This window comes from Aliamphritea hakodatensis, from assembly GCF_024347195.1.
Lineage (GTDB): Bacteria > Pseudomonadota > Gammaproteobacteria > Pseudomonadales > Balneatricaceae > Amphritea > Amphritea hakodatensis.
In genome coordinates this window covers 4035462-4093132 of record NZ_AP025281.1, presented here as the reverse complement: position 1 = coordinate 4093132, position 57671 = coordinate 4035462, and the positions used below count along the sequence as shown (strand labels likewise).

Annotated in this window: 53 protein-coding genes and 5 tRNA genes (1 of these 58 only partly in view); 30 read left to right on the top strand and 28 right to left on the bottom strand. The window is 52.6% G+C overall.

Annotated features, from left to right (window positions below; all coding sequences use genetic code 11):
- Nucleotides 1-476, bottom strand: the 5' portion of a protein-coding gene (locus tag PCI15_RS18765; protein ID WP_271271441.1) for an ankyrin repeat domain-containing protein. It extends 157 nt beyond the left edge of the window; 476 of the gene's 633 nt are visible here — the first part of the coding sequence; its start codon is at nt 474-476; its stop codon lies off the left edge, out of view.
- Nucleotides 477-595: 119 nt separating this feature from the next.
- Here PCI15_RS18765 and PCI15_RS18760 point away from each other — a divergent pair, with 119 nt between their 5' ends.
- Nucleotides 596-2191 (top strand): BCCT family transporter, encoded by a 1596-nt coding sequence (locus PCI15_RS18760; RefSeq protein WP_271271440.1) that lies wholly within the window; start codon nt 596-598, stop codon nt 2189-2191.
- A 111-nt stretch (nt 2192-2302) separates the two neighbouring features.
- Here the strand turns inward: PCI15_RS18760 and PCI15_RS18755 are convergent, their stop codons facing one another.
- The 8 genes from PCI15_RS18755 to typA all read right to left on the bottom strand — a co-directional run bounded on the left by PCI15_RS18755 (nt 2303) and on the right by typA (nt 12912).
- Complete coding sequence (locus PCI15_RS18755; RefSeq protein ID WP_271271439.1) at nt 2303-4627, bottom strand: FdhF/YdeP family oxidoreductase; 2325 nt, start codon at nt 4625-4627, stop codon at nt 2303-2305.
- A gap of 240 nt (nt 4628-4867) precedes the next feature.
- Nucleotides 4868-5299: an acyl-CoA thioesterase gene (locus tag PCI15_RS18750; protein WP_271271438.1), complete on the bottom strand. Its 432-nt coding sequence runs from the start codon at nt 5297-5299 to the stop codon at nt 4868-4870.
- A gap of 35 nt (nt 5300-5334) precedes the next feature.
- Nucleotides 5335-6645 carry an adenosylmethionine--8-amino-7-oxononanoate transaminase gene (gene bioA / locus PCI15_RS18745; protein WP_271271437.1) on the bottom strand — a complete coding sequence of 437 codons (1311 nt, stop codon included), beginning with the start codon at nt 6643-6645 and terminating at the stop codon, nt 5335-5337.
- A gap of 111 nt (nt 6646-6756) precedes the next feature.
- The gene (locus tag PCI15_RS18740; protein ID WP_271271436.1) at nt 6757-7650 is read right to left on the bottom strand and encodes an AEC family transporter; all 894 of its coding nucleotides are present in this window, start codon (nt 7648-7650) and stop codon (nt 6757-6759) included.
- Between the two features lie 3 nt (nt 7651-7653).
- Nucleotides 7654-8091, bottom strand: a complete 438-nt coding sequence (gene dtd, locus PCI15_RS18735) for a D-aminoacyl-tRNA deacylase (RefSeq protein ID WP_271271435.1) — start codon at nt 8089-8091, stop codon at nt 7654-7656.
- A 185-nt stretch (nt 8092-8276) separates the two neighbouring features.
- Nucleotides 8277-9755 (bottom strand): Na+/H+ antiporter NhaC, encoded by a 1479-nt coding sequence (gene nhaC, locus PCI15_RS18730; protein WP_271271434.1) that lies wholly within the window; start codon nt 9753-9755, stop codon nt 8277-8279.
- 240 nt (nt 9756-9995) lie between these two features.
- Nucleotides 9996-10946 (bottom strand): prolyl aminopeptidase, encoded by a 951-nt coding sequence (gene pip, locus PCI15_RS18725; RefSeq protein WP_271271433.1) that lies wholly within the window; start codon nt 10944-10946, stop codon nt 9996-9998.
- 148 nt (nt 10947-11094) lie between these two features.
- A complete protein-coding gene (gene typA / locus PCI15_RS18720; RefSeq protein ID WP_271271432.1) occupies nt 11095-12912 on the bottom strand; it encodes a translational GTPase TypA in 1818 nt (605 codons plus the stop codon).
- A gap of 639 nt (nt 12913-13551) precedes the next feature.
- On the opposite strand from typA, the gene glnA reads away from it, so the two are divergent.
- Nucleotides 13552-14955, top strand: coding sequence for a glutamate--ammonia ligase (glnA, locus tag PCI15_RS18715; RefSeq protein ID WP_271271431.1), 1404 nt, complete (start codon nt 13552-13554; stop codon nt 14953-14955).
- A gap of 70 nt (nt 14956-15025) precedes the next feature.
- Here the strand turns inward: glnA and PCI15_RS18710 are convergent, their stop codons facing one another.
- A complete protein-coding gene (locus tag PCI15_RS18710) occupies nt 15026-15595 on the bottom strand; it encodes a porin family protein (RefSeq protein ID WP_271271430.1) in 570 nt (189 codons plus the stop codon).
- 659 nt (nt 15596-16254) lie between these two features.
- On the opposite strand from PCI15_RS18710, the gene glnL reads away from it, so the two are divergent.
- The 5 genes from glnL (at nt 16255) to PCI15_RS18685 (ending at nt 20180) form a co-directional block, all read left to right on the top strand.
- Nucleotides 16255-17370 carry a nitrogen regulation protein NR(II) gene (gene glnL / locus PCI15_RS18705; protein WP_271271429.1) on the top strand — a complete coding sequence of 372 codons (1116 nt, stop codon included), beginning with the start codon at nt 16255-16257 and terminating at the stop codon, nt 17368-17370.
- Nucleotides 17363-18778, top strand: coding sequence for a nitrogen regulation protein NR(I) (gene ntrC, locus PCI15_RS18700; RefSeq protein ID WP_271271428.1), 1416 nt, complete (start codon nt 17363-17365; stop codon nt 18776-18778). The genes glnL and ntrC overlap by 8 nt, the downstream gene beginning before the upstream one ends.
- Nucleotides 18779-18842: 64 nt before the next feature.
- Nucleotides 18843-19307 carry a tRNA (uridine(34)/cytosine(34)/5-carboxymethylaminomethyluridine(34)-2'-O)-methyltransferase TrmL gene (gene trmL / locus PCI15_RS18695; protein WP_271271427.1) on the top strand — a complete coding sequence of 155 codons (465 nt, stop codon included), beginning with the start codon at nt 18843-18845 and terminating at the stop codon, nt 19305-19307.
- 27 nt (nt 19308-19334) lie between these two features.
- Complete coding sequence (locus PCI15_RS18690; protein WP_271271426.1) at nt 19335-19661, top strand: hypothetical protein; 327 nt, start codon at nt 19335-19337, stop codon at nt 19659-19661.
- Between the two features lie 54 nt (nt 19662-19715).
- Complete coding sequence (locus PCI15_RS18685; protein WP_271271425.1) at nt 19716-20180, top strand: YehS family protein; 465 nt, start codon at nt 19716-19718, stop codon at nt 20178-20180.
- Between the two features lie 79 nt (nt 20181-20259).
- Here the strand turns inward: PCI15_RS18685 and secB are convergent, their stop codons facing one another.
- From secB to PCI15_RS18670, 3 genes are read right to left on the bottom strand one after another with little or no spacing between them, the layout of a single operon-like run.
- A complete protein-coding gene (gene secB, locus PCI15_RS18680; RefSeq protein WP_271271424.1) occupies nt 20260-20745 on the bottom strand; it encodes a protein-export chaperone SecB in 486 nt (161 codons plus the stop codon).
- 26 nt (nt 20746-20771) lie between these two features.
- The gene (gene grxC / locus PCI15_RS18675; RefSeq protein ID WP_271271423.1) at nt 20772-21026 is read right to left on the bottom strand and encodes a glutaredoxin 3; all 255 of its coding nucleotides are present in this window, start codon (nt 21024-21026) and stop codon (nt 20772-20774) included.
- Nucleotides 21027-21030: 4 nt separating this feature from the next.
- Nucleotides 21031-21444 carry a rhodanese-like domain-containing protein gene (locus PCI15_RS18670; protein ID WP_271271422.1) on the bottom strand — a complete coding sequence of 138 codons (414 nt, stop codon included), beginning with the start codon at nt 21442-21444 and terminating at the stop codon, nt 21031-21033.
- 367 nt (nt 21445-21811) lie between these two features.
- Here PCI15_RS18670 and gpmI point away from each other — a divergent pair, with 367 nt between their 5' ends.
- The 4 genes from gpmI to PCI15_RS18650 all read left to right on the top strand — a co-directional run bounded on the left by gpmI (nt 21812) and on the right by PCI15_RS18650 (nt 26793).
- On the top strand, nt 21812-23362 hold the full coding sequence (gene gpmI / locus PCI15_RS18665; protein ID WP_271271421.1) for a 2,3-bisphosphoglycerate-independent phosphoglycerate mutase: 1551 nt from the start codon (nt 21812-21814) through the stop codon (nt 23360-23362).
- 37 nt (nt 23363-23399) lie between these two features.
- On the top strand, nt 23400-24551 hold the full coding sequence (locus PCI15_RS18660) for a murein hydrolase activator EnvC family protein (RefSeq protein WP_271271420.1): 1152 nt from the start codon (nt 23400-23402) through the stop codon (nt 24549-24551).
- Nucleotides 24552-24613: 62 nt separating this feature from the next.
- Nucleotides 24614-25933: a S41 family peptidase gene (locus PCI15_RS18655; RefSeq protein WP_271271419.1), complete on the top strand. Its 1320-nt coding sequence runs from the start codon at nt 24614-24616 to the stop codon at nt 25931-25933.
- Nucleotides 25934-25941: 8 nt separating this feature from the next.
- Nucleotides 25942-26793 carry a divergent polysaccharide deacetylase family protein gene (locus PCI15_RS18650; protein ID WP_271271418.1) on the top strand — a complete coding sequence of 284 codons (852 nt, stop codon included), beginning with the start codon at nt 25942-25944 and terminating at the stop codon, nt 26791-26793.
- Between the two features lie 35 nt (nt 26794-26828).
- Here the strand turns inward: PCI15_RS18650 and PCI15_RS18645 are convergent, their stop codons facing one another.
- The 6 genes from PCI15_RS18645 to coaBC are packed head-to-tail and all read right to left on the bottom strand — an operon-like array spanning nt 26829 to nt 32279.
- Nucleotides 26829-27593: a sulfite exporter TauE/SafE family protein gene (locus PCI15_RS18645; protein ID WP_271271417.1), complete on the bottom strand. Its 765-nt coding sequence runs from the start codon at nt 27591-27593 to the stop codon at nt 26829-26831.
- A gap of 8 nt (nt 27594-27601) precedes the next feature.
- Complete coding sequence (gene slmA, locus PCI15_RS18640) at nt 27602-28195, bottom strand: nucleoid occlusion factor SlmA (protein ID WP_271271416.1); 594 nt, start codon at nt 28193-28195, stop codon at nt 27602-27604.
- Nucleotides 28192-29103, bottom strand: coding sequence for an acetylglutamate kinase (gene argB / locus PCI15_RS18635; protein WP_271271415.1), 912 nt, complete (start codon nt 29101-29103; stop codon nt 28192-28194). The genes slmA and argB overlap by 4 nt, the downstream gene beginning before the upstream one ends.
- Nucleotides 29090-30565, bottom strand: a complete 1476-nt coding sequence (locus tag PCI15_RS18630; RefSeq protein ID WP_271271414.1) for a phosphomannomutase/phosphoglucomutase — start codon at nt 30563-30565, stop codon at nt 29090-29092. The genes argB and PCI15_RS18630 overlap by 14 nt, the downstream gene beginning before the upstream one ends.
- Before the next feature lie 38 nt (nt 30566-30603).
- Nucleotides 30604-31071 (bottom strand): dUTP diphosphatase, encoded by a 468-nt coding sequence (gene dut / locus PCI15_RS18625; protein ID WP_271271413.1) that lies wholly within the window; start codon nt 31069-31071, stop codon nt 30604-30606.
- Nucleotides 31072-31076: 5 nt separating this feature from the next.
- On the bottom strand, nt 31077-32279 hold the full coding sequence (coaBC, locus tag PCI15_RS18620; RefSeq protein WP_271271412.1) for a bifunctional phosphopantothenoylcysteine decarboxylase/phosphopantothenate--cysteine ligase CoaBC: 1203 nt from the start codon (nt 32277-32279) through the stop codon (nt 31077-31079).
- Nucleotides 32280-32497: 218 nt separating this feature from the next.
- Here coaBC and radC point away from each other — a divergent pair, with 218 nt between their 5' ends.
- The 6 genes from radC (at nt 32498) to PCI15_RS18590 (ending at nt 37945) form a co-directional block, all read left to right on the top strand.
- Nucleotides 32498-33196 (top strand): RadC family protein, encoded by a 699-nt coding sequence (gene radC / locus PCI15_RS18615; protein ID WP_271271411.1) that lies wholly within the window; start codon nt 32498-32500, stop codon nt 33194-33196.
- Nucleotides 33197-33378: 182 nt separating this feature from the next.
- Complete coding sequence (gene rpmB / locus PCI15_RS18610; RefSeq protein ID WP_205657860.1) at nt 33379-33615, top strand: 50S ribosomal protein L28; 237 nt, start codon at nt 33379-33381, stop codon at nt 33613-33615.
- A gap of 11 nt (nt 33616-33626) precedes the next feature.
- Nucleotides 33627-33782, top strand: a complete 156-nt coding sequence (gene rpmG, locus PCI15_RS18605; protein ID WP_205657861.1) for a 50S ribosomal protein L33 — start codon at nt 33627-33629, stop codon at nt 33780-33782.
- 117 nt (nt 33783-33899) lie between these two features.
- Nucleotides 33900-34712, top strand: a complete 813-nt coding sequence (gene mutM, locus PCI15_RS18600; RefSeq protein WP_271271410.1) for a bifunctional DNA-formamidopyrimidine glycosylase/DNA-(apurinic or apyrimidinic site) lyase — start codon at nt 33900-33902, stop codon at nt 34710-34712.
- A gap of 12 nt (nt 34713-34724) precedes the next feature.
- Nucleotides 34725-35618 carry an alpha/beta hydrolase gene (locus tag PCI15_RS18595; protein WP_271271409.1) on the top strand — a complete coding sequence of 298 codons (894 nt, stop codon included), beginning with the start codon at nt 34725-34727 and terminating at the stop codon, nt 35616-35618.
- 101 nt (nt 35619-35719) lie between these two features.
- Nucleotides 35720-37945 carry an EAL domain-containing protein gene (locus PCI15_RS18590; RefSeq protein WP_271271408.1) on the top strand — a complete coding sequence of 742 codons (2226 nt, stop codon included), beginning with the start codon at nt 35720-35722 and terminating at the stop codon, nt 37943-37945.
- Nucleotides 37946-38847: 902 nt separating this feature from the next.
- Here the strand turns inward: PCI15_RS18590 and PCI15_RS18585 are convergent.
- Nucleotides 38848-42336 carry a bifunctional diguanylate cyclase/phosphodiesterase gene (locus tag PCI15_RS18585; protein ID WP_271271407.1) on the bottom strand — a complete coding sequence of 1163 codons (3489 nt, stop codon included), beginning with the start codon at nt 42334-42336 and terminating at the stop codon, nt 38848-38850.
- A gap of 19 nt (nt 42337-42355) precedes the next feature.
- Nucleotides 42356-43441, bottom strand: a complete 1086-nt coding sequence (locus PCI15_RS18580) for an ABC transporter substrate-binding protein (protein ID WP_271271406.1) — start codon at nt 43439-43441, stop codon at nt 42356-42358.
- A gap of 362 nt (nt 43442-43803) precedes the next feature.
- Here PCI15_RS18580 and PCI15_RS18575 point away from each other — a divergent pair.
- The 8 genes from PCI15_RS18575 (at nt 43804) to PCI15_RS18540 (ending at nt 49161) form a co-directional block, all read left to right on the top strand.
- Nucleotides 43804-43879, top strand: a tRNA-Glu gene (locus PCI15_RS18575).
- A gap of 41 nt (nt 43880-43920) precedes the next feature.
- Nucleotides 43921-43996 (top strand) — tRNA-Gly (locus PCI15_RS18570).
- 254 nt (nt 43997-44250) lie between these two features.
- Nucleotides 44251-44326: transfer RNA gene (locus PCI15_RS18565), tRNA-Glu, on the top strand.
- Between the two features lie 14 nt (nt 44327-44340).
- Nucleotides 44341-44416, top strand: a tRNA-Gly gene (locus tag PCI15_RS18560).
- A gap of 24 nt (nt 44417-44440) precedes the next feature.
- Nucleotides 44441-44516 (top strand) — tRNA-Glu (locus PCI15_RS18555).
- A 162-nt stretch (nt 44517-44678) separates the two neighbouring features.
- Nucleotides 44679-45104, top strand: a complete 426-nt coding sequence (locus PCI15_RS18550) for a hypothetical protein (RefSeq protein WP_271271405.1) — start codon at nt 44679-44681, stop codon at nt 45102-45104.
- Complete coding sequence (locus PCI15_RS18545; protein WP_271271404.1) at nt 45094-46287, top strand: porin family protein; 1194 nt, start codon at nt 45094-45096, stop codon at nt 46285-46287. The genes PCI15_RS18550 and PCI15_RS18545 overlap by 11 nt, the downstream gene beginning before the upstream one ends.
- A gap of 15 nt (nt 46288-46302) precedes the next feature.
- Complete coding sequence (locus tag PCI15_RS18540) at nt 46303-49161, top strand: bifunctional diguanylate cyclase/phosphodiesterase (protein ID WP_271271403.1); 2859 nt, start codon at nt 46303-46305, stop codon at nt 49159-49161.
- A 17-nt stretch (nt 49162-49178) separates the two neighbouring features.
- On the opposite strand, the gene PCI15_RS18535 is transcribed toward PCI15_RS18540, so the two are convergent.
- The gene (locus PCI15_RS18535; RefSeq protein ID WP_271271402.1) at nt 49179-49496 is read right to left on the bottom strand and encodes a PA2817 family protein; all 318 of its coding nucleotides are present in this window, start codon (nt 49494-49496) and stop codon (nt 49179-49181) included.
- Nucleotides 49497-49696: 200 nt separating this feature from the next.
- Between PCI15_RS18535 and PCI15_RS18530 the strand changes: the two genes are divergently transcribed.
- From PCI15_RS18530 to PCI15_RS18510, 5 genes are read left to right on the top strand one after another with little or no spacing between them, the layout of a single operon-like run.
- On the top strand, nt 49697-50617 hold the full coding sequence (locus tag PCI15_RS18530; protein WP_271271401.1) for an ABC transporter ATP-binding protein: 921 nt from the start codon (nt 49697-49699) through the stop codon (nt 50615-50617).
- 40 nt (nt 50618-50657) lie between these two features.
- The gene (locus PCI15_RS18525; protein ID WP_271271400.1) at nt 50658-51431 is read left to right on the top strand and encodes an ABC transporter permease; all 774 of its coding nucleotides are present in this window, start codon (nt 50658-50660) and stop codon (nt 51429-51431) included.
- A gap of 19 nt (nt 51432-51450) precedes the next feature.
- Nucleotides 51451-52287, top strand: coding sequence for an NADPH-dependent 7-cyano-7-deazaguanine reductase QueF (gene queF, locus PCI15_RS18520; RefSeq protein WP_271271399.1), 837 nt, complete (start codon nt 51451-51453; stop codon nt 52285-52287).
- 54 nt (nt 52288-52341) lie between these two features.
- Nucleotides 52342-52899 carry a nitroreductase family protein gene (locus PCI15_RS18515; RefSeq protein WP_271271398.1) on the top strand — a complete coding sequence of 186 codons (558 nt, stop codon included), beginning with the start codon at nt 52342-52344 and terminating at the stop codon, nt 52897-52899.
- 10 nt (nt 52900-52909) lie between these two features.
- A complete protein-coding gene (locus PCI15_RS18510; protein WP_271271397.1) occupies nt 52910-53386 on the top strand; it encodes a YiiD C-terminal domain-containing protein in 477 nt (158 codons plus the stop codon).
- An 86-nt stretch (nt 53387-53472) separates the two neighbouring features.
- Here PCI15_RS18510 and PCI15_RS18505 read toward each other — a convergent pair whose 3' ends face one another.
- From PCI15_RS18505 to PCI15_RS18480, 6 genes are all read right to left on the bottom strand, one after another.
- Nucleotides 53473-54039, bottom strand: coding sequence for a peptidylprolyl isomerase (locus PCI15_RS18505; RefSeq protein WP_271271396.1), 567 nt, complete (start codon nt 54037-54039; stop codon nt 53473-53475).
- 9 nt (nt 54040-54048) lie between these two features.
- A complete protein-coding gene (locus PCI15_RS18500) occupies nt 54049-54816 on the bottom strand; it encodes a DUF4197 domain-containing protein (RefSeq protein WP_271271395.1) in 768 nt (255 codons plus the stop codon).
- Between the two features lie 12 nt (nt 54817-54828).
- Nucleotides 54829-55092 carry a hypothetical protein gene (locus PCI15_RS18495; protein ID WP_205657877.1) on the bottom strand — a complete coding sequence of 88 codons (264 nt, stop codon included), beginning with the start codon at nt 55090-55092 and terminating at the stop codon, nt 54829-54831.
- Between the two features lie 84 nt (nt 55093-55176).
- Nucleotides 55177-55935 (bottom strand): phosphoribosylformimino-5-aminoimidazole carboxamide ribotide isomerase, encoded by a 759-nt coding sequence (gene hisA / locus PCI15_RS18490; RefSeq protein WP_271271394.1) that lies wholly within the window; start codon nt 55933-55935, stop codon nt 55177-55179.
- 82 nt (nt 55936-56017) lie between these two features.
- A complete protein-coding gene (locus PCI15_RS18485) occupies nt 56018-57082 on the bottom strand; it encodes a lipid A deacylase LpxR family protein (RefSeq protein ID WP_271271393.1) in 1065 nt (354 codons plus the stop codon).
- An 8-nt stretch (nt 57083-57090) separates the two neighbouring features.
- Nucleotides 57091-57615, bottom strand: coding sequence for a disulfide bond formation protein B (locus PCI15_RS18480; RefSeq protein WP_271271392.1), 525 nt, complete (start codon nt 57613-57615; stop codon nt 57091-57093).
- Between the last annotated feature and the right edge of the window lie 56 nt (nt 57616-57671).

The following is a 57671-nucleotide window of genomic DNA, read 5'->3' as shown; positions in this document are numbered from 1 at the left end:
TAATGCAGCAGATTGTATCCCTGCTGGTCAGTGCAGTGCAGATCAGCGCCCTGTTCCGCCAGACGGCTGATATGTAGCGTCAGTGGGCTGACCTTATACACCAGACATGCCAGCAGGGCGGTTTCCGGAAGCTGGTCATTCAGATTATCCGGTTCAGGACAGGCGCCGTTTTGCAACAGTGCACTGATCAGCGCCAGGCTCTGTTCCTGTTGCAGGGCCAGATACAGCAGTGGCTGCTGTTGGCTGTCAGTAATATTGGCGGACATGCCTGTCTGAAGAAGCTGTTCCAGCACTTTTGGCTGGTTGCTGAGAATGGCCAGTTCCTGCGGGGATACACAACCAGCGTCAGGGTCATCCAGCAGCACTGTCTGCGCATCGCTCCCCAGTTTTTCCAGTTGTTTTTTCACCGCCATGATATCGCCGTCAACAATACTCTGGCGTAATTTGTGCTGCCGGCGCTGTTTGAAATATTGCATATCAATTTCGCTGCATTCGGGTGGGCCTGTTGCCGCTAAGCCATGATTTCAGGCTTAAAAACATGGTACATGGGCGCATCTTTGCTATTACTACAATAACAATAGATTGGAGTAGTACTATGAGTGATGACATAAAGACCAGTTATAAGATTGGTCAGGATAATATCACGCCCTTCGGACTGGATATCCATAATCCGGTGTTTTTAATCTCAGGACTGAGCATTGTTGCCTTTGTTTTAATTACCCTGATGTTTCAGGAAGGGGCGGCGGCATTCTTCGGCTGGTTGCGTCCGGCAATTACCAGTACCTTCGACTGGTTCTTCCTTTCAGCGGCCAATATTTTTGTCTTATTCGGTTTTTTGCTGGTGGTAACGCCGCTGGGTAAAGTGCGGCTGGGCGGTCAGGATGCCACTCCGGATTTCAGCTATATCGGCTGGTTTGCCATGCTGTTTGCCGCCGGTATGGGGATTGGTCTGATGTTCTTCGGTGTATCTGAACCGATTTCCCATTTTGGCTCTTCCATGGGCGGCGTGGCCGTGGGGGAAAACGGTGTACGGACAGACTGGGCACCGCTGGGTGCGGCTGCCGGAGACGTCGCTGCCGCCCGGGATCTGGCTATGGCAGCAACCATCTTTCACTGGGGGCTGCACCCCTGGGCGATTTACGCGGTGGTGGCACTGGCGCTGGCATTCTTCGCCTATAACCATAACTTACCCCTGACACTCAGGTCGGCGTTTTATCCCTTATTAGGCGAACGGGTCTGGGGCTTCTGGGGGCATCTGATTGATACGCTGGCGGTATTCGCCACCCTGTTCGGGCTGACAACGTCGCTGGGCTTCGGGACGAAGCAGGCGTTGTCCGGCTTTAATTATCTGTTTGGCTGGGGCACAGGTTCAGTGGCAATTGTGGTGCTGGTAACTGTGATTACGGCCATCGCGATCGTATCAGTGATACGGGGTCTGGACGGCGGTGTGAAGGTGCTGTCTGAGCTGAATATGGGGCTGGCGCTGTTACTGCTGCTGGTGATCATGCTTGTGGGCCCGACCGGTGACATTATGACGGCGATTTTTTCCGGCGGTGCTGCCTACGTGAAAGAGGTCGTCTGGCTGTCGATGCCATTTGGCCGTGAGGATACCAACTTCGCGCAGGGCTGGACCTCGTTTTACTGGGCCTGGTGGATTTCCTGGTCGCCATTTGTCGGTATGTTCATTGCCCGGGTATCCCGGGGGCGGACCGTGCGGGAGTTTGTTCTGTGCGTGATCTTTATTCCGACTTTGCTGTGTATCGCCTGGATGGGCGCCTTTGGCGGGACTGCGATCAGCCAGGTGGTGGCTGATGCCAGTGCACCTGTTGCGGCGGTTGCGCAGGAGCTGAAGCTGTTTGAAATGGTGCAGGGCTTCCCGTTCAGCGCGTTACTCTCGATGGTGGGCATCGTACTTGTGCTGGTGTTCTTTATTACTTCATCGGATTCCGGTTCGCTGGTCATCGACTCAATTACCGCCGGTGGTAAGAATGATGCACCGGTCTCCCAGCGGGTATTCTGGTGCTCGTTTGAGGGTATCGTGGCGATTGTACTCTTGCTGGTCGGTGGTTCAGAGGCGCTGGGTGCTTTACAGGCAATGGCCGTCTCCACCGGTTTGCCATTCACTGTAGTGTTGCTGGCAATGTGCATCAGCCTGTATATGGGGCTGAGGAAAGCCAGTAAGGAGTTATAAACTGTGACAGAAAAAAACAGGCCCGGTGAATACCGGGCCTGTGTGTTTCAGGTGTGTTTTTAACCTGACCTTTTGGTCGAGCTCTTTAACCGAGCCCTTTAACCGAGCCCTTTAACCGAGCTTTATCGCGTTGCTGTTGCTGTCAGTTTTGATGCTGATGGCAATGGCTTTCGAGGTGGGTGTAAAGCTGCGGTCGCCGTAGCTGTCCAGCGGTACCAGTGGGTTGGTTTCCGGATAGTAGGCTGCCATGTTGCCTTTCGGAATGTCGTAGGCAACGGCTTTAAAGCCGTTCACAGAACGCTCACTGCCATCATGCCAGTGGGATGTCAGGGTGATTTCCTGTTCCGGGTTCAGGCCCAGTTTGTCCATGTCTTCCTGATGCATGAAGACCACTTTACGGATGCCTTTCACACCCCGGTAGCGGTCGTTATAGCCGTATACGGTGGTGTTGTACTGGTCGTGGGAACGTAAGGTCTGCAGCGTGAAAATATCAGTGCCTTCGGGAGCCGTTTGCTGCTGGATCTGATCAGCGATCAGCTGTTCCGGCAGCGGGTTGCTCATGACGTTGGCGCGGCGGTTTTCGGTCATCCAGATCCGCTGTGCCGCAGTGTTGCCCAGATAGAAACCGCCCGGCTGTTCCAGACGTTCATTGAAGTCGTGGAATCCGGGAACGCAGGCTTCAATCAGCTTACGGATACGGTCGTTGTCTTCCGCCAGGTGCAGCCAGTCAACCGGGTGATTGCCCAGGGTTTTCTGTGCGATATTCGCGATGATGTTTACTTCAGACTTCAGTTGGTCGCTGGCCGGTGGCAGTACGCCGCCGGAGCTGTGCACCATACACATGGAGTCTTCAACGGTGATGCGTTGCTCGCCGGCCACCGTCTGGTCTACCTCGGTGCGGCCCAGACATGGCAGGATCAGGGAATCTTCACCGGGTGTCAGGTGGCAGCGGTTCAGCTTGGTGCTGATATTCACTGTCAGATTACAGTTACGCAGTGCCTGACGGGTAGCGTCGGTGTCGGACATCGCTGCCGCAAAGTTGCCACCCATGCCGATGAAGACTTTACTCTCACCGTTCAGCATGGCCTGGACCGCCTGAATGGCATTGTGGCCGCGCTCCCGTGGCATCGGTGTTTTGAAGACAGCTTCCATTTTGTCGATCAGTGGCTTAGGGGCTTTCTCGTCGATACCGACGGTACGGTCGCCCTGTACGTTACTGTGACCCCGTACCGGGCAGGCACCGGCGCCGGGCTTACCGATGTTACCGCGTAACAGCAACAGGTTAACAATTTCCTGCAGGATCATGACGGAATGTTTGTGCTGGGTCAGGCCCATGGCCCAGCTGCAGATGACCCGTTCAGCGCGGGCGTAGATGCCGGCAACTTTGAACATGTCTTCGCGGCTGATGCCGGACTGTTCTTCCAGAACCGTCCAGTCAGACTCTTTTACCAGTGCCAGATAAGCATCAACACCTTCGGCGTGCTGAGTCAGGAAGTGGTGGTCCAGCAGGCTGTTTTTGCCCATGGACTGACGTTCTGCATCCAGTTCCAGCAGGGCTTTGACTATGCCCCGTACCAAGGCCATGTCGCCGCCCAGTTTAGGCGTGTAGTAGTGCTTGCTGATTTCGGTATAGCCGTTGGTCAGCATTTCCATCGGTTTTTGTGGGTTGGTAAAACGCTCCAGACCCCGTTCCCGCAGGTTGTTGAAGCTGACAATCGTCGCACCACGCTTGGAGGCCTGACGCAGGGTGTCGAGCATCCGCGGATGGTTGGTTCCCGGATTCTGACCGAATACGAAGATGGCATCTGCCTGGGCAAAGTCATCCATGGTAACGGTGCCTTTACCGACGCCAATGGTTTCCTTCAGGGCAACACCGCTGGCTTCGTGGCACATATTGGAGCAATCCGGGAAGTTGTTGGTGCCGTAGCTGCGCACAAACAACTGATACAGGAAGGCTGCTTCGTTGCTGGCCCGGCCTGAAGTATAAAATTCTGCCTGATCCGGGTTGTCCAGCGCATTCAGGTGACGGGCAATCAGCTGGAAAGCTGCATCCCAACTGACCGGCTCATAGCGGTCGGTGTCGCGGTTGTAACGCATTGGTTCCGTCAGACGGCCCTGGTATTCCAGGAAATAATCACTCTGGGTATCCAGATAGCTGACGGTATTTTTGGCAAAAAAGTCCGCGCCGACTTTTTTCGCAGTGGCTTCCCAGTTAACCGCTTTGGCGCCGTTTTCGCAGAAGCTGACTTTATGGCCGGATTTCTGATCACCCCAGGCACAGCCCGGGCAGTCAAAGCCTTTATGCTGGTTGGTGCGCATCAGACTGCGAATGTTTTTTACCGGGTTCTCGCTTTTCAGCAAGTGCCTGGATGTACTGGCGAGCGCCCCCCAGCCACCGGCTGAGCCTTTATAGGTGGCGATCTTCTTTTTGGCCATTTTTGTTCCTTTAGGAATTATTATTGCCGTGTAAAACGGCTAAGCATAGAAATGGCGCTACTTGTACAGAAACTTGAAGAGTTTTGCAAATGATAATTATTATTAATAAAGCTTATGTCGTGACAAAAAAAGTTTTTGTCGGTAAGAAAACGCTTTATAAACCATCTGCGACCTAAGTGTGACAGGAGCGTCAGAGGAAAGGATGTGACCGGCGGTGATAACGCCGGTCAGGAAGACGGATCAGGTATCTTTACGGATGTTATCCTGGAACGCCTGGGGAATGCCGGTGACTTTCCGGGCTTCGTAATCAAAAAACACAATGCCGGTTTTGGCGTGGGCGATTTCGACGGCGGTTTGCTTGTTGGTTAACAGATAATAGATGTCGCAGCCGTATTTGTTAAAGTCCTCCACGGCGATATCTATCTGAATCTGTTCGCCGTGAAAGCCTTCTGCTTTATATACAATGGCTGAATCGGTCATGATGATGCCTAAGCCTTCAACATCCATCTCGGTGTAATTAAAGCCGGCCAGATAACGGACTCTGGCTTCGTGAATCATAGCGAGAACGGCGTCATTGCCTAAATGTCCGCCGTAGTTAATGTCACTGATCCGCACCGGCATATCGGTGCTGAAGCTGTAGTTGTCGGGCATGTCTATTTTTATACGGGCCATAAGTAAACTCCGTGCAGAATAGTGTTCCCCTGACGTTATGTGTTTTCCATCTGCACCAGTACCTGATGCATAGCACCGGTGAGAATCGCCAGGTCCTCATTACTCATAATATAGGGTGGCATCACATATACCAGCTTACCAAATGGTCTGACCCACACGCCAGCGTCAACAAATGCCTGTTGAATGCGGCGGGCATCTACCGGCTGTTTCATCTCGACGACACCGATCGCCCCCAGACAGCGGACTTCCGCAACTGAGTGCAGCTCCCTGCAGGGGGCAAGTCCCTGTTCGAGCTGTTGCTGAATGCGTTGAGTGTTGGTTTTCCAGTCGGATTCACGTAACAGCTTCAGGCTGGTGTTTGCAACCGCACAGGCCAGCGGGTTACCCATGAACGTCGGGCCGTGCATGAAACAGCCGGCACCGCCGGATGAGATGGTTTCGCCGATGTGGCTGGTGGTCAGGGTGGCGGCCAGGGTCATATATCCCCCGGTAATCGCTTTGCCCAGACACATGATGTCCGGGGCAATGCCCGCATGATCACAGGCAAACAGGGCACCGCTGCGGGCAAAGCCGGTGGCAATTTCATCGGCGATCAGCAGCACATCATACTCATCACATAGATGACGGGCGGTTTTCAGATATTCAGGTGAATAGAAGCGCATACCGCCGGCCCCCTGAACGATGGGTTCCAGTATCAGGGCAGCGATGTCTTCATGGTGTGCTTCGAACAGACGCTTCAGTTCTGCGCAGTCGTTTTCATCCCATTCTTCGTCAAAGCCGGTTTGTGGCGGGGGGGCAAAGAAGTGCTGAGGCAGGACTTCGGTGAAGATTTCGTGCATGCCGTTGACCGGATCACACACGGACATCGCACCGAAAGTGTCGCCGTGATAGCCGTTACGGATGGTCAGTAATCGGTGTTTGGTATTGGTTTTGCCTTCGTGGGCCCGGCGGGCATGCCAGTATTGAATGGCCATTTTAATGGCCACTTCAACGGCCACTGAGCCTGAATCTGCCAGAAATACCTTATCCAGATTAGCCGGTGTCATTTCCACCAGTTGTCTGGCCAGCTCGATGGCCGGCTGGTGGGTAATGCCGCCGAACATCACATGGGACATTTTATCAATTTGCTGATGAGCCGCCTGGTTCAGTTCAGGATGGTTATAACCGTGAATTACAGACCACCAGGAGGCCATGCCGTCGATCAGTTCGCGGCCGTCTTCCAGTGTGATGCGTACGCCTTCAGCGGATACCACCGGGTACATTGATGGCGGGCTGATCATAGAGGAATACGGGTGCCAGATATGCTGCTGGTCGAAACTGAGGTCTGCTGCGGTGATAGATGTCATGACGGTAATCCGGTTATTCAGGCGGGCAGGGGTAATGCGCCAAAAAAGAAACTGGCGCTATTACAGCGGGCTTTCACAGAGAAAGCAAACCGCAACCTTTCCGATCAGGGCTTAGCGTAAAACGAAATACAGGGTGGCGGGAATAAACAGCAGTGCACCAATATTGCCAATCAGTACGATGGAAGCAACCTGCCGGGGTTCCTGATTAAACTGCTCCGCCACAATGTAATTCAGGACCGCCGGGGGCAGTGCGCCGAAAAGCAGCAGATAGGCGTACTGTTCACCTTCCAGTTGTAACAGTGGCTGAAGCAGTAACGCAATCAGAATGCCTGCCGCCGGGCAGAGAACGGCGCCGAGCACACCGATTCGCCAGGCGCTGAAGTCCACGTCAATCAGACGCACGCCGAGAGTAAACAGCAGCAGGGGAATGGAGATCTGTCCGAGCATGTCCAGCGCGGTCGCTATGCCGGCGGGCATGGTCAGTTCCAGACTGCTCCAGCTCAGGCCGGCTATCGTCGCAATAATGATGGGCATCCGCAGCAACTTCAGCGGGTTGGTCCGCGGGTCCATCATGTAAATGCCGACAGTGAAGTGCAGGGTCATTTCCACAATGAATAACACCACGGCTGCGGGCAGGGCATATTCGCCGAAGGCCAGCAGGATCAGCGGCAGGCCGAGATTGCCGCTATTACTGAACATCATCGGTGGCAGAAAGGTTTTTGGTGCAATCTTAAGCAGTTTACACAGGGGCCAGAGAATCAGTCCGGAACCAAGAATAACCAGCGCAGCGCCCAGTGCCAGGGTTTTAAATGCGGGTAAATCGAATGACTTGGCCGACAGTACAAAGAACAGCAGCGCCGGCACGAAAATATCCATGTTGAGCTGGTTGGCCAGCCGCATATCCGGATTTTTCAGCCGGCCATAAAGGTAGCCGGAAAGCACGATGGTAAACAGCGGGAAAACCGTCAGAAAGATCCGTTCTGCCAGTGCGTAGGAGTCGGTCATTGATCAGCTTTCCAGCATGAAGGTGACCGGGCCGTCATTGGTCAGGCTGACCTGCATGTCCGCGCCGAACTGGCCGGTACCTACTTCATGATGCAGTTCACGGGCCTGCTTGACGAAGTAGTCATACAGTTCTTCACCTAATTGCGGAGAGGCACCGGATGAAAAGCCCGGGCGCATGCCTTTACGGGTGTCTGCGACCAGCGTGAACTGAGAAACCACCAGTAAACCACCTTCGGCCTGTTGCAGGTTGAGGTTCATCTTGCCATCGGCATCGGAAAAGATCCGGTAACCGAGCACTTTCTTCAGGAGTTTATCGGCATCGGCGGTGGTGTCGGTCCGTTCAACGCCGAGCAGTACCAGCATACCGGGGCCGATTTCACCGTGGCGCTCACCGTGAATGTCTACCGCTGCTGATGTAACCCGCTGGATAAGTGCTTTCATAGCCGTGCCTTGTATTTGTTATCAGAAAGTCAGGGAAGGCATGGTAGTGGTTTCAGTCGGGCCTGGCCAGTGAGTGGTCAGGCCAGTGAGAAAATAGTCAGAAAAATCAGAAGGCTTATGCTGAGGCAGGGCATAAAAAAAACGCCGTCTTAGGACGGCGTTGGCGGAGTTTGTATCTTAATTTTTCAGGATGCTGATTTGGCGTCCTGCAGGCTCAGCGCGTCATGCTCTTCTGCTTCAGCCTGTGCCAGCTCCTGTTGAGAGGCTTTCGGTGAGAAGCGTCCGGTTGCGGCGTAGAACAGGCCGATAATTGGCGACAGCCAGCAGGCAAAAGCCAGCGGAATGTAGAGCAGGTTTTCAAAGTTACCGTCACCGATACCCAGCCCCAGCGCGGTAATCACAAATGCGCCTCCGGCATTCCAGGGTACCAGTGGGGAAATCAGGGTGCCGCCTTCTTCGACCGCCCGGGACAGGTTCAGTTTTGAATAGCCTGCTTTAGTGTAGGCCGGTGCAAACATCCGTCCGGGTAATGCGATGGACAGGTACGGGTCGCCGGCCACCAGATTGGTTGCCACTGCGGAGCCGGTTGCCGATGCCTGCAAGCCAAAGAAGCTGTGGGTGCGACGCACCACGGCATCGATCAGGGTTTCCAGGCAGCGTGTCCGTTCCAGTGCACCACCGAAGCTCAGTGCGATCAGCACCAGTGTAATCACCCATGTCATGGAGGTAATGCCGCCCCGGTTGAGCAGGCCGTCGATTTCTGCAACGCCGGTGTCGATCTTATAGCCGGAATGCATGAAGTTGAAGATGTCATGCAGGGATATACCCTGCACGGTGACCGCCAGTACGGCACCCAGCAGCACACCGGCAAACAGCGATGGCAGCGCCGGCATTTTTTTCAGCGCCAGTACGATGACGACGACGGGTGGCAGCAGCAACAGCAGTGACAGGTTGAAATTGGCTGCAATGCCGCCGGTGATGCTTTCAATTTTAGAGAAATCTACCTGCTGGGAACCGATCAGGGTATAGCCAACGGTGGCATAGATCGCGAAGGCAATCAGCATGGCCGGCACGGTGGTAGGCATCATGTTGCGGATATGATCAAACAGGTTTACACCGGTTACGGCCGGAGCCAGGTTAGTGGTATCCGACAGCGGGGAAATCTTGTCACCGAAAAATGCCCCGGAAACAACCGCGCCGGCGGTCCAGTACATGGGAATATCAAAACCCGCACCGATGCCCATCAGGGCCAGACCGACAGTACCGGTGGTTCCCCAGGATGTTCCCAGAGATACCGAAACCACCGCGCAAAGCAGCATGCTGGCGGCAAGGAATATTTCCGGGCTGAGGATTTTCAGACCGTAGTAAATCAGCAGGGGAACGGTACCACTGGCGATCCAGATGCCGACAATCATGCCAACGGTCATCAGAATGGCGATGGAAGGTAAACCTACCCGAACGACGTGCAGGGCGCCGTCTTCGATGTCATCCCAGCGATAGCCGCGGCACCAGCCAATCAGGGCGGTAATTGCCAGACCGATCGCCAGAGGAATGTGCGGGGTGAAGTCACCGAAATAGAAAAGTTGAATGCCGAGAATGGCCAGCGTCAGCACAATTGGCAGCATTGCCATCATGAGGCCCGGCTTAGCAATTTTATTATTCATATGTTGCTCCAGGGGTTGTTACAGACTGTGGCAGGGCGATAAAGAGTATCCGAATGGCCAGCCACGGATTAATACTAAAGTCTTTGCCGGGAGCGGTGGTGAATGCCCTGTAAAACCTTGTAAACCGAATGTGAACCGTTGTTTACAGGGTGAGTTTTTAACGTGGTTTGATGGGTGTTACGGTGGGAAATACATGGGGACATTGCCGGGCTGAGGGGACTTTCAGCCCGACGAACTTATTCAGGCCAGTGAGAGGGAAAAGGTTTTGGTGGCCTTGATCAGATTATCAATATTGCCCGGCTCCATCAGGCTGTGGCCGGCGTCCCGGACAATGTGCAGCTCGGCCTGCGGGAGGGCCTGATACAGCGCATAGGCCTGTTGCAGCGGACACACCATGTCGTAACGGCCATGCACAATGACAGTGGGTATTTCGCTGATACGGTAGGCCTGTTCAAGAATCTGGTTGCCGGTGATGAAGCCTTCATTCACGAAATAGTGCGCTTCAAGGCGGGCCATGGCCAGGGCGATGTGCGGATCGGAATAGTGATCAACCACGTTAGGTTTAGGGTCGAGGGTTGAACAGCGGCCTTCCCAGACGGACAGCGCCTTGGCTGCAGACATCCGGGCGATCTCGTTATCTGATGTCAGGCGGCGATAGTAGGCGGTAAGGAGGTCGCCATGTTCCGCTGGCGGAATTTCGCCAATGTAATCCTGCCAGTAATCCGGAAAGACAGCGCTTGCTCCCTGCTGATACAGCCACTGGATGTCTTCCCGGCGGCACAGGAATACACCGCGCAGAATCAACCCGCAGACCCGTTCCGGATGGCGCTGTGCGTACAGCAGGCTGAGGGTTGCACCCCACGAGCCGCCGAACAGCAAAAACTGATCAATATTGAGGTGTTGGCGGATTTTCTCGATGTCTTCGATGAGATGATCGGTGGTGTTGTTATTCAGTTCTGCATGCGGGGTTGAGCGCCCGCAACCGCGCTGATCGAACAGGACAATGCGGTAGCGTTCCGGGTCAAAAAAACAGCGGTGCTGGGGGCTGGTGCCGCCGCCGGGGCCGCCATGAACAAAGAGTACCGGAATTCCCCGGGGGTTGCCGCTTTCTTCCACATACAGGCGGTGTTGGGAATCAACATCCAGTGAATGCAGTTTATAAGGGCTTATATCCGGATAGAGTGTATGCATTGGGCAACCTTGCTGTGCAGTTTAAGTACTGATGCTACTTAAAGAAATGAACTGAGTGCAAGGGGGAGTATAGCCCGGACAGTGAGTACTGTCCGGGCGGGAAGCGGTTTTTAAAGGTTAAAAACCGGCTTATCAGGCAGGTGCTGAATTACTTGGCAGCGCGGGCAGCACGCTTACGTTCGTTTTCAGTCAGCATCTTCTTACGCAGACGGATGAAGTTTGGTGTTACTTCAACCAGTTCGTCGTCTTCGATGAAGTCCAGTGCCTGTTCCAGTGTGAAGTGGATTGGCGGCGTCAGCTGGATGTTTTCATCTGTACCGGAGGCACGTACGTTGGTCAGCTGCTTACCTTTAATCGGGTTAACGGCCAGGTCGTTGTTACGGCTGTGAATACCCAGCAGCATGCCTTCGTAAACGTCGATGTTAGGTACAACACACAGACGGCCACGGCTTTGCAGGTTCCACAGAGAGTAAGCCAGTACTTTACCGGATACCATGGAAACCAGTACACCGTTGTTACGGCTGACCACTTCACCGTCTTTTACCGGACCGTAATGGTCGAAGACAGAGGTCATGATGCCGCTGCCGGATGTCATGGTCATGAACAGTGAACGGAAACCGATCAGGCCACGGGAAGGCATCATGAAGGTCAGGCGTACACGGCCTTTACCGTCAACTTCCATGTTGGTCATGTCTGCTTTACGTTTGCCCAGCTCTTCGATGATGCTGCCCTGATGCTGATCTTCAACATCAATCATGACAACTTCGAAAGGCTCCTGAATCTCACCGTCGATTTCCTTCTGGATTACTTCCGGACGGGAAACACCCAGCTCAAAACCTTCACGGCGCATAGATTCGATCAGTACTGACAGGTGTAATTCACCACGGCCGGATACTTTGAATTTCTCAGGGGAGTCACCCGGTTCAACGCGCAGTGCTACGTTGTGGATAAGTTCACGGTCCAGACGATCCTTGATGTTACGGCTGGTCACGTACTTACCGTCCTGACCGGCGAAAGGTGAATCGTTCACCTGGAAGGTCATGGATACCGTCGGTTCATCAACAGACAGTGCTGGCAGCGCTTCAACCTGAGCAGGATCACACAGGGTGTCGGAAATGTTCAGCACTTCGATACCGGTTACGCAGATGATGTCGCCGGCACGGGCAGTGTCAACGTCAACACGCTCAAGACCCAGGTAACCCATGATCTTCTGAACTTTACCGTTGCGGACAGCACCTTCTGAATCGATAACCTTAACTGGCTGGTTCACCTTAACTGTTCCGCGGGTAACACGGCCAACACCGATAACGCCCACGTAGCTGTTGTAGTCCAGGGCGGAAATCTGCATCTGGAACGGACCTTCAGTATCAACTTTAGGCGGCTCAACATGTTCAACGATGGCTTCGAACAGCGGTGTCATGTCTTCAGACAGGTCGTCAGCTTCCAGACCCGCGATGCCGTTCAGGGCAGACGCGTAGATGATCGGGAAGTCCAGTTGCTCATCGGTGGCGCCCAGGCTGTCGAACAGGTCAAATACCTGATCAATAACCCAGTCAGGGCGTGAACCCGGACGGTCAACCTTGTTAACAACAACGATAGGGCGCAGGCCCTGATCGAATGCCTTCTGGGTAACAAAGCGGGTTTGTGGCATCGGGCCATCAACCGCATCAACCAGCAGACATACGCAATCAACCATCGACAGAACACGTTCTACTTCACCACCAAAGTCGGCGTGGCCCGGGGTATCTACGATGTTGATGTGGTAGTCATTCCATTCAATGGCGGTGTTTTTCGCCAGAATGGTAATACCACGCTCTTTCTCCTGGTCATTGGAGTCCATGATACGCTCAGTGCCTTCATCACGGCGACCCAGGGTGCCGGACTGGGAGAGCATTTTGTCGACCAGGGTGGTTTTACCATGGTCAACGTGCGCAATGATTGCGATGTTTCTTAGTTTTTCGATCACGTCTGAGAACCTGTGCAGACAAAATAAATAAGGCGCGCATTATACATGAATGCGGGCAAAGCTGTGTGTTTCTTATTCATGTTTTGAAAAAATCACCAAAATGTCACATTAAATGACTGATTTAACGGGCTGACACAGGGCACAGCGGTAAAACTGCAGTAATATTGTGCGGCGAAAATAATGACGACCGGCGCTGGTTACCTGTATGCCCTGTTATGGGGCGCGTGCTTTTTGTTTGCACTATATTGGTGCGGTGTGGTTGGCTGATCCGAGGCGTCGTTATAAAGAGCACTTATTGAATGTCTGTAGTACGGTGTTTTGTACCGCAAAAGCAGATAAACAGGTAACGGGTAGGAAAGTCTCTGAAAGTCAGGCAGTTATTGGCACCAGTGGGGTTTTTCAGGCGGTTTTATGCTGGGAATACTGTTTAAGTGACGGTTTTTTTATCCGTTTTCAGTATCTGTTTTTGAATGTTGGCACGTGCTTTGCTTTTAGACTTGCCCATAACGGTAGTCGCGGCGAAGGTGCCGGTAAGCCTTATACGTTTGACCAGTGCCCTAGCAAACATATTTTTCTGTACGGTTGCTGTGACAGTAACGGTACGGAACAGACAAATTTAAACCTGTGGAGATGACGATAATGTCAGAGACTATTAAGCTGATTAAAGATAACAGCGTACGCTGGGTAGACCTGCGTTTTACTGATACTCACGGTAAAGAGCAGCACGTTACTATTCCTGCCAGCGAAGCAGATGAAGATTTCTTTGAAGAAGGTCAGATGTTTGACGGTTCTTCTATCGGCGGTTGGAAAGGTATTAATGAATCTGACATGATTCTGATGCCGGATGACAGCGCGTCTGTAATGGATCCGTTTGCTGAAGACTCTACTATTATTGTTCGCTGTAACATCGTTGAGCCTTCTACGGGCCAGGGTTACGACCGTGATCCGCGTTCTGTTGCCAAGCGTGCAGAAGCATATCTGATCTCTACCGGTGTAGCTGATACTGCACTGTTTGGTCCTGAGCCGGAATTCTTCGTATTTGACGAAGTTAAGTGGCATGCAAACATCAGTGGTTGCGGTTACACCATCAACTCTCAGGAAGCTGAATGGTCTTCCAGCCACAACATTGAAGGCGGTAATACTGGTCACCGTCCACGTGTTAAAGGCGGTTACTTCCCGGTACCACCGGTTGATTCCCTGCACGACCTGCGTGGCGCTATGTGTGACGCAATGGAAGCAATGGGTCTGACCATTGAAGTACACCACCACGAAGTAGCAACTGCCGGTCAGTGCGAGATCGGTGTTGGTCCGAACACTCTGACTGCCAAGGCTGACGAAGTACAGATCCTGAAGTACTGTGTACACAACGTTGCTCACGCATACGGTAAGACAGCGACCTTCATGCCTAAGCCACTGGTTGGCGATAACGGTTCAGGTATGCACGTTCACATGTCTCTGAGCAAAGATGGCGTTAACCTGTTCCACGGTGATGCTTATGCCGGCCTGAGCGAAATGGCGCTGTACTACATTGGCGGTATCATCAAGCACGCTAAAGCACTGAACGCGCTGACTAACTCTTCTACTAACGCTTACAAGCGTCTGGTACCGGGTTTCGAAGCGCCGGTAATGCTGGCTTACTCTGCCCGTAACCGTTCAGCGTCTATCCGTATCCCTTACGTGACTAATCCTAAGGCATACCGTGTTGAGACCCGTTTCCCTGATCCGTCTGCTAACCCGTACCTGTGCTTCGCGGCACTGATGATGGCTGGTCTGGACGGTATCCAGAACAAGATCCACCCTGGCGATGCAGCTGATAAAGATCTGTACGATCTGCCAGCTGAAGAAGCGAAGGAAATCCCAACTGTTGCTGCTTCTTTCGAAGAAGCACTGAGTGCTCTGGATAACGACCGTGAATTCCTGACAGCCGGTGGCGTATTCACTGATGACATGATCGATGCTTTCATCGCGCTGAAGCGTGAAGAGTGCGAGAAAGTCAGCATGACTACTCACCCGGTAGAATTCGATCTGTACTACTCTGTTTAATCACAGATAGCAGATGAAAAAAAAACCTCCTTCGGGAGGTTTTTTTGTGGGCATGGAACCGTGGGCTGAATCAGAAGTTGTAGGTCAGGCCGAGGCTGACGGTATCGATATCCAGATTGTCGCCTGCATCGTCTTCCATGTAATAGCGGGATATCTGCCAGTCAACGGCCAGTTGTTTATTGAAATGGTAGGCGGCTCCGAGGGCAATATAAGGATCGGTGCCATCTTCATCGGTGTTTCTGAGAGAGTTTTTCCCTTTAGCATCCCAGAAAAAGGCACCGCCGCGGGCCAGAAGACTGATGCTGTCGGTGACCATCATTTCACCTTTCAGGCCGAGAAAATAACCGGTTGCTTCAATCGAGCCTTTGTTATTGAAACGGTCTTTAACAGAAAGCTTGCCCTGATCGGTATAGCCCACTTCTGCGGAAAAGTTTTCGCTAATCCGGTAGCCGGCTCCCAGCGCGAAGGCGTTGTCTGTGGTATCTAAAGTAAAGCCGCTGGTATTGACTGACGGATCAAAGTCGGACCGGCCGATATTGCCGAACAGGTATACATCGCCTGCCTGATAGGGGGCTGCCAGAGCGGATACCGACAGTACAGAAATGGCCAGAGCGGCCATTATCGGGTGGTGCTTTTTCATCGTTTAATTCCTTTTAATAATTGCCTTTGGCTCCATGCCGACAATGATTTACAGCCCGTAAGCTGTATAACCGCGCCAAGTATATAGGCGTTGGCTGAGAAGGGTGAAGCGATTTCTTTCTTATTGATTATCCGGCAGGTGTGATTAACGGCAGCTGAGGTAAATTCAGTGCACTTTTTTGGTGCGACAGGTTCCGGGTGTGTATCGCCGGACGGATGGGGCAGACTGAAACCGGGCAGCGGTAAAGGCTACTGTTAGCAAGGCAGCCTGAAGCTGAAGCCTGATTGGCATTTGCAGCTCAGGCCTTTGGGTCAATGTTCTCAGAGTGTTGCCCCGTAGCGGGGTACTCATTCTGTCATGGATTGCATTGAGCACGTCGTTATTAAACACGTTGTTATTTATGCATTCTTGCAGGCGGGTAAGTTTTTCCGGGGTGCTGTGGCGGCTAGGAGCGAATACCTTGGCTGATATCTTTGCACTATTTTGGTGCGTTGTTAGAATGAAAGTGTGTGCCAGAGCACTGTAAACCCCTTTGTATGGGGCGGGCGGTTGTCTGGTTCGGTTCTTGCAGTACTAAATATCAGATCAGTTCAGAGAAGCTGGCGTTATGTCTTCATCATGTAAGAGCAAACTTCGGAAAGGTATTGGCAGGCATATTTATGGCCATAAAACTATATAAGCAGTTACTGGATAACCTGACCACGGCGGTCATGCTTATCGATGACCGTTTTTCGCTGGTGTATATGAACCCGGCGGCGGAAATGTTACTGGAAGCCAGCGAGCGCCGTTTGTTTCATGTGCCGGTACGGCAGTGGCTGACACTGGGGGATGAAGACTGGCAGTTGCTGAAAGAAGCGCTGGAGCACCAGCGGCCTTTTACTAAGCGGGAAGCAAAGGTTAACAGCCTGTCCGGGCATCAGTTTACAGTGGATTACAGTGTTAACCCGATGTTGCAGCAGTCTGAAAAACTGCTGTTGCTGGAGCTGCATCCCCGGGACAGATGGTTACGTATTTCCCGGGAAGAAGAGCTGCTCAGCCAGCATGAGACCTCTATTAATCTGGTGCGGGGGCTGGCCCACGAAATTAAAAATCCTTTGGGTGGCCTGCGCGGTGCAGCGCAGTTACTGCAACGGGAACTGGCTGACCCGGGGTTACATGATTATACCCAGGTGATCATCAGTGAAGCCGACCGGTTACGGGATCTGGTGGACCGGTTGCTGGGGCCATACCGCCGGCCGCAGCTGACATCGGTGAACATCCATGCGGTGCTGGAACACGTGGCCAGTCTGCTGGAAGCAGAGACCGCCGGGTCAATAAAGCTGATCCGTGATTATGATCCGAGTTTGCCGGAGTTCGCCGGCGACCAGACCCAGCTGATACAGGCGGTGCTGAATATCGTCCGTAACAGTATGCAGGCTTTACAGGAAGCAAACACTGCAGACCCCTGCATTACATTATGCACAAGAGTGGTGCGTAACATTACGCTGGGCAGTGAAACCCACCGGCTGTTATGCAGTGTTGAGGTGATCGATAACGGCCCCGGTGTCCCTGAAGAGTTACTCAGTAAGATTTTTTATCCGATGGTCAGCGGCAGGGCGTCCGGTACCGGTCTGGGGCTGGCGATTGCGCAGACAATCCTTTCACAGCATGGCGGTCTGATTGAATGTAAGACGGTGCCCGGTGAGACCCGTTTCCAGTTACTTATACCGTTAGAGACACTGCCGGTGGACCTGCCTGCAGGTATGCATGATCAACAGGAGAATATACGTGGCTAATCAGGCAAATGTATGGGTGGTTGATGATGATCAGTCGATTCGCTGGGTGCTGGAACGGGCGCTGAAGAGTGACTCGCTGCAGGTGACATCTTTTGACAGTGGTGACGCCATGCTCAGCCGGCTGGAACGAGACCGGCCGGATGTGGTGCTCAGCGATATCCGTATGCCCGGAATTGACGGGTTTGGATTGCTGGAGCAGGTACACGGTGAATATCCGGACTTGCCGATTATTATTATGACTGCCCATTCGGATCTGGACAGTGCCGTGGCCTCTTATAAAGGCGGGGCGTTTGAGTATTTACCGAAACCCTTTGATATTGATGAAGCTACTGCCATTGTGATGCGGGCGGTGGAACATGCCCATGAACAGCAATCGCTGGTGGAAGTACAGCCTGAGCCCAGTACCGAGATTATTGGCGAAGCGCCTGCCATGCAGGAGGTGTTCCGGGCCATCGGGCGTTTATCACAGTCTAATATTACGGTGCTGATCAATGGTGAGTCGGGTACCGGTAAAGAACTCGTTGCGCAGGCGTTGCACCAGCACAGTCCGCGGGCGGCAGCGCCGTTTATTCCGCTGAATATGGCGGCGATTCCCAAAGATCTGATGGAATCCGAGCTGTTTGGCCATGAAAAGGGTGCGTTTACCGGGGCGGCCAGCCGGCGTCCGGGACGCTTCGAGCAGGCCGATGGTGGCACCCTGTTTCTGGATGAAATCGGTGACATGCCCGCCGATACCCAGACCCGGCTGTTAAGGGTGCTGGCTGAGGGTGAGTTCTACCGGGTTGGCGGGCACACCTCGGTAAAGGTTGATGTGCGCATCATTGCCGCTACCCACCAGGATCTTGAAAAACTGGTGGAACAGGGGCGTTTTCGGGAAGATCTGTTCCACCGTTTAAATGTTATCCGCATTCATATTCCTAAGCTGGCGCAGCGGCGGGAAGATATTCCCAAGCTGGCCGAGCACTTTCTGCAAAGTTCTGCACGGGAGCTGGCGGTAGAGCCTAAAGTACTGAACCCGGTCACCGCTGAGTTTCTTGCCGGGCTGACCTGGCCGGGCAATGTCCGGCAGCTTGAAAATACCTGCCGCTGGCTGACCGTCATGGCGTCCGGCCGGGAAATTCTGCTGGCGGATTTACCGCCCGAACTGGCGGATCAGACTGACAGTGTAACGGCGGGTACTGATACCGGCATGAACTGGCAGGCGGGTCTGCAGCGCTGGGTAGAAACCGAACTGGGGCAGGGGCGCTCGGATGTACTGGCAACGGCTGTGCCGGACTTTGAAAAAGTAATGATCCGGGTAGCGCTGGCGCATACCGGCGGGCGACGCAAAGATGCGGCCCAACTGCTGGGCTGGGGGCGCAATACCCTGACCCGGAAGATCAAAGAACTGGCAATGGAAGATGTCTGAGCTGTAATCCCTTCACCGGGCGGCTATAATTGCCGCCCAGTCTTTTTAACTATCAGGATGTTTTATGCTGCACGTGGTGCTGTTTCAGCCGGAAATCCCGCCGAATACCGGTAATATTATTCGTCTGTGTGCCAATACCGGATTTCAGTTGCATCTGATCGAGCCGCTGGGGTTCGATTTTGATGATAAAAAACTGCGCCGGGCAGGGCTGGATTATCATGAATTTGCCGACGTGAAACGTTATGCCAGCCTGGATGACTGTGTTGCAGCGTTGCAGCCGGGTAAAGTCTGGGCACTGACCACCAAGGGCACGGCCAACTACAGCGAAGCGGCGTTCAGTGCCGGTGATATTCTGCTGTTTGGCCGGGAAACCAAAGGGTTGCCTGATGAAGTGCGTGATGCACTGCCGGCAGAACAGAAACTGCGCTTACCGATGAAAGGGGACAGCCGCAGCCTGAACCTTTCAAACACGGTTGCGGTGGTGGTTTATGAAGCATGGCGCCAGTTAGGGTTTGGTGGCCAGGTTTAAACAGTATGTCTGACAGGGGAATAGATCATGGCGCAATCAAAAGTCTGGCTGATTACTGAGCTGGCACCGCCGGAATATTCGCCGGACCGTGAGCAGTGCTGGTTAAGGGCGACCGGTTTTGGCGGAGTAAAGCTAACTTTTGCCGGTATCCGGGGGCAGATGATTAATATTCTGTCACTGCAGCATCAGCAGTTACCGGTGGCGGTCATGTCTGATAGGTTTACCGCACTAATGGCCGAACATCAGATTCCGCATACCGCCATGCTGGGTATGCTGCCGGTACCGGCTTCCGGGTTGCAGCTGATGATAGACAATGGTCAGGCGGCTGCCTGGCTGGCTAAACAAAATACCTGATAAATTTACTGTAGATATTTTCCACATTATTCACTTTGGTGATCGGAATTCGATATGACTAACAATGATGTATTACGCCGTGTCCGCTATATTTTTGATATTGATGACAATGGCATGATCGCTGTCTTTGCCGCTGCCGGCCTGACAGTTACCCGCAGTCAGGTGAGTGACTGGCTGAAAAAGGATGACGATGCTGATTTTGCCCTGTGTGAAGATCAGTTGCTGGCGACTTTTCTGAATGGCTTTATTAACGAAAAACGGGGTAAGCGGGAAGGGCCTGCTGCGGTGCCTGAGTCAAGGCTGACGCATAACATTGTGTTTATGAAGCTTAAAATAGCATTGAATCTTCAGGCTGAAGATGTACTGGAAATCCTGGCGCTGGGCGGGTCAGAAATCAGTAAGCATGAACTGAGTGCTTTCTTCCGCAAGCCGGGGCATAAGCATTACCGTGAATGCAAAGCGCAGATTCTGCGTAACTTTCTTAAAGGGTTACAGTTGAAGTATCGCCCGGCTGTCTGATGTCAGACATATATGTGGCACAATAAAAAAGGCCGGCTGTTTATTGCAGCCGGCCTTTTTTGTACGGGTACGAGGCAGTTTAGTGCTGCGCTTCCTGAGTACCTTCCGCTTCTGCCATGCGCTGCTGCATCTGCTGAGCGTACAGGGCATCGAAGTTAACCGGTGCCAGCATAACGGCAGGGAAGCTGCCTTTGTTAACCATGCTGTCCACAGTTTCACGGGCATAGGGGAACAGGATGTTCGGGCAGAAAGCACCCAGAGTGTGGTGCAGTTCCTGCTCTTCCAGACCGGAAATGGTGAAGATGCCTGCCTGCTGGATTTCAGCCAGGAAAGCGTTCTCTTCAGCGTTCTTTGCCGTTACGGTCAGGGTCAGGATAACTTCGTAAACACCGTCTTCCAGCTTGTTGGTTGACGTGTTCATGTCCAGACCGATTTCCGGCTGCCATTGCTTAGTGAACACTGCCGGGGAGTTTGGCGCTTCGAAAGAAGAGTCTTTGGTGTAGATGCGCTGGATAGCAAACTGTGGTGCTGCCTGTTCCTGTTGCGCTTGTTCGTTCTCAGCCATGTTAAATCCTTAATGTCAGTCGATGATCAGCCCTGTAACAGGCTGTCAAGTTTGTCTTGGTGTTCCAGGGCGAACAGGTCATCGCAGCCGCCCACATGGTAATCACCGATAAATATTTGCGGCACAGAAGTGCGTCTGGTCCGTTCAATCATTTCCTGCCGCGCACCGGGCTGACGTTCAACGTCAATTTCCGTGTACGCTGCGTTCTTGTGTTCAAGAAGCATCTTGGCGCGACGGCAGAATGGGCACCAGCCGTTACTGTAGATTGTAATATCAGTCATGGAGTTACTTCAGAATAGGCAAGCTTTGTGCCTTCCATTCTGTCATACCGCCTGACAGTTTAACGACATTGCTGAATCCGGCCGTCATCAGTTTTTTGGTGGCCGCGCCAGCGGTCTGGCCAAGGTTGCAGACCACAATAACAGGCTTGTCTTTATGCTTGTTGATTTCAGTCATGCGGGTATCAAGTTCGTTAACCGGAATGTGAATCGCATGGGTAATGTGGCCGGTGTCATATTCTTTCTTCGGACGGATATCCAGAATGACCGCATTCTCTTTATTGATCAGGCGGGTTGCTTCATGGGTGTTAACGGCCTTACCGCCCTTGCGCTGTTCGGTGAAGATCAGCATGCCCAGGGTCAGAACCCAGGCGATAATCAGCATGAAGTTATTGGTTGCGAATTCGATCACTTGTTCCATCGTAAACCTTTTTAGATGTGCTTTATTCAGCCGCAATATTTAGAAAAAGTGGCGACATTCAGCAGCAGTTGCCGAAACCGGCCGGCCGCTCAAGCCGCAGTTAAAATCTGTAAAGCGGCCAAGTATACCCCGCGTTTGCTGTCGAGGTAACAGGCTGAGGCTAAATAATGATGATTTCCTGAGGATTCCTTCTGTTGTGCCTTTGGGAGACTTTCAGGGTCAGGAAAAATTCACCGCAGGCACTTGTCGGGTTCGCCTTATGAAGGAATTCCAAGTAAAATGCGCGGTCTTACATATCAGCTAAAAAGCCCGTATCAGCCTGTCTGATGTTTGCTGCCGGGCAGTCACACACCGGAAAAGATCACCCATGACCGAGCAACGTAGCACCAAAGCTTTGATTATTCTTGATGGTTTCGGCGTCGAAGCCACAGAATCCAGCGCCGTGATGGCCGCGAATACCCCGACCTGGGATCGTCTGATGGCCAATTCGCCAAACAGCCGCATTGCCACTTCCGGGATGGCGGTTGGGCTGCCGGACGGTCAGATGGGCAACTCCGAAGTGGGCCATATGAATATTGGTGCCGGCCGTACGGTGTACCAGAACTACACCCGTATCAGTAAGGCCATTGAAGAAGGCAGCCTGTTTGAAAATGAAGCGCTGGTGAGTGCCATTGATAAAGCCAAAGCGGTTGACGGTGCGGTGCATGTGATGGGACTGCTGTCGCCGGGCGGTGTGCACAGTCATGAAGAACACATTTTTGCGTTGCTGGAAATGGCGGTAAAACGTGGTGTCAGCAAGGTTTATCTGCACGGCATTCTGGATGGCCGTGATATGCCACCGCGCAGTGCGCAACCATCAATTGAAGCGGCAGAAAAGAAGTTTGCTGAGCTGGGTACCGGTGCGTTGGCAACCATCGTGGGCCGTTACTATGCCATGGACCGTGATAACCGCTGGGACCGGGTGCAGACCGCCTACGATGCTATGACCAAAGGTCTGGCGCCGCATTATGAAACCTCGGCTGCCGACGCACTGGCCAATGCTTATGAGCGGGATGAGAACGACGAGTTTGTTGCCGCCACCTGTATCATTGGTGATGACGGCCAGCCGGTGGGGCTGATCCGCGATAATGATACGGTGATCTGTGCAAATTTCCGTCCGGACCGCGCCCGGGAAATTACCCGTGCTTTTGTTGATACTGACTTTGACGGTTTCCAGCGCAGCCGCGTCCCGGCACTGGCGGATTTCGTCATGATGACCGAATATGCCTCAACGATTAAAACCAGCTGTGCGTATCCGCCTAATAAACTGTCTAACAGCCTGGGTGAATACCTCTCTGATCTGGGCCGGACCCAGTTACGGATTTCCGAAACTGAAAAATACGCCCACGTGACCTTCTTCTTCAACGGTGGCGAGGAAAATCCGTACGCCGGTGAAGACCGTATTCTGGTGCCGTCACCGGACGTCGCTACTTACGATCTGAAGCCGGAAATGAGTGCACCGGAAGTAACCGAGAAGCTGGTTGCAGCCATTAAGAGTGGCAAGTATGACCTGATTGTCTGTAACTTTGCGAACCCGGATATGGTTGGCCACACCGGTAACTTTGATGCGGCAGTTAAGGCGGTTGAAGTCATTGACGGTGCAATCAGTCAGGTGCTGGAAGCTATGCAGAGCGTTGCCGGTGAAACCCTGATCACCGCAGATCACGGTAACGTGGAGCTGATGGTCAATCCGAAGACCGGTCAGGCGCATACTGCACATACTAACTGGCCGGTAGCACTGATTTATGACGGCCCCCGTCATGCTCAGCTGAGTCTGGAAGATGGTGCCCTGTGTGATCTGGCACCGTCATTACTGGATCTGATGGGGCTGGATAAACCTGCAGAAATGACCGGCCAGTCGCTGGTGCGTTTCAGCTGATGAATATGGCCGCCAGTCACAACGCGGCCATTTTTCTATGAGCCGGATTTATCGGCCAGCGATATTGCTGGTACTTTCTTTATGTGTCCTGATGCCGTCTTTTTCATTCGCGGCGAATGAAGAAGCGGCCACGGCTGCCCAGATTAAAGCCTTACAGAAAAGCGTCCGCCAACTGACGGCTGCCCTGAATGAAACCCAGGGCGAGAAAAAGTCAGTACAGGGTGAGTTGCGCAGCATTGATAATAAAATCGGCAAGCTGGCCAAACAGATCGGCACGCTGAATAAGCAGCTGGGCGGCGCGGAAGCAAAGCTGAAGAAATTACAGGCCTCGCGCAAACCGATTCTGGCGTCATTGCGGGAGCAGGCTAAGGGGCTGGAAGTACAGCTCAAACAGCAATATAAAACCGGTAAGTTACCACGCTTACAGTTGTTGCTGACCCAGCGGGACCCGGAGCAGGTGTCCCGTATGTTGCAGTACTATGACCGGATTAATCAGACGCTGGCAGATAAATTGCAACATTTCCGTGATGATCTGGTCAAACTGGATCAGGCAGAAGAGGCAATCCGCAGCACTCAGCAAACTGTTTTCGACCGTCGTGATGCATTACAGAAAAGTGCCACCGAACTGAAGGCGGGCCGCAGTGAGCGGAAGCAGATCCTGGCCCGGCTGGAAAAAGACCTGAAGGCTGGCAGTAAGAAGCTGAAGAATCTTAAAGCGGATCAGCAACGGCTGGAGAAAGTCCTGGCGCAGTTGCAGATCTCCATCAGTGAAGTTGCGCTGGGCGGTAATGACCGGGCGTTTTCAGAGCTGAAGGGCCGCCTGCCCTGGCCGGTTAAGGGTAAACTGACCCGTGGCTTTGGCAGCATGCGCGAAGGCGTCAGATTTGATGGCGTGATACTGACGGCGAAACAGGGGCGGGCAGTTAAAGCGATTCATCACGGCCGGGTGGTATTCTCTGACTGGCTCAGGGGCTATGGTCTGCTGCTGATCATTGATCATGGCGGCGGTTATATGACCATGTACGGCCAGGCGGACAGCTTGTTAAAAGATGTCGGTGAATGGGTCTCTGCCAAAGAAACCGTTGCCACAGTAGGAAACAGTGGCGGTAACAGTAAGCCCGGTTTATTCTTTGCCTTACGGTATAAAGGAAAAGCGCGAAATCCAAAGCAATGGCTGGTGAGGCGCTGACCGGCCAACAGGAATGTAGCCTGGATATCATCGTCTGATATCCACAGAATTAAGGATTCAGTATGAAGCTGACCAAGCAGCTAGCGAGTCTGTGTAAACCTCTGGGTTTGCCATGTTTATTGAGTATGTCATTACTGGGCGGTGTCGTTCAGGCTGAAGACGCGCCCGCGCCGGTTGTAAAACCTCTGCCACTGGAAGAAATCCGGGTGTTTACTGAGGTATTTGACCGTATCCGTCAGGACTATGTTGAGCAGGTTAGCGATGAACAGCTGCTGGAAGATGCGATCCGCGGTATGCTGGCCGGGCTTGATCCGCATTCCACTTATCTTGAACCGAGTGCCTTTTCCGAACTGCAGACCCACACCAGCGGCGAATTTGGTGGTCTGGGGATTGAAGTGGGCATGGAAGACGGTTTTGTCCGCGTAATCACGCCGATTGATGATACCCCTGCGCAAAAGGCCGGTGTGAAAGCCGGGGACCTGATTATTAAACTGGGTGATCAGGCGGTTCAGGGCATGGACCTTAATGATGCGGTCGAGCTGATGCGGGGCCCGGCAGGGTCTGAACTGGTGCTGACCATCGTTCGGGAAGGTGAGGAAAAACCGCTGGAAATTACCGTGGTGCGGGATGTGATCCGGGTTGCCAGCGTGAAGCAGCGGGTACTGGATGACGGCATCGGTTACCTGCGGATTACCCAGTTCCAGGTGAATACCGGTAACGACCTGAAACGGGCAATGGAAAAGCTGGAAGCCGAAACCGAACTGAAAGGTCTGGTGCTGGATCTGCGTAATAACCCCGGTGGCGTGTTACGTGCGGCGGTGGATGTCAGTGATGCGTTTATGGATGAGGGGCTGATTGTTTACACCAAGGGCCGCAAAGCTAATTCTGAACTGCAATATAAAGCGACCAGTGAACGCCTGACCGATATTCCACTGGTGGTACTGATTAACCAGGGGTCTGCCTCTGCGTCTGAAATTGTTGCCGGTGCGCTGCAGGATCAGGGCCGCGCCGTCATCATGGGTGTAGACAGCTTTGGTAAGGGGTCGGTACAGACGGTATTGCCGCTGACCAAGGAGCGGGCGCTGAAACTCACCACTGCCCGTTACTTTACGCCGAGCGGCCGTTCAATTCAGGCCCAGGGCATTAAGCCGGATATTTATGTGGCTGAGGCCGAAATCAAACTGCGTGAAAGCGGTAACTTCATCAAAGAAAGTGACCTGAGCGGCCATCTTGAAAACGGCGAAGACGGTTCTGAAGATGCGGTGACCGATGTGCGCCGGATTGCCGAAACCGATTACCAGCTATATGAAGCCATCGGTTTGTTACGTGGTCTGGCGATTGCCCGTAAAGTGACTGAAAAAGCGGCTGATAACCAGAACTAGGCAGCTCAGTGGTAACATCTGCATACTTTGTTCTGAACAGGCAAACAGCATTTCTGCTGTTTGCCTGTTTTGCGTTTATCTGCACGGCCTTTGTGCCGCCGGTCAGTGCCGACAGTCAGCAACCACGTCTGGTGATCATCATAGATGATATGGGGGATAATCTGGCGCAGGGGATTGCGGCGATTAACTTACCCGGTCCGCTGGCGTATGCCATTTTGCCGCATACCCCTAAAAGTAAGGTGCTGGCTGAGATGGCTAACAGCCAGGGTAAGGACGTCATGGTGCATGTGCCGATGGATAATACCCATAAGTTGGCACTTGGCCCCGGTGGGCTGACGGATTCACTGAGTAAAGCGGTGTTTCTGAAAACCCTGCGGGACGGTTTGAAAGCCGTGCCTTATGCGGTGGGATTTAATAATCATATGGGCAGCCTGCTGACCCAGAAAAATCCTCAGATGCAGTGGGCCATGCAAGTGGCGAAAAAGCAGCAGATGTTTTTTATTGATAGCCTGACCACCTCCGATACGGTTGCCTGGAAAGCGGCCCGTCAGGCTGACATTCCCTGGCTGATCCGGGATATTTTTCTTGATCATGAACAAACCCCGGAATTTGTTGAGCGGCAGTTTAATGCAGGCGTGGCGCTGGCCCGTGAACGGGGCTTTGCTGTGCTGATTGGCCACCCGTATCCGGTGACGATTAATTTTTTACAGGAAGCTTTACCCCGTCTGGGAGAGTTAGGGATACAGCTGGTAGCCCCAAGCGGCTTCCTGTTACAGATGCAGGACAGCCAGGATCTGGAACGTGCCCGGCAGCATTTCTGTGAAGCTGAAGAATGTCAGGTTAAAGGGTACGGCCAGTGACTTGCAGTCGCTTACAGTCAGTAACCGGATAACTGTCAGATGATGGCGATACCGTCGAATATCAGTTTAATGCCCACCAGAATTGTCAGGGCTTCAAAAATCCGTTTAATCGCCCGGTTTCCTCTGGCCAGCGCCAGATGTGCGCCGGCGTAAGCGCCGATCAATGCACCAAGGATCAGCGCCGGCAACCATGACCATTGTGGCGGTGTTTGCAGGGCCACTGTGATGGCCCCGGAACCGTTCCAGAACATGCCGACCAGCACCAGCACATACGCCACTGCCCGTTTATAATCCAGCCCGAACCAGCGCACCAGCCAGAGAGTAACAAACAGGCCGGTGCCGGACGTCAGTGAACCGTTCAGCACACCGATAAAAAACAGCACCAGCCCACCGGTGATCATGCCGGCCAGGTCCCGGTGTTTTGGTGTGTATTCCAGCCCGAGGCTGGCTTTGAAAATCGAATAGATTCCCAGGCCGGCGGTCAGTATGCCGAGACTGATCAGGGTGATCTTTTCAGGAATCTGCAGAACGACGATGCCACCCAGCACTACGCCGGGCAGGCCGGTGGCCAGAATATAGCCACAGAAACGCCGTTCCAGTGTGCTTTCTTTCAGGTGGCGAAGGGTGGCACCCAGTCCCAGCGCTACGCTGGCAATTTTGTGGGTGGCCAGTGCGGTGCTGAAAGACAGTCCCAGAAAAAGCAGGACCGGGAGTTGCAGTAAACCGGCACCTCCGCCGGCCATGGCAGATAAACCATTGGCCAGCAGAGATACCAGTAACAGACCCAGCTGTTCGGTCATGTAGGGCCTTAGCTGCGGGCTGCAGCGCTAGCGAGCACGTTCCACTGGTCAGCCCAGTTCTGAGTCGGGCGGTTTTTAAATTCACTGCGGACGAACTGGCGGATACGGCCTTCGGCGCTGGCCAGTAACAGGTTAGCGGTCGCGCCGCCCGGCAGTTCGGTACGCAGGCCTTCGGTTTGTTCGGCGGTCCGCAGGATCTGTTTGATCTGGGTTTCCAGCCGCTCGAAGAACTGATTGATCCGCTGGCGCAGACGGTCAGTTTCGCCGGCCAGTGCGTCACCGGTGAGGATACGGGCCATTCCCGGATTACGTTCCACAAATGCCAGCAACAGGGTAAGAATCTGCTCACATTGTTTCAGTGCCGTGGCGTCTGACTGAGTGATCAGGGTCACCCGGCTGAAGATGGTTTCTTCAATGAAGCTGATCAGCCCTTCAAACATCCGGGCCTTGCTCGGAAAGTGACGGTACAGGGCCGCTTCCGATACACCGACCTGTTTGGCCAGTGAGGCGGTGGTAATGCGGGCACCGGGGTCATTTTCCAGCATCATTGCCAGTGCCTGGAGGATCTGTTCCCGGCGGGATACTTTTTCAGGTTGGTTCATGATGCATCCGCTGCTTTGTTGGTGATCAGGGTACCGACACCTTCATCGGTGAAAATTTCGAGCAGGCAGGAGTGCTCGACCCGGCCGTCAATGATATGTGCGCTGGTGACACCGGCTTTGACGGCGTTGAGAGCGCAGTCGATCTTCGGCAGCATGCCGCCGTAGATGGTGCCGTCTTCGATCAGTCCGTCAACCTGCTCGGTCGTCAGGCCGGTCAGTACTTTACCGTCTTTATCCAGCAGGCCTTCGATGTTGGTCAGCAGGATCAGTTTTTCGGCCTGCAGAACTTCTGAGACTTTACCGGCAACCAGGTCGGCGTTGATGTTGTAAGAGGTACCGTCTTTGCCAACCCCGATTGGGGCGATAACCGGGATGAAGTCGGAGTTCACCAGCATGTTCAGCACATCAACGTTGACGTTTTCAACTTCGCCCACGTGGCCGATGTCGATAATTTCCGGGGCTTTCATTTCCGGTGTCTTGTGTTTCACTTTCAGCTTGCGGGCGCTGAGCAGCATGCCGTCTTTACCGGTCATACCGATGGCTTTACCGCCGTTGCTGTTGATCAGGCCAACGATGTCTTTGTTAACCATACCGCCAAGCACCATTTCCACAACGTCCATGGTCTTGGAGTCGGTGACCCGCATACCGTTAACGAAATGTGACTCAATGGCCAGTTTTTCCAGCAGATCACCGATCTGCGGACCGCCGCCGTGAACCACGATCGGGTTGATACCGATAGTTTTCATCATCACGATGTCACGGGCAAAGCTGTTTTTCAGCTTGTCGTCGATCATGGCGTTGCCGCCGTATTTGATCACTACAGTTTTACCGGTAAAGCACTGAATGTAAGGCAGTGCCTCACTCAGTACGTTGGCGGTGTTCATCGCCGCTTTTCTAGTTAAAGGCATGGTCTGTCTCTTGGTTTGTTCCGGTTTTCAGCCATTCCTGCGGGACCTGAAGTTCAGGTGCCAGCTGTGTCAGATGGCTATAAATGGTCGTGTAAATGCGTTGCAGGGCTTCAGCTGTGTCGGCCTCTGCCCTGAGTGTCAGGTTCGGGCTGGTGTTGGAGGCGCGGATGCCAAACCAGCCGTCAGAAAACTCTACCCGCAGGCCGTCAATCGTGCTCACCCGGGCATCATTAAAGTCCAGTTGCTGTAACTGGCTGATAATCTTGAATTTGGTGTCTTCGGTGCTGCTGATGTGAATCATCGGCGTTGCAATACAGGCCGGATATCCGGCCAGCGGTGCATCGAACAGCGCCGCGGCGTCCTGTTGGTTGTTTTTTGCCCGGATCAGCATTTCCAGAACGCGCACCGCGGTATACAGGGCGTCATCAAAGCCGTACCAGTCTTCGGCAAAGAACAGATGACCGGTGAACTCCCCGCCAAAGGCGGCGCCGGTTTGTTTCATCCGGCCTTTGATCATGGAATGCCCGCAGCGCCACATGGTGGCTTTACCACCGTTGTTTTCGATCAGGCGGCGCAGGTTCAGCGAGCATTTGACGTCATGGACCACTTCGCTGCCGGGATGTTGTTGCAGGACTTCCAGTGCGAACAGGCAAAGCAGCTCATCGGTGTTGCGGATGTGACCGTGATTATCCACAACCCCCAGACGGTCACCGTCACCGTCAAATGCCAGCCCGATATCGGCACCGGTCTCTTTAACCGTGCGGATCAGATCCTGCAGATTCTCTGCATGTTCCGGGTCCGGGTGGTGGTTGGGGAAGTTGCCGTCAACGTCACAGAACAGTGGGATGACCTCACAGCCCAGGTGCTTCGTCAGTGCCAGTACCCAGGGGCCGGCCACGCCGTTACCACAGTCGATGACCACCTTCAGGGGTGTGTTTTGTGTGTCCAGTGTCCGTTGTTCGGCGATACGGGCGATATAGTCCGGCTGTACGTCCTGCTGACGAATATGGCCGGGAACCGGGTCGCTGTGCAAATCATCGCTGACAATCCGCCGGTGCAGTTGCTGAATGGCTTCATCCGCCAGTGTTTCACCACCCAGCATGATTTTGAAGCCGTTGTAATCCGTCGGGTTGTGGCTGCCGGTAATCATGATGCCGGAGCCTGTGCCCAGCAGTACGGTGGCGAAATACAGGCCGGGAGTGGGCACCATGCCAATGCTCACAACATTGATGCCCGCAGTGATGATGCCTCTGATCAGGGCGTCATTAAGTGCTGGCCCGGACAGGCGGCCGTCATAGCCAACCGCCAGTGTGCTGATATGCCGGGCACGGGCTTCGCTGGCGATGGCCTGGCCGATTTTTTCGGCGCAGGCTTCGCTGAGTGTCTGGCCGAAAATGCCACGAATATCATAGGCCCGGAAAATATTCGGGTCGATGCTCGCTGGGTCGAAGGGTTTTGCCATGCTGTTCAGGGTGTCCTTAATCTGTTCCGGGTTCGGGCTCAGTGCCGGCCGGATGAACCAAAGCCGCCTTCACCGCGGTCACTGTCGCTGAATTCTTCAACGATTTCGAAACTGGCCTGCACAACGGGAACCAGTACCATCTGGGCGATGCGTTCGCCGGGTTCAACGGTGAATGCGCGGTCGCTGCGGTTCCAGCAGGAGACCATCAGTTGTCCCTGATAATCGGAGTCGATCAGGCCAACCAGGTTGCCCAGTACAATCCCGTGTTTATGGCCGAGCCCTGAGCGGGGCAGGAGCATTGCACACAGATTCGGGTCAGCGACGTGAATAGCCAGCCCGGTAGGTAGCAGTTGTGTTTCACCCGGGGCCAGCGTCAGAGGTGCGTCGATACAGGCGCGCAGGTCCAGCCCGGCAGAACCTTCGGTGGCGTAGTGGGGCAGTGGAAATTCAGTGCCGATACGGGCGTCCAGAATTTTTGCCTGCAGAGACTGTTTTTGTGTTGTCATAGGGTTCACTTTCCGGCGTACTGGTCGGCGATCAGGTTAATCAGTTGTTTGGCCAGTAACCGTTTGCTGGTTTGTGGCAGGGGGGTAGCCGCTGTTTTGCTGATGACAGTGACGGCATTTTCATCGCTGTTAAAACCGATATCACTGCGGGATACATCATTGGCAATGATCAGGTCCAGATTCTTACGCTGTAACTTATCCTGAGCATAAGCGACAACGTCCTGGGTTTCTGCGGCAAAACCGATACAGAAAGGATTGTCCGGCTGGCTGGCGATGGTGGCGACAATGTCCGGATTTTTCACCAGATGCAGTTCCATCAGCTCTTCTTTGCCTTTTTTCATTTTATGCTCGGCAACTGATACCGGGCGGTAATCAGCGACGGCGGCGGCAGCGATGAAAATGTCACAGTCGCTGATGCCGTCCAGAGAGGCATCCAGCATTTGCTGAGCGCTTTCAACCTGAACCCGTTCACAGCGTGCCGGAGCTTCAAGGTTAACCGGCCCGCTGATCAGTTTTACCCGTGCACCGGCATCTGCCGCGGCGGCGGCCAGCGCATAGCCCATTTTACCGGAGCTGTGGTTACTGATGTAACGGACCGGGTCCAGTGCTTCCCGGGTCGGGCCGGCAGTAATGAATACCTGTTTGCCGGCCAGTGAGCCCTGTTCAAACAGCGCCGCTGCCTGGCTGGCAATTTCCAGTGGTTCGAGCATTCGGCCGGGGCCGTTGTCGCCACAGGCCTGATCGCCCACACCGGGGCCCAGCAGACGGATATTCTTGTTTTGCAGATCGGTGGCGTTTTGCTGTGTCTGAACATCACGCCACATGGCCTGATTCATGGCAGGCGCGAGGACAACCGGGGCTTCACTGGCCAGACAAATCGTGCTGAGCAGGTCGTTACCCATGCCGCTGTTCAGGCGGGCCATAAAGTCGGCACTGGCGGGGGCGATCAGAATCATATCTGCCCATTTGGCCAGTTCGATATGGCCCATGCCAGCTTCTGCTTCCGGGTCGAGAATATGCTGATGAACAGCATGGCCGGAAAGTGCCTGCAGGGTCAGCGGGGTAATAAATTCACAGGCCGCAGGGGTCATGACGATCCTGACATCGGCGCCGTGGGTTTTCAGAATCCGGGTCAGTTCAGCGCTTTTATACGCCGCAATACCGCCGGTTATACCTAAAATAATCTGTCGGTTAGTGAGTCTGTGCATACCCTTGAGCGACCACCGTTGCTAGCTATTGACGCAAACTGCGTCTGAAAAGGCCGACAAAGATACCACTTATTGCAGGTGCAATAAATACATCGGAGGGGGGAATAGCGGTTGGTTTTTCCCGATGGCCCTATTAGGGTATGAGTAACCGGTTGCTCTGCATGCCAGCGCGGGCCGGTCAAATGATACAGGGATGTATAACAGTCAGGAGAGCAGGGATGGCGATTACAGACTGGCCGGCGCAGGAGCGTCCGCGGGAAAAGTTATTACACAAAGGGGCCGGTTCGCTCTCGGATGCGGAGTTGCTGGCGATTTTTCTGCGTACCGGTATTTCCGGCAGCAGTGCCGTAGATATGGCCCGCGAATTGTTAAGAGAGTTCGGCAGCTTAGCCGGTGTTGCCGGGGCTTCGCAGAAAGATTTGTGCGCGGTGAAAGGCATCGGCACTGCAAAGTATGTTCAGCTGCAGGCGGCCTTACAGATCAGCCTGCGTATTCAGGGTGAAGCGCTGGTGCGCAGTTCGGTCCTGGATTCTCCCCGGGAGGTGAAAGAGTATCTGGGGAACCGGTTGCGACATTATTCACAGGAAGTGTTTGCGGCGTTGCTGTTGGACAGCCGGCACCGGGTTATCTGCTTTAAAGAGCTGTTCTACGGCACGATTGACAGCGCCAGTGTGCATCCCCGGGAGGTGGTGAAGCTGGCTTTAAAGCATAATGCTGCGGCACTTATTATCTGTCATAACCATCCTTCCGGGGTGGCTGAGCCCAGTGATGCGGATGTGGATATTACCCGGCATCTGCAGCAGGCGTTGTTGCTGGTGGATGTGCGCTTACTGGATCATATGGTGATCGGCGCTTCAGAGGTGGTTTCGATGGCGGAGCGGGGGCTGTTTTACCCGTCAGCGATCCCCGATAAATAAATACATATAGCACTGGCTTATGGGATTTATTTTCTGTAAAATGCGCGCTCTTCTATCCATGGTATGGGATTATGTCTGGTACAGACGCTCCGCCTGAAGCCGGTAAGTTTTCACCGGTTGATAAGCATCGGATAGGGGTTAACGGCCTGCGAAGGCAATGATTACAGAAAAAGGTATTTAACATGTCTCGAGTTTGCATGGTTACAGGTAAGCGTCCTGTAACAGGAAACAATGTTTCCCACGCACTGAACAGAACCCGTCGTCGTTTCCTGCCAAACCTGCACTGGCACCGCTTCTGGGTTGAGAGCGAGCAGAAGTTTGTACGTCTGCGCGTTTCTTCTAAAGGTATGCGTATCATCGATAAGAAAGGTATCGATGCTGTGCTGGTAGACGTTCGTAAGAACGGCATCAAGGTTTAAGGAGCAGTCTCATGCGCGATAAGATTAAGATGGTTTCATCTGCAAAAACTGGTCACTTTTACACGACTACTAAGAACAAGCGTACGACTCCGGATAAGCTGGAAATGAAGAAGTACGATCCTGTTGTTCGTCAGCACGTTATGTATAAAGAAGCTAAGATCAAGTAAGATCTTGCTACTGAAAGAAAAACCCGGCCTGTCCGGTTTTTTTTTCGTCTGCCGTTTGTGCCACATATCAGCTGTAGTAGAGTTGGCTGCAGCGTTTAATCTTAATTGGGAAAAATCATGCCGGAGTTACCTGAGGTAGAAACGACCCGTCGGGGTATAGAGCCTCATATTGTGGGGCAAGAGATTGATCAGCTGATCGTCCGGCAGCCAAAGTTGCGCTGGCCGGTTCCGGAGCAGTTGTCTGGCTGGCTGAAAGGAAAGGTGATTGAGTCGGTACAGCGGCGGGGTAAGTATCTGCTTCTGAATACTGATCAGGGCGCGGCGATGTACCATCTTGGCATGTCTGGCAGTTTATATATGGTCTCAGCAGATCAGCCTCCGGCCTATCATGATCACGTGGATCTGGTGCTGAAAAACGGCATGGCACTGCGGCTGACGGACCCGCGCCGCTTTGGGTCTCTGTTGTGGCAGCCCAGGGGAGAGCAGCACGAGTTGTTGGTTAAGCTGGGGCCGGAACCATTAAGTGATGCATTTGATGCGGATCATTTACAGGCTGCCTGTGCCGGACGTAAGGTGGCCATCAAACAGCTGGTTATGAATTCGGCTGTGGTTGTCGGGGTGGGGAATATATACGCCAATGAGGCGCTGTTTGCTGCCGGTATCCATCCGAAGCGGGCGGCAGGTCGTATTTCGCGGCAGCGTATAGCGCAGTTGGTAACCGAAATTAAACGGATCCTGGCGGCGGCCATCGCGCAGGGCGGTACTACCCTGAAGGATTTTATCGGCGGAGACGGAAAGCCCGGTTATTTCAAGCAGGAGCTGTCGGTGTACGGGCGAGGCGGTGAGGCCTGTGTCCGGTGTGATGCGCCCTTAACAGAGATTCGTCTGGGACAGCGCAGTACGGTATTTTGTCCGAATTGTCAGCGTTAGCAGGAGCCGACTATGACCCTTGCAGCCCGTGCCGGAAACGATGATTTTTACCGTCAGCTTCATGCTGCGCTGGGTAATACCCGTGCGTTGCAGCAACGTGAATGTCTGCAACTGACGAATGCTGATATTCGCTGTGAACTGTACCGGTCGGCATCGGCATCAGATCCTCTGGTTATTTTTTTTCCGGGGTTGTCTGCGTATGCAGAGCTTTATGCCGGATTGTTAGCCTCGCTGGCTGAGCAGGGATTTAATGTGGTGGGGGTTGATCCTCCCGGGCATGGGTATTCCGGCGGTACCGCAGGCAGTTATCTGCCGGAAGATGTACAGCGGATCACATCGCAGATTCTTGATGTGCTGGAGGATGAGTTCAGTGGGCCAAAAGTTGCTTTTGGACACTCTGTTGGGGGGATGCTGGCGCTTGCTGCGGCAGAGCATGATCCGAGAATTCAGGCCGTTATCTGTCAGACATTGCTGGTGACAGAAGTCCCGCCGGACTGGTGGCATTTCTGGGGCTGGCAATGGATTCGGGGGAGTGCTCAGTGGCTTCCACAGTGGCCGGTACCCTTACACAATGTGCTGAACTTCAGGCAGCTGATCAGTGGTCATCCGGCGCAGGCGTTGTTAGAGCATGATCCTCTGCTGGTCATGGCTTATCCTTTGCGGACACTGGCAGGGCTCTTCAGTCACCGGGCCGGGATTATGCGTCAGGCATATCCGTTCCGGTTGCTGGTGATCCAGGGGGAGGACGATAGGGTGTTATCGGCTCATTACGCGAAAAGGGTTGCAGAACAGTCTGTACATCAGATAGAAATGATAACTGTTTCCGGGGAGGGGCATATGTTACCTTTGCAATCACCTCCCAAACTGACAGGTATTGTTGGGAAGTGGCTGAGAAAAGCCTTGTAAGAAGAGGGGGCTTTCCCCAGAGTACAGTCCTTTAGTTTATTTTAGTTGAATCATGTAGTTAGCCGGGAGTTGATGTGGCTAGATTGTTGTCAGTATGTTGCTTGTTATTAAGCTTGCTGAGTATTACCTGGGTTAATGCGGCTAAGATTGATTTGTCGGCTCAGGAGCAGGCGTGGCTGGATGCCAGACAGGCACCGGTGCGCATTGGTCTGGCGGTTGTGCCGCCTTATTTAACAGTTCTGGCTGATGACGGCGGGATTGAAGGTCTTTCAGTGGATTTCCTGCGGGAGATAGAAACGCAGCTGGAAACACCGTTTAACTATATCAAGTTCGATTCTTACAGCGCGATGATGTCAGCGATGCGTGCCGGTGAGATCGATGTGATTTTTGGCATTGCCAAAACAGTGGAGCGGGAGAAATATCTGCGTTTTACGCCCAGTTACGCGTATTTGCCGAATAAGATTTTTACCCGTAAAGAGTTGTTTGATACCGCCGAAATGGCTGACTTTGCCGGGATGAAGTTTTCCGTGCGGGCCGATACTGCACTGGCGGAATTTATTCGTAAAAATTATCCCCGGATTGAGTTGGTAGAGTCCGGAGATATTAAAGAGTCGTTTGATTTGCTGGTGACCGGTGAAGTGGCCGGGGTGGGCGCGTATCCTTCCGGCGGGTATCAGTATTCGCTGCAGCAGGGCATAAATAACCTGAGCATTGTTGGCGATGTTGGGTTTGATTACCGGGTGTCTTTTGCAACCGGTATTGATGCGCAGATGCTCCATCAGCTATTAAGTAAAGGGTTAGCAGCAATTCCGGCTGCAACAGCAGACCGTTTCAGCCAGGAGTGGCTGAAGCCGGAGGACAGCCTGCGGGTTGATATCGGCAAGGTCAAGGAGGGCGTTTTGTGGTTAGTACTGGCATTGCTGGTGGTTGGTTTGGCGGGTCTGTTTCTGTGGAACCGCAGCCTGAAAAAAGAAGTTAAAAGCCGCCAGAAGATAGAGGAAGAAGTACGCTATCTGGCGTTTCATGATGATCTTACCGGGGTGCGTAACCGTCAGTATTTTAAGGATATGCTGCAGGACCTTGATGCCGTGGGAGAGAAGGCACCAGCGTTTGCATTATTACTGTTCGGGCTTGATGCATTCAGGCTGATCAATGACTCACTGGGACATAAAGTGGGTGATTATATGCTCAAACGGGTTGCTGAGCGCATTCAGAGTCGTCTTGAAGCTGGTTGTGAAGTTGCCCGGATCAGTGGTGATGAGTTTGCCGTGTTTATTCCCGGTGACAATAATCAGGGGTCGCTGAAAAACCTTGTTGAGATACTGATTGCTGAAGTGAGTAAGCCAATGTCTCACGGAGATCAAAGCCTCACAATTACGTCTTCTGTGGGGATTGCCAGTAATCATGAAGGTGCACTGGATACGCTGGCGGTGCTTGAATACGCTGATCTGGCGTTGCACCGTGCCAAAGAGGTAAACCCTGGCGGGTATATGTTCTATTGTGCGGAAATGACTGCGCAGATGAACGAACGGCAGGCACTGGCATCGGCATTGCGTGAGGCGCTGGATAATAAGCAGCTGTACCTTGAATATCAGCCACAACTGGTAATGGGCAGTGGAAAGATCTGTGGTTTTGAGGCGCTTGTTCGCTGGAACCACCCGGAAAAAGGGCGTATCCCGCCGAATATCTTCGTCGAAATCGCTGAGAAAGAAGGCATGATGATTACCCTGGGTGATCAGGTGCTGGGTATGGCCTGCAGGCAGGCGGTACAGTGGCAGCGGCAGGGTGTTGAGTTTGAGCGTGTCGCGGTAAACGTTTCAGTGAAGCAGTTTGTTGAGCCTGATTTTGTTGAAAAAGTGCTCAGCACGCTGGAAGAGACGGGTTTATCAGCTCGCTCCCTTGAGCTTGAGATTACAGAGTCTCTTTTCATGGGAGACTTATCACAGGCCAAAGAAACAATGCTGGCGCTGAATGAAAAGGGTGTACAGTTTGCGATCGATGATTTCGGTACCGGTTTCTCCTCACTGTTGTATCTGAAGAACCTGCCGGTTGATAAGCTGAAGCTGGACCAGGGCTTTATCCGCGAGATCACCAACGACAATTCCAGTTTGCAGATCGTTAAGGCGTCTCTGCAGATGGGACATGCTTTACGTATGTCCGTTATTGCAGAGGGTGTGGAAACGGAAGAAGAGCGGGCATTGCTGATGGAGCTTAATTGCGATCAGGCGCAGGGCTACCTTTATAGCAGGCCGCTACCTGAAGCGTTTATTTTGCCCGGGCTTGAAGCTGAGATTTCGCAAAACCTGAATGCAGAGCTTGTGTCATGATGCTTACAGAGGATAAACGGTAATCCGTTATTCTTTATAATAATCATTATCATTTACATGTGGGTAGTTTGTCGTTATCATAGCCTCTGATTTTAAGCATGGAGGTTGTTATGAGTTTCAATACACAGGCGATTACTTCTGTCCTTAGCTTTCCTGTTGTAACTGCTATTGCGACAACGCTGCTGTTATTAATGCTGATTTGATATTAGAGGCATCTGAAGTCTAGCTTCAGGTGCCTTTTATTTTATATCAGCTTCTCTGCTTCTCTGCTTCTCTGCTTCTCTGCTTCTCTGCTTCTCTGCTTCTCCGCCCGTGATTGTTTTCCGGATCTGTTGCTACAGGAGGGGAGATGGGAGGATTTCAGGCGAAAAAAAACCGGGTGCAAGCACCCGGTAAAAATACTTATGACAAGAGCCTATTGCTAACGGTAATAACCTGCCAGAGTCATTACCGTTGCAGGTAAGTGGTTGAGAAAGTGCCTGGCCAAATCAGACACTTTCTCTCAGTAAATTCCCGGTGAGGTGAGAGGTATTACTGATTACTTACGAGCAGGATCTATATTACATTAATGATAATGATTATCAACTGGTTTTGATATTTATTATCATTTAATTGTGAATAATGTATCTGAAAGTGGTTTACAGAAACCGCAGGCGAAAAAAAACCGGATGCATGCATCCGGTTAAAAAATACTTATGACAAGAGCCTGTAGCTAACGGTCAGCACCTGCCAGGGTGTAACCGTTGCCGGTAAATGTATGGTTGAGAAAGTGCCTGGCCAAATCAGGCACCTTCCCGCAGCAAATTCCCGGTGAGGTGAGAGGTTTTGCTGATCACTTACGAGCGGGATCTATATTATCTTAATGATAATTATTATCAACTGTTTTTGAGACTAATTGTCATTTATTTTTCGGTATCTTCTACTTCACTGATTTCAAATGAGAGATCCAGTAGCTCATGCAGCTCTTCATTGGGAATCGGTCGGCTGAAGAAGTATCCCTGTACCAGGTCACAGCGGTGCTCACGGAGGAACTCCAGCTGTTCTGCGTCTTCTACACCTTCGGCAACAACGGTGAGCCCCATGCCTTTTGCCATAGCCAGAATTGCCTGTACCAGCGTCCGGTCATCGGTATCTTTGGTAATGTCAGCAATAAAGGAGCGGTCGATTTTCAGTTTGGTAACCGGGAATTTCTTCAGGTAGCTCAGGGAAGAGTAGCCGGTGCCGAAGTCGTCTATGGATATCCCAACCCCCAACTGACGGATTGCCAGCAGGGTGTCCATCACGGCGGTGTCATCGGACAGCAGGACGCTTTCGGTGATCTCCAGATCCAGGCGTTCCGGTGGCAGCCCGCTGATTTCCAGTGCATGTTTAACCGTCTGAATGATGTCGCTGCGGTACAGTTGCTGGCTGGATATGTTGACCGCAACGCTTGGCTGAATACCTTCGTTTTCAGGCCAGTTGGCAGCATCCTTACAGGCCTGGAAGAGAATCTGAGAACCCAGTGGGACGATCAGCTGAGTTTCTTCCGCCAGTGGAATAAACTGGTCCGGCGGTATCAGCCCTTTTTCAGGGTGTATCCAGCGTACCAGTGCTTCGGTGCTTAACTGAATGCCGCTGAACGGGTCATAGATCGGCTGGTAATGAAGGACGAACTGCTGGGTGTTCAGCGCGCTGCGCAGTTCTATTTCCAGATCATGGCGCAGACGTGCTTCAGTGTCCATGTCCTGGGTGAAGAAGCGGTAGGTGTTATCCTGACGTTTGGCAATGGACATGGCCGTGTCAGCATTTTTCATCAGAGTATTGATGTCTTTGCCGTCACTGGAGTGCAGCGTAATACCGATGCTGGCAGCGACATAGGCTTTTTTATCTTCCAGCATATATGGGCGGGTAATGCTGTCGAGAATTTTTTCAACGATGTCCTGTACTTTGTCCGGGTTTCTCAGATCTGAGAGGATGATGCTGAATTCATCACCACCAAGTCGGCCAACGGTGTCGTTGCTTTTAACCGCTGCCCGCAGGCGCTGAGCGGCTTCTATCAGCAGCATGTCACCGTAGTTGTGGCCCAGGCTGTCATTGACACGTTTAAAGCGTCCCAGACCAATAAAGAGCAATGCGACATCGGTGTTATGTTCTTTGGCGTCCAGAGTGGCCTGACGTAAGCGCTGGGCAAAGAGGTTTCGGTTAGGCAGGCCGGTAAGGGCGTCAAAGTTTGCCTGGTAGAGAATCTTTTCGTCGGCTTCTTTACGGGTGGTTATATCCTGGAAGAGCACCACATAAAAATCATTGCTGTCGTGGCTGTTCTTGGCCCGGTTAATGGATATCCATTCCGGATAGCTTTCACCGTTTTTACGCTGGCTCCAGACTTCGCCTTCCCAGCGTCCGGCGCCGGACATTGCGTGATGGATGGCTTTATCCTGATCGCTGCGGTGCTGTTCCGGTGCTTTAAGCAGCGGGGAGGCCATGCCTTTTGCTTCCTGATCGCTGAAGCCGGTGATATGACTGAATGCCGGGTTTACAGTCTGAATCCGGAAGTCTGAATCCAGCACCATGATCCCTTCACTGGTGGTGTTAAATACCGCGTCAGAAAGCAGCAGCTTATGTTCTGAGATTTTGCGGGCAGTAATATCGGTGGCTACCTGCATTCTGACCAGGTGGCCATCCAGCCACTGAATGGCCTGGTCACGGCATTCGTACCAGCAGCCGGTATCACTGACATACTGTTCCCAGACGTGAATGCCGTTTGGTGTTCCGTCGGCTTCCAGCAGGCTTTTGCGGCAGGCGTAAGGGGCTTCGACTGTGGTTTGTAGCGGGTTGCCCTGACACTGGCCTATGACGTCTCCGAGAACGTCCATGCCGTACTGATTAATAAAGATGATGCTCTGGGTGTCCAGGTCAGCAACAAAGACGATGGAGTCGATGTTGTCCATCAGGGCACTGAGGCAGTCACGGGTTTTGATCAGTGTCTGTTCGAGAATAATGCGCTGGCGTATATCAATGTCGATACGGAACAGTTCCGGCTCTCCGACGACGTTGTACTGCAGCATCTGGCTGGAGAAAACCGGAATCGGTTCACCGTTCTTATGATGCAGGCGCTGCTCTCCGGAAGGCAGCGATTCGCCTTTTTCCTGTAAAGCGATTAACCGGCCAAGCAGGGGATCTGCCTGTCGGGATTGCAGCAGCAGGTCTTCAAATTGTTGTCCGATTGCTTCGTTCGCGGAATAGCCGTAAAGCTCTTCACTGGCAGAGTTCCAAAAAATCACTTTACGCTGTGAGTCATATCCCTGAACAGCAATGCCGTCGGTGGACTCAAACAGTTGACGGAAGCGTTGCTCGTTGATGCGCAGCTTGTTTTCCGCCTGTTTGAGGTTTGACATGATTTCTACCAGTGAGCGGGTGAACTGGTGGAGTTCAGTCAGTGATGAATGCGGAATCAGGGTGTCGGCCTTACCTTCTGAAAGGGATTTGGCCATATCTGAAATGGTTTGCAGCGGCAGTACGATGCGCCGGGTCAGCCAGAACGCAAATATGATGCTCAGGCAGATAAAGAACAGCCCGGTGGCCAGAGATATAAAGGTACTTTCCATTTGCGCCTGTTGCAGTTCCTGCTTGGGGGCAAAGTAGTACAGGTTACTGAAACTGGGTAAGCGCAGCAGGATGCCTTCCTGCCGGTTAAGCTGGACGTGGGTGAGCTGATCTGCAGGTGTATTGTGATACGCGTCATAGCTGCGAACGGGGGCGGCGTGTTCCTGCTGTGTCAGGACCGCCGGTTCACCGGAATCGAGAAAGAAGTCGTCTTCCTTGCCTGAAATCAGAACCTCTGTGCCGGGAGCGGCCATAAACTGGCGGGTATTTATACTCTCATCGGAAAAGGTATATATGGCGACGCCCTTACCAAGCATCTCGCCTTTACGCTTGATGGGCTGAACATAGCCGATTAAAAATTTGCCAGCGTCCCCCCGGATTGCCTGACCCTCACCTGCTTCGCCGTTGATGAGTGCCTGTGCAAAGCCGATCAGGGCAGGGGCAGTGGCGGCGGCAATGTTCTTTGATTTGCTGCTCCACAGGAAGAATTCGGTATTTTCAGGATAGCCCTGATAAGCCGCAAGCCGCTCTTCAAGCTGGGTGTCGACCTCAAGCATCAGGGTTACCCGGATGGAGTTATCCAGGCTGATTTCTTTCAGCTGGTGAGTGACCTGGTTAAGCTTGTTACTCAGGCCAAGGCTGACGTTATGACTTTCTGTCGAAATCTTGCTTTGGAATTCCTGCAGCAGTTTGCCGTCATAATTGTAATGTAACAGCAGGGCGGTCAGGAGCGTGGAAGCGGTGCTCAGCCCGGCAATGGTCAGCAAGATTATTTTTTTCAGGCTGTATTGTTTGGATCGATAGCCCATCGATTCACCTTGGTTGTAATTATTCTGTATAGACAATATCTGCTGCCAGTAAGATATCCTGCGGAATTTCTATACCCAAATTCCGGGCCCGGGGCAGATTAAAGACCAGCGCATAACGCCTGGCGTCGTCAATCGGGATATTGCCGGGCTCCTCGCCCTGCAGTATGGCTGCGGCTTTTAAGCCCGCCTGATAGCCCATAGCATGAAAATCGACACCGGCGCCGCCAAATAAGCCTAGCTGAACAAACGAGAAGTTAAGCGGAATAGACGGCTTACGGCTGTGTTTTGCTGTCCATTGCAAAATTTCGTTACCTGTATAGGTTTTTCCCAGACGGTCGATTAAGCGCAGGGCGACAGGGTAGAGGGAGTTTATATCTGAGGCGTTGGCTTCAGTAATGAATTGCTGATACTCCTCCCAGCTGTCGGTGATTCTGTATTCAAATTCTATATCCAGCGGGTTCTGTTGTAGTTCTTCACGGATCTGTCTGATCAGTGCTTTGCCCGTTGGTGAGTTGTCTGAAAGTACCAGCATTTTGCGCAACTCTGTATTAATGTTGCGCTGCACCTGCACGGCGGTAACAAAGTGAATTTTTTCATAAACCCCGGTGACGTTGGCCCCTGGTTGCTTACGGCTTTGCAGCCAGCGGGTCTGGGTATCCGGGCCCGGCAGGTTGTTCAGTCCGGAGAACACCACGGGAAGGTCCGGATCTTCAAGCGCATCCACAACGGAATAAAAGGCGTTATCGTCCAGGGTGACCAGAACGTCAGGCTGGAATTCGCTGATTTTTTGCAACGCGATTTCAGCCTGAGCGGCAATGCTCTGTGGTGTGGTGTTGGTACGCTTGGTATCCATTGCATACGCTTCAATGGTCAGCCGCTTACCGCTGAATCCTGAGTTGTTAAGCGCTTCAGTTACACCAGCGCTCTGCGGTTGTCCGCACACGTGATCCAGTTCGTAGCTGTGCAGAATGAATACTTTATAGGTATCTTTAGCTGACACCTGATTTGCCTGTGACACCGAGGGATTAAATGCCAGTAAAGCAAATACAATAAACAACGTTGCCAGATGATACGCCCGGTGGGGCACATGGTGCAGTGTGAACATAGAATTACCCCTCCTCAGCGGTAATGATTTTTCGTCCGGTTGCGGGTCCCCGGATAGCTTAGATAATAAGACCTAATGCAATCTGATAGTGCAAGTATCTTTGTATTGAATTTGGGATGTTTCCCCTTATTTATTAGTAACCTTCGGCGATTTTGCCGGTGTTAGCAAAGAGTGTTTTTGTCGGGTTTTTGCGACTCAAGGTGCTTTAACGGTTACGCCTGTATGAAAAACAGACAAACGGGCCTCTGCAATGCAGAAGGCAGCGCTAAAAAGTTAATTTTTAATATAAATCTTTTCGGAGTGCTTGACCTGATGCCGTCAGATCAATAGTATACGCACCGTCTTTTAACGAAGGCCGCAGCGTCCCATTCGTCTAGTGGTCTAGGACACCGCCCTTTCACGGCGGTAACAGGGGTTCGAACCCCCTATGGGACGCCATTTTCAGACTGCCTGTTTCTTCAGGTACGTTCTGGCAGGACGCGGAATTAGCTCAGTTGGTAGAGCGGAACCTTGCCAAGGTTCAGGTCGTCGGTTCGAGCCCGATATTCCGCTCCAATTCCTGCCTTTCTCATCGTATTTATGTTTCCCCCGGTTATTTTTACTTGTCTGTTTTTTCACTGATTTTGTCTTTTGGCAGCGTTTCTGCGTGTCTGTTATTTCTGCACTGAATCACAGCCGGCCAGTGCTGCAAAAAAACTTTTATAAAAACTTAATTTGCTGCTTGACGGACCCGGTATGACTCATTAATATACGCGCCTCCTCTGGTGAGGAAGTTACTTAGGTCTGCGAATAACTTAAGTATTTGTTGCGTCCCATTCGTCTAGTGGTCTAGGACACCGCCCTTTCACGGCGGTAACAGGGGTTCGAACCCCCTATGGGACGCCATTTTCACCGGTTTGGCGGAATTAGCTCAGTTGGTAGAGCGGAACCTTGCCAAGGTTCAGGTCGTCGGTTCGAGCCCGATATTCCGCTCCAATTTACAGTGTGACTGTAAAATGCGTCCCATTCGTCTAGTGGCCTAGGACACCGCCCTTTCACGGCGGTAACAGGGGTTCGAACCCCCTATGGGACGCCACTTCTTTTCAAGACTTCCTTGTTTTCCTGCTGTTTTCAAACAATATTTCCCGTACTGAATGTATTTTGTGTTTCCGTTTTGGGATATCTCTGTGCCTCAGATCGTATTCATACCCTAAAGCCTTACTTATACTGATTGCATGCCAACTGAACAGGTCATGTAATGTTTGCAGTGATACGGAAATCAGCACTGTTTATTATGCTGCTCTTCAGCCCTCTGAATTTACAGGCGGGGGCGGTGATCGTCAGTCCTGATGTTGATACGGCGTCTGTCAGCCGGCAATTGCTTTTATCTGTTTTCTCTATGCGTCTCAATTACTGGCAGGATGGCGTGCCGGTAGAGGTGTATGTCTTTGCGGACGATGATCCGGCGCACCTTAGCTTTACCAAACGTTATCTGAGAGTCTTTCCTTACCAACTGCGTGCAGTCTGGGACCGGGCGGTTTTTACCGGCTCCGGGGATGCGCCGCATCAGGTGTTTTCTGCAGAGGAAATGTTGCAGAAGATCTCCGCAGGTAAGGGGGCAATTGGCTATGTCGACGGGGATCTGAAAGGAACGGAAAACGTGAGGGTCGTGTATGAATACTAGAGCTTGCGCGGTACTGCTAAGCGGTTTGTCATTACTGCCTTCAGGTGCTCTGGCTCAGGAGCTGAGTATAAATGGCTTCTTAACCCAGGGGTTTTTCTATACGGACAATAATAATATTTACGGAAATAGTTCTGACGGCAGTTTTGATTTCAGGGAAGTGGCGGTGAACGCCCGTTACAGAATATTGCCTCAGCTGCATATTGCCGGGCAGCTGATGTCACGCCGTGCCGGCGAGGTGGATGATGGCTCGCCACAGATAGATTACGCCTTGGTGGACTACCGGATTGCTGAAAACTCTGTTGCGCAGTATGGCGTTCGGGCCGGGCGGTTGAAGATCCCCTTCGGCTTTTATAATGAAACCCGGGATGTGGCCTTTACCCGGCCGTCTGTCATCCTCCCTCAGTCGCTGTATTTTGATCAGGCCAGGGATCTCGAGTTGTCGGTTGACGGTTTTGGAGTGTATGGCGGAACGGATCTGGGCAGCGGCAGGCTGGATATGGATCTGGTATACGGTATGCCCCGTAAAGATGAAAATGTTGAGTATGCCTATCTGACGTTTGATGCCAGCGGTCATTTTGATGACTCTGAAGGGATGATGTTGCGGGGTATTTACAGCTCAGAGGGAAACCGTTTCAGAGCCGGGCTGACGCTGGCCGAATTTAAACTGGGGTATAAGCCTAAGAGCGGCAACAGTTTTCCCGCTGACCTTAAAGAGTTTAGCAAAGGGGATCTTAAGGTGGATGTGGCGGTGCTTTCAGGCCAGTACAATACCGAGCGCTGGTCTTTTACATCGGAATATATGTGGCACAAAGTTGACTGGCGCGAGTTAGGGGGCGTGTTTACTCAGCGCCCGCAGACTGAGTTTGAATCCTACTATTTACAGGCGCAGTACCGCTTTGCGCCAGGCTGGGATTTTATCGCCCGCTATGATGTGCTCTATCTGGATAAGTCTGACCGGAACGGGGAAGAAAACAGTGCTGCTTTTCGCCGTGCCCCCTATAACTTCTTTGCTAAAGACCTCACGCTGGGGGTTGGCTGGCAGCCGGATCCTGCCTGGCTGATCCGGGCTGAGTATCACTATGTTGACGGTACCGGCTGGCTGCCGGAGCAGGATAATACGGACGATTCGGATGCCGCACGGTACTGGAACATATTTGCATTGCAAGTCACTTACCGGTTTTAACAGCAGGGCTGAGGAATGATGGAAGCAACCCGGTTTATCAGTTTGAAGTGGCGTATATTTTGTATTCTGGTGCTGGTGCTGATCGGCGTACAGGGCGCATATGCGTTATTTTCCATGTATCAGCTTGAGCAGCAGTTTGACCGGCAACGGGAATACGTTAACCGAATTGAGATTGGCCGTCTGAATGGCTCGCTGGAAGTATCCTATGAACGTTTACTGGAAACGGCAGAGCTTATTTCTATCGATGCCCGCAGTATGGCGAGCGGACAGGAAGATGCGCTTGCCGGATTCAGAGAGTCAGTGGCCAGACGTTTTAATGCCCTGCAGCTCAGCGGTGCTGTCAGTGCGATTTATCTGTATGACCAGCGTGCAGAGCTGAGCGGGTTCTGGGGAGATAAAATTACTGTTCCCGGTTCAGACATTCGGCGGGTCATTGAAACCGAACGGCCCGTAAGGAGGCTGATCTGTACCTCCGAGTGTGTGCGTTATGTATTGCTTCCTCTGCTGCTGGATAACCACCGTATCGGTGTCATGATGGTTGGCAGCTTTCTTTATGATGTGATTTACAGTGTCAGACAGCAAACCTTACTGGATATCGGTTTGGCGCTGAGGGCCCCGGAGCAGCTCGGAGAGTTACATGACTGGGGCCTGCTGATCAGTTCTCTGACTAACCGGCAGCGAAATCAACCGATTCTTGAATTACTGAACAGCCGTGAAACCTTCAGTGTAAACGGAGGCGTTTACCGGATTCATTATCAGGAAAGTGATTATGAAATCCTGCTGGAGCCCCTTCAGGGGGTGGCTGTCGGTACTGCTTACTGGGTTGTGCTGGACGATATATCAATGGATATAAGCACCATTGAGACGACCCTGTTTAACTATCTGCTGACAGGGCTGTTTGGCATTGTGATTGCCAGCCTGCTGATGGCTATGACCCTGAGGCGCCCGCTGGCATTTCTGGTATCTCTGGCGGAGCATCTGCCGCTACTGAGTAAAAGTGAATATTCAAAAATGCGGACCGAATTGCTGAAATTTAATTCGGCGGGCTGGCATTTTGGCTATGACGAACGGGATATCGTGTTGCAGAGTACGCTTGATCTGACCGGACAGCTGGAGCGGCTGGAGGGGGTGGTTACGCAGCGAACCGAAAGCCTGGAAAAGAGCCGCTTTGAGTTGCGTAAAGAGCGGGATTTTCTTGTCAGTCTGTTGGAAAGTGCGCCAATGCTGATTATGACGCAGAGCCCTCAGGGGGATATATACACACTGAATCATTTTGGGATGCAGTTAGTAGGGTACAAGCCCGGTGAGCCTGTCCGGCTTAACTTTTTTGATCTGTTGCTCCGGCAGGATGAACAGCAGGATTTTACCACCCAGTCCGAGCGTCTGATGTCGGGCCTTGAAACCCAGGTACGGACTGACAGCGTACTGGTGGATACGGCCGGTAATCAGCACGATATTTCCTGGCTGCACGCCAAACTGAGGCGGGAACAGGGAACGCCTATGCTGCTGTCTATCGGTATGGATATCAGTGACCGTAAACGGGCTGAGCGTCGCCTGCACTGGCTGGCTAATCATGATCCTCTGACAGAAAAACCCAACCGTCAGTTCTTCATGAGCTGCCTGAATAATGAGATTGAGAAAGCCCGTATGGCGGCGGCAAATGTGGCTGTTTTATTTATTGATCTGGATCGCTTTAAAGAAGTGAATGATTCTCTGGGGCACTCGGTGGGGGATCAGTTACTGCAAATTGCTACCCAGCGGATTAATGACTGTATCCGGAAAACGGATCTGCTGGCGCGGCTGGGTGGGGATGAGTTTACAGTATTACTGAGCAGTGCCGCTGATATGGACGGTGTAAAGCAGGTTGCCGGTAAGGTCCTGGAGGCTTTTCAGCGGCCGTTTCGGGTTGAGCAGTTTGAGGTGGTTATCACTGCAAGTATTGGTATCAGCGCTTATCCGGATCACGGAGATGATGGCGCCAGCCTGATTAAGCATGCGGATGTCGCTATGTTTCAGGCCAAGGATGCCGGCAGAAACGGATATTTCATTTACGATATTGAGAAAGATAACCAGCGCTTCGAACGGTTTTCGTTAGGCGCTGATTTACGTAAGGCCATCCAGAGTGATCAGTTAGTGCTGCATTATCAGCCTCAGGTTGACTCGCGAACCGGTCAGGTGGTGGGCATAGAGGCACTGGTACGCTGGCAGCATCCGGAGGAAGGCTTGCTTAGCCCGAACCGGTTTATACCTGTGGCAGAAGAGCTTGATCTGATTATTCCGCTGGGGGAGTGGGTGTTGCACGAAGCCTGCAGTCAGATGAGCCGCTGGCTGGCACAGGGGTTTCCTGCCATGCGCATGGCGGTGAATCTGGCGGGGCAGCAGATTGCCAACGAGCAACTGATTCCCTGTATTGAATCGGCACTGGAGCAGGCGCAGCTAAAACCTGAGTATCTGGCGCTGGAAGTGACAGAAAGTTTTATCATCCGCCAGCCGGAAGTGTCCATCGGTAAGCTGACATACTTACGGGATTTGGGGATATCTCTGGCCATGGATGATTTTGGAACCGGATATTCATCCCTGAGTTATCTGAAGCGTCTGCCTGTGGAAAAGTTAAAAATTGACCGCAGTTTTATCAAGGATATCGGCATTGATAAGAGCGATGAGTCAATCATCATGGCAACCGTCGCTATGTGCCAGTCGCTGGAACTGGGAATCATCGCTGAAGGTGTGGAAACCCCGCAACAACTGGAATTTATGACTGCCCTGGGGTGCTATTGTGTGCAGGGATATTATTACAGTAAACCCCTGCCTGCCGATGCCCTATATGACTTTGTCTGTGTAACGAACCGGATACCGGAACCGTCAGATACCTGACCGGCTGCACCGGAGGTTCAGTGCAGCTGTTCTTCCTGACGGGTAAATTCGGTTATTTCATCATCGGTCAGAAAATGCAGGCATGAGCCGCCCAGCCGCCACAGCAGTTCCCGGGGAATGACGTGGGTGAGGTTGGGATGCATGATGAAGAAGTTAGCAATCGTTTCCTGTGCCAGATAGACATAATCTTCATCGGCCTCGATTGCCTCATAGATGTTCTCAAAGCGGTGTTGCATGGCGACGATGGCATCTTCACTGCCGGTAGCCTGCAGGCCTTTCTCAAGTGTACTTTGAACGGCGCGGAATGCTTCGGCTATTTCTTCACGTGGTGTCATGGGAATCCCGGGGTTGATATGTACTGAATATACAGCGAATGGACGCGGATAAGCGTGGCGGCAAATTTAACAGCTTCACTATGATCTAACAAGAGTATAGCTCCCGGAAGGACAGCGCTTGAAAAAAGCGGGGATTATCCCCACTTATGTTGTTCTTGCCTGCGCAAATGTTGCGCTTCAGACAGCTAACAGGAAATTTCATGACCCGCGCATTAACCGTTCAGAATCTTCGTAAAGTGTATGGCAATGGCTTTGAAGCTTTAAAAGGGATTTCTTTCGAGGTTCAGCAGGGAGACTTCTTTGCATTGCTCGGACCTAACGGTGCCGGTAAATCAACGACCCTTGGCATCGTGTCATCGCTGGTCAATAAAACCTCGGGACAGATTTCCGTATTCGGACATGATCTGGACACCGATGCCGCTGCGGCGAAACGTGAGCTGGGGGTTGTGCCGCAGGAGTTTAATTTCAATATGTTTGAGAAGGTGAAGGATATTGTCACCACTCAGGCAGGGTACTACGGCATTGCCGCCGCGGAAGCCTCAGAGCGGGCCGATCATTATCTGGAAAAGCTCGGCTTGTGGGAAAAGCGTAATGATATTTCCCGGATGCTGTCAGGGGGAATGAAGCGGCGGCTGATGATTGCCCGGGCGCTGGTCCACGAACCCAGACTGCTGATTCTGGATGAGCCGACTGCCGGCGTGGATATTGAGTTACGCCGGTCAATGTGGGAGTTTCTGGAAGAAATTAATGCTGAAGGGACCAGCATTATCCTTACTACACATTATCTGGAAGAAGCCGAGCAGCTGTGCCGCAATATTGCCATTATTGACCACGGCGAAATCATTCAGAACACGACCATGTCTGCCTTGCTGGCTCAGCTGAATACGGAATCCTTTGTGCTGGATGTCTCACCAGCCCTGCAACAGGCTCCCCGCCTGGATGGTTATGCGGTTGCACTGGATACTGACCAGCGTTTGCTGGTGGAAGTTGAAAAGAATAAGGGCATGAATCCTATCTTCAGCCAGTTGGCGGAGCAGGGCATTGAAGTGACCAGCATGCGTAATAAGAGCAACCGTCTTGAAGAGTTGTTTGTTTCGTTAGTGGATAAGAATCTTAAATAAATAATGGCTTTGTCAGTGGACAAACACGACGGGAAACCAGATGAGCAATAAAGAACTTTGGGTTGCATTCATGACCATTGTCAGCCGCGAGATTCGCCGCTTTACGCGGATCTGGGGGCAGACGCTGCTGCCGCCTGCCATCACAATGACACTCTATTTCATTATCTTCGGGAATCTGATCGGCTCGCGGATCGGTGAAATGGGCGGCTTTGATTACATGGAATATATCGTGCCCGGGCTGATCATGATGTCGGTCATCACTAACTCTTACAGTAATGTGGTGTCTTCGTTTTACAGCACCAAGTTCCAGCGGCATATAGAAGAGTTGCTGGTTTCTCCGGTACCTAACTGGGTGATTCTGAGCGGCTATGTGGTCGGCGGCTCTGCACGTGGGCTGGGGGTCGGCTTTATTGTTACCTGTCTGTCACTGTTTTTTACCGACCTGCAAATTCATAACCTGTGGGTGATGGTGGCCGTTGTATTACTGACCGCGATTCTGTTTTCGCTGGGTGGCTTCATTAATGCTGTATTTGCCAACAGCTTTGATGATGTATCGATCATACCGACATTCGTGCTGACCCCGCTGACCTACCTGGGGGGCGTATTTTATTCAATCAGCCTGTTGCCGGCATTCTGGCAGGGAGTTTCCCAGCTGAATCCGATTTTATATATGGTGAATACCTTCAGGTATGGCATTCTCGGGGTCAGTGATATTGATATCGTGTTTGCCTTCAGCATGATTATTGTTTTTATTCTGGTATTGTTTGCCTATTCGTTACATTTGCTGGGCTCCGGGCGGGGTATACGCCACTGAGCCGGCCGGTAGAGATAAGATGAAAGAGATAGAAGAAAGTTTACATCATGCCCCGCTGGGGGCAGATACACAGTACGTGAATCAGTATGACCCGGGACTGCTGTATCCGATCCAGCGGGATCTGAACTGGCAGGCCCGTGGCGTAGAGCAGCGCAGCCTGCCGTTTACCGGCGTGGATATCTGGAATGCCTATGAAGTCTCCTGGCTGAATCTGAAAGGTAAGCCTGTGGTGCGTCTGGCAGAATTCCGTATTCCTGCTGATTCCAGCCATATTATTGAGTCCAAATCCTTCAAACTGTATCTGAACTCTTTTAACCTGACAGCCTTTGCAACCGAAGCAGAAGTGCAGCAACGGATGCAGACAGATCTTTCTGCCGCGGCAGGTGCTGAGGTTCAGGTGGCGTTGCTGGCGCTGGACGGTGCCGGTCAGGTCAGTCAGTTCAGCGGTGAGTGCATTGACGAGCTGGATGTGGAAATTTCCGATTATGAGCCGAATGCGGACTGTCTGGGCTTACGCGAAGATGCCACTGAAGAAGTGACAGAAAGTCTCTACAGCCATTTGCTGAAGTCGAACTGCCCGGTAACCGGCCAGCCTGACTGGGCCAGTATTGTGATTGAATATCGTGGCGCCCCGGTCAACCGCGAAGGCTTACTGAAGTATCTGGTGTCGTACCGTGAGCACGGTGATTTCCATGAGCAGTGTGTCGAGTCTATTTTCATGGATATCTGGCAGCAGTGTCAGCCACAGGCGCTGACGGTCTATGCCCGTTATCTGCGCCGGGGCGGTCTGGATATTAATCCGTATCGCAGCAGTCAGGCAGTGGTGCCTGAAAATCTTCGCTTAAGCCGCCAGTAATTTCTTTTATCTCCGGGGCAGCAATCTGCCCCGGTAATATTTTAAGGACCTTCTATGGATGCGTTAACTAATTTACAGCAACGTTTTTCCCAGCCTTTGTTACAGGAACCCGGCCCGGACGCCGCCCAGCTGGACAATATGTTTACGGCGGCAATGCGTGCCCCTGACCATGCAGCACTGCGGCCATGGCGTTTTCTGGTCATAGAGGGGGACGCCCGTGGTGAACTGGGCGAGCTGTATGCCCGTGCAGCACTGCAGGCTAACCCGGATGTGACTGAAGATGTCCTGACCCGTAACCGTAAAATGACCTTCCGTGCGCCGACCATCATTGTGGCAATTGCCGCAGTGACTGAACATCCGAAAGTCCCCGCCAGTGAACAGCTGATTGCGGCAGGGTGTGCTGTGCAAAACATGCTGTTGGCAGCCAATGCGCAGGGGGTGGGCGCTATGTGGCGCACCGGCGGTGTTGCTTACGACCCGGTGGTCAAAGAAGGCCTGGGGCTGGCAGCCCATGAAGAGATCATCGGGTTTGTCTATATGGGTACTCCCGGCAAGCAGCGAACCGCGCCATTGTTAGACAGCAATGACTATGTCAGCCGCTGGCCGGCTTAGGTAAGCAGTGATGTCCGAGCAGATTCCGCAAGCGCAGCTGGAGACCGATCCGGAGAAGTTTCTGCCCTGGCTGCAGTCGCAGATTCCGTTACTCAGCCATATGGGCATGAAACCGCTGCATTTTAAGGATAATACTCTGGTAATGGCTGCGGAACTGGCGCCTAACGTGAATGACAAAGGCACTGGCTTTGGCGGTTCGCTGGCAACGCTGGCGACCCTGTGTGGCTGGGCGCTGGTGACGCTGGGATTGCGGCGTGAAGGGCTGGACTGCGATGTGATGATCCGCGACAGCCAGCTGAAGTATCTGGCACCGGTGACCGGTGACTTTGCGGCTCAGGCGGCGTTTCCTGAAGCGGAATGGCCTGGCTTTGTCAGCTATCTGCAGGAAAATGGCCGCAGCAGGGTGACCCTGAATGTTGTCATCACTCAGCAGGGAGAAAGCCCGGCACTAACCCTGACGGGGACCTATTTCGCCAGGATCCGCTAAGGCCTCGCAGAGGTTGTTACACCTCCGAAGATATAAAAAAGCCTGCAGATCTGCAGGCTTTTTTAATGCTTTGATGATGGGTTCAGTTATGAACGTTCAGCACTGTTGATGGTGATTCTCTTCACCGGCACATTCTGATAGCGGCCGCTGTTGCCGGTGCGGGTTTTACCGATCTTCTCGACCACATCCATCCCTTCGATCACCTGACCAAACACCGCATAACCGGGTTTGCCCGGCGTACCGTTCAGGAAGTGATTATCCTTCAGGTTAATGAAAAACTGTGATGTGGCACTGTCTGCAACCTGGGTACGGGCCATAGAAATGCTACCTTTCTTGTTAATCAGGCCGTTGGCTGATTCATTGATGATCGGGGGCAGAGTTTCTTTTTTGGTCATTTTGCTGGTAAAGCCACCACCCTGAATCATAAAGTCATCAATGACCCGGTGAAACACCGTCCCCGGATAGAAGCCGTTATCCACATAGGCCAGGAAGTTTTTCACTGTGTGAGGGGCTTTTTCGGGATAGAGTTCCAGCGTGATGGTGCCCTCCGAGGTTGTCAGGGTCACCACCGGGTTGTCAGCTGCAAAGGCATTGCTGCAGAGAAGCATCATGGCGATCAGCACAGCGCTGATCCGGGTCATCAGGTGTTTCATTGGATTTCCTTATTTAAAGACTTGTTTCAAAAGTTCTGTGGTGCGTGCAGCCGGGTTTTCGCGGATCTTCTTTTCTTCGGCTGCGAGCATGTTAAACAGCCCGTCCAGCGCACTGCTGGTCACGTGATCTTCCAGGTTATAGCCTTTTGCTACGTCACCCACCAGTGGGACTTTATTGGCTTCCTGGCTTAACTGGCTGTAATAGCGGGTCGCGCCTACCTGATCCATTGAGTGTTTAATGCTTGGTTTAAACAGTTCGGTCAGGCGGGCAGAGGTTTTACTGCGAAAATATTCTGTCGCCGCGTTATCCGGGCCGTTAAGAATCTTTTCGGCATCTTCGATGCTCATGTCCTTAATGGTGGAAACAATAATCTCGGTAGCCTGTGGGGCGGCTTTCTCTGCCGCGCGGTTCATGCTCAGTTCGAACTGATCCACCTGGTCGCCCAGGCCGAATTTGCGCATCAGGCTGCTGGCTTTTTCCAGCGGCTCCGGCAAAGGAATACGGGCCAGCGCGTTAGACATATAACCGTCGGTCTGGCCCAGTGATTCCACCGCCCGGCGGCTACCCACATCCAGGGCTTCTTTAAGACCGGCAACCAGGGTGTTGTAATCCAGCCCGGCGGCTTTATTTCCGGAGTCTGATGATTGGGTCGTTTCTTTGAGAATGTCTTTGCCGGCGTTTTCCACTTCTTTGAGGAGGTCGCCAAAGCCTGCTTGTGCCGGCAGCGCGAGTAATGTTGCCAGCGTGGTACTGAGAATCAGATTAGAAGTCTTCATAGTGATGTCCGTTTACAGAATAGCGAGGCTGCTGAGGCCAATGACGCCAAGCAGCACCGGTGAGGTGACAATGGCGGCAATGGTGAGCAGCAGTGCCAGAAAATTATAGCCAAGGCCTGCCCGGCTGCCGTTAATAATCGCCAGTAAAAAGCCGGGTAGCATGAACAGAAAAGCAAGGGGGACAAATATAATGCCCCAGAAGAATATTCCGGCCAGTGCCATTGCACAGCTGCAGATACCTGCTCCTGTACCGGCGGAAGATGTCTGTGTTGTCATGCGGATCCGGCTTTTTTCAGCGTTTAACTATCATCGCCTCTACTAGCTGAACCGGGTGTTTATAGCCCCGGTTCGGTGACGACATCAGTGTTGGTTATTCCAGTTTATACAGTCTTCCAGTGTGACACCTTTACCGCCAAAAATATCCAGCGCACTGCCAATGGTCAGATCAACTTTGCCGCCGGACAGGGTATCGACCAGTTTCAGGTCTTCAAGGCTGCGGGCGCCGCCAGCGTATGTGACAGGAATGGTGCAGGCCTCACCCAGCAGGGTGACCAGATCTTCATCAATGCCGCCCTGCAGCCCTTCAACATCCGCTGCGTGAATCAGAAATTCAGCGCAGTGTTCACTTAAGGAAGCCAGCGTTGCTGCGTTAACCGGGGTATCGGTAACGGTTTGCCAGCGGTCGGTGGCAATATTCCAGCCTGATGCGGTGCGGCGGCAGCTGAGGTCAAGAATCAGCCGCTCAGCACCGGTAATCTGTTTGATTTCTTCCAGCCGCTGCCAGCTGAACTGACCGTTTTCGAACAGGTAAGAGGTGACGATGACATGGGATGCGCCCGCTGCCAGGAATTCTGCAGCGTTTTCTGCATTGACGCCACCGCCAAACTGCAGTCCGTCAGGCCATTGTGACAGGGCGTTGAGTGCCTGTTCTTTATTTCCCGGGCCCAGTGCAATGACATGGCCTCCGGTCAGGTTGTGCTGACGGTACAGGTTGGCGTAGTGGGCGGCATCATGCTGGCTGACAAAATTTGTGTCAGCGCCCTGATCGTTCAGGCTGCCACCGACAATCTGTTTTACCTGACCCTGATGGAGGTCTATGCAGGGGCGAAATTTGGTCACAAAAATACCTATTTAATCAATTGGATAAGCGAGTGTTACAGATGGCGGCATAGTAGCACACGGGGGGCAGTATCGCTGCTTATCAGAAATTATATGTAATGGATAACGATCCGTAACTGTGGCTGCTCGGCTGGCCCTTAAATTCTTTGGTGCGGAAAATCTGTGCATAGGCAATTTTCCAGCGGCCACTTAATACTGCAATACCGGCAGCAAGGTCGCCCACCAGATATTCTTTGTCGACGGAATGGCTGCTACTGAAGGTGTTGCCGTCGAGAAATATGTCCCTGGCAACCAGCCGCGCATCGGCAGAGAAAAATGTATGGACGCTGGTGGTTGTCCCCAGTTTATACCGGCCCGGTGCGCTGTTGTCGCCACCGGGGCGCAGGGTGGATGTACCAAAGTCGTTTGGCAGGTTCCAGCCGATACGCAACTCTGCACCGGCGTTCAGATAGGTGGCGACGTTCCCGAGGCTGAAACCACTGTGATAGATAACATCGTAATTCAGGTCATCAATCAGCCGGTAGTCGTCCTGTCTGTACTTGGTTTCGTAGACGAACTGAAAACCAGGCTCATTATCCAACTGGTTATCCCAGCCTTTGAATTTTTCAAACCCGCGCAGGTCATGAATAAAATCCTGGGCTTCCTGGCCCAGTGCCGCCGGGCCAATAACACCTATGTTTAGCTGGGTAGAGTCCATCCAGCGATCATTGTTCTGGTTATAGCCGAGTCCCAGATACAGCCACCCTGCATAAGGGCGGTCGTCCGGGTCAACTGTGGTGCGGTCGATGTCACTGGGGGTGAATATTTGCTGTCCAAAGGTTACCACCAGGTTGCGGTGTGTTTCCTGCGGGTTAATGTTCGGATTGTGCCAGTTGAGCAGCGGGTTAATGAGGGTGTTATAGCGACGGATCCATTCCGGCAGCTCGGGATCGTTTAAAAAGCTGGTGAGGTCGCCGGTAACGTAAGACGCCCGTATACCGTTGGTATAATTCTGATCGGTTTCAGCAAACAGATCATTTTCAAAGTAGAGGTTAAGGGTACCGTTTTCCGCCCATTCAGGCGCCAGGGACTGGGAATCTTCAGGGGCGGGTTCTGCTGCCTGTACTGTTGCGGATATCAGTCCGGCGCACAGTAACAGGCAGTTCAATTTTGAGCTCAGCGGAAGAACGTGTCGCGCCGGGCTCTTTTTGTCATTAATTTCCATACAACAACCGTCAGGCCTGCAAGAGCTATCAGAGAAAGGTGGGCGTAGCTTAACACGCCAAGCTGCCATTCCTGTACCTGACAAACAGATGCATTCTGATACGCGGCGATAATGCCGTCCAGGTTATTGATTTTCAGTATATCAACCACCGGCTGGGTACACTGTTCAGCTGCTGTACGTGATTCTTGTGCCAGATTACGGATACTGGCGGTTGCTGCGAGTGTTATCAGCAACAGATTAAAAATCGAGAATAACCGTTGTAACCAGGGAATGCTGTTAAATATGAAACCCAGAAAAAACAGCCCGGCCATTGCAACAAGTGTCAGCCGGGTGACTGTGCACAGGGCACATTCTGCCAGGTTAATCAGCGGGCTTATGTAGATATTTATCGCTGCCAGCAGGCCGGCGCATATTACAAATCCCAGCAGGTTATTCGATCGATAAGAGGGGCGTCCCGTTACTCCAAAGGTGCTCACTTCTTTACCCATTCACTTTTAGGAAAGTCTTACCCGGTGTGCCTCTGTGGGCACTC

Coding starts and splice junctions, on each gene's coding strand:
- PCI15_RS18530 (WP_271271401.1), top strand. CDS start 49,697: ATGACCCGCGCATTAACCGTTCAGAATCTTCGTAAAGTGTATGGCAAT.
- gpmI (WP_271271421.1), top strand. CDS start 21,812: ATGACCGAGCAACGTAGCACCAAAGCTTTGATTATTCTTGATGGTTTC.
- PCI15_RS18535 (WP_271271402.1), bottom strand. CDS start 49,496: ATGACACCACGTGAAGAAATAGCCGAAGCATTCCGCGCCGTTCAAAGT.
- PCI15_RS18630 (WP_271271414.1), bottom strand. CDS start 30,565: ATGGCAAAACCCTTCGACCCAGCGAGCATCGACCCGAATATTTTCCGG.
- PCI15_RS18690 (WP_271271426.1), top strand. CDS start 19,335: ATGGCGCAATCAAAAGTCTGGCTGATTACTGAGCTGGCACCGCCGGAA.
- PCI15_RS18750 (WP_271271438.1), bottom strand. CDS start 5,299: ATGGCCCGTATAAAAATAGACATGCCCGACAACTACAGCTTCAGCACC.
- slmA (WP_271271416.1), bottom strand. CDS start 28,195: ATGAACCAACCTGAAAAAGTATCCCGCCGGGAACAGATCCTCCAGGCA.
- rpmB (WP_205657860.1), top strand. CDS start 33,379: ATGTCTCGAGTTTGCATGGTTACAGGTAAGCGTCCTGTAACAGGAAAC.
- PCI15_RS18510 (WP_271271397.1), top strand. CDS start 52,910: ATGTCCGAGCAGATTCCGCAAGCGCAGCTGGAGACCGATCCGGAGAAG.
- rpmG (WP_205657861.1), top strand. CDS start 33,627: ATGCGCGATAAGATTAAGATGGTTTCATCTGCAAAAACTGGTCACTTT.
- coaBC (WP_271271412.1), bottom strand. CDS start 32,279: ATGCACAGACTCACTAACCGACAGATTATTTTAGGTATAACCGGCGGT.
- PCI15_RS18660 (WP_271271420.1), top strand. CDS start 23,400: ATGAGCCGGATTTATCGGCCAGCGATATTGCTGGTACTTTCTTTATGT.
- PCI15_RS18545 (WP_271271404.1), top strand. CDS start 45,094: ATGAATACTAGAGCTTGCGCGGTACTGCTAAGCGGTTTGTCATTACTG.
- PCI15_RS18515 (WP_271271398.1), top strand. CDS start 52,342: ATGGATGCGTTAACTAATTTACAGCAACGTTTTTCCCAGCCTTTGTTA.
- PCI15_RS18585 (WP_271271407.1), bottom strand. CDS start 42,336: ATGGGCTATCGATCCAAACAATACAGCCTGAAAAAAATAATCTTGCTG.
- PCI15_RS18505 (WP_271271396.1), bottom strand. CDS start 54,039: ATGAAACACCTGATGACCCGGATCAGCGCTGTGCTGATCGCCATGATG.
- PCI15_RS18595 (WP_271271409.1), top strand. CDS start 34,725: ATGACCCTTGCAGCCCGTGCCGGAAACGATGATTTTTACCGTCAGCTT.
- argB (WP_271271415.1), bottom strand. CDS start 29,103: ATGCCTTTAACTAGAAAAGCGGCGATGAACACCGCCAACGTACTGAGT.
- dtd (WP_271271435.1), bottom strand. CDS start 8,091: ATGAAAGCACTTATCCAGCGGGTTACATCAGCAGCGGTAGACATTCAC.
- mutM (WP_271271410.1), top strand. CDS start 33,900: ATGCCGGAGTTACCTGAGGTAGAAACGACCCGTCGGGGTATAGAGCCT.
- secB (WP_271271424.1), bottom strand. CDS start 20,745: ATGGCTGAGAACGAACAAGCGCAACAGGAACAGGCAGCACCACAGTTT.
- dut (WP_271271413.1), bottom strand. CDS start 31,071: ATGACAACACAAAAACAGTCTCTGCAGGCAAAAATTCTGGACGCCCGT.
- pip (WP_271271433.1), bottom strand. CDS start 10,946: ATGCATACACTCTATCCGGATATAAGCCCTTATAAACTGCATTCACTG.
- PCI15_RS18670 (WP_271271422.1), bottom strand. CDS start 21,444: ATGGAACAAGTGATCGAATTCGCAACCAATAACTTCATGCTGATTATC.
- grxC (WP_271271423.1), bottom strand. CDS start 21,026: ATGACTGATATTACAATCTACAGTAACGGCTGGTGCCCATTCTGCCGT.
- PCI15_RS18655 (WP_271271419.1), top strand. CDS start 24,614: ATGAAGCTGACCAAGCAGCTAGCGAGTCTGTGTAAACCTCTGGGTTTG.
- PCI15_RS18710 (WP_271271430.1), bottom strand. CDS start 15,595: ATGAAAAAGCACCACCCGATAATGGCCGCTCTGGCCATTTCTGTACTG.
- PCI15_RS18495 (WP_205657877.1), bottom strand. CDS start 55,092: ATGACAACACAGACATCTTCCGCCGGTACAGGAGCAGGTATCTGCAGC.
- PCI15_RS18760 (WP_271271440.1), top strand. CDS start 596: ATGAGTGATGACATAAAGACCAGTTATAAGATTGGTCAGGATAATATC.
- PCI15_RS18525 (WP_271271400.1), top strand. CDS start 50,658: ATGAGCAATAAAGAACTTTGGGTTGCATTCATGACCATTGTCAGCCGC.
- trmL (WP_271271427.1), top strand. CDS start 18,843: ATGCTGCACGTGGTGCTGTTTCAGCCGGAAATCCCGCCGAATACCGGT.
- queF (WP_271271399.1), top strand. CDS start 51,451: ATGAAAGAGATAGAAGAAAGTTTACATCATGCCCCGCTGGGGGCAGAT.
- PCI15_RS18740 (WP_271271436.1), bottom strand. CDS start 7,650: ATGACCGACTCCTACGCACTGGCAGAACGGATCTTTCTGACGGTTTTC.
- PCI15_RS18580 (WP_271271406.1), bottom strand. CDS start 43,441: ATGTTCACACTGCACCATGTGCCCCACCGGGCGTATCATCTGGCAACG.
- PCI15_RS18685 (WP_271271425.1), top strand. CDS start 19,716: ATGACTAACAATGATGTATTACGCCGTGTCCGCTATATTTTTGATATT.
- PCI15_RS18755 (WP_271271439.1), bottom strand. CDS start 4,627: ATGGCCAAAAAGAAGATCGCCACCTATAAAGGCTCAGCCGGTGGCTGG.
- PCI15_RS18645 (WP_271271417.1), bottom strand. CDS start 27,593: ATGACCGAACAGCTGGGTCTGTTACTGGTATCTCTGCTGGCCAATGGT.
- radC (WP_271271411.1), top strand. CDS start 32,498: ATGGCGATTACAGACTGGCCGGCGCAGGAGCGTCCGCGGGAAAAGTTA.
- glnA (WP_271271431.1), top strand. CDS start 13,552: ATGTCAGAGACTATTAAGCTGATTAAAGATAACAGCGTACGCTGGGTA.
- bioA (WP_271271437.1), bottom strand. CDS start 6,645: ATGACATCTATCACCGCAGCAGACCTCAGTTTCGACCAGCAGCATATC.
- PCI15_RS18550 (WP_271271405.1), top strand. CDS start 44,679: ATGTTTGCAGTGATACGGAAATCAGCACTGTTTATTATGCTGCTCTTC.
- glnL (WP_271271429.1), top strand. CDS start 16,255: ATGGCCATAAAACTATATAAGCAGTTACTGGATAACCTGACCACGGCG.
- nhaC (WP_271271434.1), bottom strand. CDS start 9,755: ATGAATAATAAAATTGCTAAGCCGGGCCTCATGATGGCAATGCTGCCA.
- PCI15_RS18500 (WP_271271395.1), bottom strand. CDS start 54,816: ATGAAGACTTCTAATCTGATTCTCAGTACCACGCTGGCAACATTACTC.
- PCI15_RS18540 (WP_271271403.1), top strand. CDS start 46,303: ATGATGGAAGCAACCCGGTTTATCAGTTTGAAGTGGCGTATATTTTGT.